The organism is Saccharospirillum alexandrii (assembly GCF_004000275.1).
Lineage (GTDB): Bacteria > Pseudomonadota > Gammaproteobacteria > Pseudomonadales > Natronospirillaceae > Saccharospirillum > Saccharospirillum alexandrii.
On record NZ_RCIP01000007.1, the window covers coordinates 1 to 57,671 of the forward strand.

52 protein-coding genes and 2 tRNA genes (1 of these 54 running past the window's edge) are annotated in these 57,671 nt (G+C 57.5%); 30 read left to right on the plus strand and 24 right to left on the minus strand.

Annotation, left to right across the window (positions count from 1 at the left end; translation table 11 throughout):
- Both EP166_RS21360 and EP166_RS20140 read left to right on the plus strand, forming a co-directional pair.
- A partial coding sequence (locus tag EP166_RS21360) for a hypothetical protein (RefSeq protein ID WP_220432661.1) occupies positions 1-260 on the plus strand: 260 nt, incomplete at its 5' end.
- Between the two features lie 84 nt (positions 261-344).
- Positions 345-1,169 carry a GNAT family N-acetyltransferase gene (locus EP166_RS20140; RefSeq protein ID WP_127560503.1) on the plus strand — a complete coding sequence of 275 codons (825 nt, stop codon included), beginning with the start codon at positions 345-347 and terminating at the stop codon, positions 1,167-1,169.
- A 7-nt stretch (positions 1,170-1,176) separates the two neighbouring features.
- On the opposite strand, the gene trmB is transcribed toward EP166_RS20140, so the two are convergent.
- The 6 genes from trmB to ftsY all read right to left on the minus strand — a co-directional run bounded on the left by trmB (position 1,177) and on the right by ftsY (position 6,229).
- Positions 1,177-1,872, minus strand: a complete 696-nt coding sequence (trmB, locus tag EP166_RS20145) for a tRNA (guanosine(46)-N7)-methyltransferase TrmB (RefSeq protein WP_127560505.1) — start codon at positions 1,870-1,872, stop codon at positions 1,177-1,179.
- 28 nt (positions 1,873-1,900) lie between these two features.
- A complete protein-coding gene (locus EP166_RS20150; protein WP_127560507.1) occupies positions 1,901-2,278 on the minus strand; it encodes a DUF423 domain-containing protein in 378 nt (125 codons plus the stop codon).
- 119 nt (positions 2,279-2,397) lie between these two features.
- Complete coding sequence (rpoH, locus tag EP166_RS20155; protein ID WP_246026362.1) at positions 2,398-3,270, minus strand: RNA polymerase sigma factor RpoH; 873 nt, start codon at positions 3,268-3,270, stop codon at positions 2,398-2,400.
- Between the two features lie 231 nt (positions 3,271-3,501).
- A complete protein-coding gene (gene ftsX, locus EP166_RS20160; protein WP_127560511.1) occupies positions 3,502-4,497 on the minus strand; it encodes a permease-like cell division protein FtsX in 996 nt (331 codons plus the stop codon).
- Positions 4,494-5,171, minus strand: a complete 678-nt coding sequence (ftsE, locus tag EP166_RS20165; RefSeq protein ID WP_127560513.1) for a cell division ATP-binding protein FtsE — start codon at positions 5,169-5,171, stop codon at positions 4,494-4,496. Before ftsE ends, ftsX begins: the two co-directional genes overlap by 4 nt.
- The gene (gene ftsY, locus EP166_RS20170; RefSeq protein ID WP_246026363.1) at positions 5,168-6,229 is read right to left on the minus strand and encodes a signal recognition particle-docking protein FtsY; all 1,062 of its coding nucleotides are present in this window, start codon (positions 6,227-6,229) and stop codon (positions 5,168-5,170) included. Before ftsY ends, ftsE begins: the two co-directional genes overlap by 4 nt.
- Before the next feature lie 473 nt (positions 6,230-6,702).
- Between ftsY and EP166_RS20175 the strand changes: the two genes are divergently transcribed.
- From EP166_RS20175 to EP166_RS20195, 5 genes are all read left to right on the plus strand, one after another.
- Positions 6,703-7,593, plus strand: a complete 891-nt coding sequence (locus EP166_RS20175; protein ID WP_127560515.1) for a hypothetical protein — start codon at positions 6,703-6,705, stop codon at positions 7,591-7,593.
- A 33-nt stretch (positions 7,594-7,626) separates the two neighbouring features.
- Positions 7,627-8,229, plus strand: a complete 603-nt coding sequence (gene rsmD, locus EP166_RS20180) for a 16S rRNA (guanine(966)-N(2))-methyltransferase RsmD (RefSeq protein ID WP_127560517.1) — start codon at positions 7,627-7,629, stop codon at positions 8,227-8,229.
- A gap of 67 nt (positions 8,230-8,296) precedes the next feature.
- Positions 8,297-9,703: a coniferyl aldehyde dehydrogenase gene (locus tag EP166_RS20185; protein ID WP_127560519.1), complete on the plus strand. Its 1,407-nt coding sequence runs from the start codon at positions 8,297-8,299 to the stop codon at positions 9,701-9,703.
- Positions 9,704-9,791: 88 nt separating this feature from the next.
- Entirely contained in the window at positions 9,792-10,280 is a 489-nt protein-coding gene (coaD, locus tag EP166_RS20190; protein WP_127560521.1) for a pantetheine-phosphate adenylyltransferase, read from the plus strand.
- A gap of 51 nt (positions 10,281-10,331) precedes the next feature.
- Entirely contained in the window at positions 10,332-10,586 is a 255-nt protein-coding gene (locus EP166_RS20195; protein WP_127560523.1) for a YfhL family 4Fe-4S dicluster ferredoxin, read from the plus strand.
- Between the two features lie 195 nt (positions 10,587-10,781).
- Here the strand turns inward: EP166_RS20195 and EP166_RS20200 are convergent, their stop codons facing one another.
- The 4 genes from EP166_RS20200 to EP166_RS20210 form a co-directional block, all read right to left on the minus strand.
- On the minus strand, positions 10,782-11,903 hold the full coding sequence (locus tag EP166_RS20200) for a succinylglutamate desuccinylase/aspartoacylase family protein (RefSeq protein ID WP_127560525.1): 1,122 nt from the start codon (positions 11,901-11,903) through the stop codon (positions 10,782-10,784).
- A gap of 119 nt (positions 11,904-12,022) precedes the next feature.
- Positions 12,023-12,574: a DUF6436 domain-containing protein gene (locus EP166_RS21830; protein WP_425470074.1), complete on the minus strand. Its 552-nt coding sequence runs from the start codon at positions 12,572-12,574 to the stop codon at positions 12,023-12,025.
- Positions 12,567-14,084, minus strand: coding sequence for a methyl-accepting chemotaxis protein (locus EP166_RS20205; RefSeq protein ID WP_164744035.1), 1,518 nt, complete (start codon positions 14,082-14,084; stop codon positions 12,567-12,569). The genes EP166_RS21830 and EP166_RS20205 overlap by 8 nt, the downstream gene beginning before the upstream one ends.
- Positions 14,085-14,284: 200 nt before the next feature.
- Complete coding sequence (locus EP166_RS20210) at positions 14,285-15,121, minus strand: MerR family transcriptional regulator (RefSeq protein ID WP_164744036.1); 837 nt, start codon at positions 15,119-15,121, stop codon at positions 14,285-14,287.
- 225 nt (positions 15,122-15,346) lie between these two features.
- Here EP166_RS20210 and EP166_RS20215 point away from each other — a divergent pair, with 225 nt between their 5' ends.
- Positions 15,347-16,402 carry a sigma-70 family RNA polymerase sigma factor gene (locus tag EP166_RS20215; RefSeq protein ID WP_127560531.1) on the plus strand — a complete coding sequence of 352 codons (1,056 nt, stop codon included), beginning with the start codon at positions 15,347-15,349 and terminating at the stop codon, positions 16,400-16,402.
- A gap of 15 nt (positions 16,403-16,417) precedes the next feature.
- On the opposite strand, the gene EP166_RS20220 is transcribed toward EP166_RS20215, so the two are convergent.
- The 7 genes from EP166_RS20220 to EP166_RS20250 form a co-directional block, all read right to left on the minus strand.
- Positions 16,418-17,941: a cryptochrome/photolyase family protein gene (locus EP166_RS20220; protein ID WP_127560533.1), complete on the minus strand. Its 1,524-nt coding sequence runs from the start codon at positions 17,939-17,941 to the stop codon at positions 16,418-16,420.
- A gap of 69 nt (positions 17,942-18,010) precedes the next feature.
- On the minus strand, positions 18,011-18,499 hold the full coding sequence (locus tag EP166_RS20225) for a GNAT family N-acetyltransferase (RefSeq protein ID WP_127560535.1): 489 nt from the start codon (positions 18,497-18,499) through the stop codon (positions 18,011-18,013).
- Positions 18,496-19,548 carry a glutathione synthase gene (gshB, locus tag EP166_RS20230; protein WP_127560537.1) on the minus strand — a complete coding sequence of 351 codons (1,053 nt, stop codon included), beginning with the start codon at positions 19,546-19,548 and terminating at the stop codon, positions 18,496-18,498. Before gshB ends, EP166_RS20225 begins: the two co-directional genes overlap by 4 nt.
- 138 nt (positions 19,549-19,686) lie before the next feature.
- Positions 19,687-20,322, minus strand: a complete 636-nt coding sequence (locus EP166_RS20235) for a CDP-alcohol phosphatidyltransferase family protein (protein ID WP_127560539.1) — start codon at positions 20,320-20,322, stop codon at positions 19,687-19,689.
- Entirely contained in the window at positions 20,315-20,953 is a 639-nt protein-coding gene (locus EP166_RS20240; protein ID WP_127560541.1) for an ATP-binding cassette domain-containing protein, read from the minus strand. The genes EP166_RS20235 and EP166_RS20240 overlap by 8 nt, the downstream gene beginning before the upstream one ends.
- Positions 20,954-20,969: 16 nt before the next feature.
- The gene (locus tag EP166_RS20245; RefSeq protein WP_127560543.1) at positions 20,970-22,724 is read right to left on the minus strand and encodes an ABC transporter permease; all 1,755 of its coding nucleotides are present in this window, start codon (positions 22,722-22,724) and stop codon (positions 20,970-20,972) included.
- A complete protein-coding gene (locus EP166_RS20250) occupies positions 22,676-23,878 on the minus strand; it encodes an ABC transporter substrate-binding protein (protein ID WP_127560545.1) in 1,203 nt (400 codons plus the stop codon). The genes EP166_RS20245 and EP166_RS20250 overlap by 49 nt, the downstream gene beginning before the upstream one ends.
- Positions 23,879-24,178: 300 nt before the next feature.
- Here EP166_RS20250 and glnE point away from each other — a divergent pair, with 300 nt between their 5' ends.
- Both glnE and EP166_RS20260 read left to right on the plus strand, forming a co-directional pair.
- Positions 24,179-27,019, plus strand: a complete 2,841-nt coding sequence (glnE, locus tag EP166_RS20255; RefSeq protein WP_164744037.1) for a bifunctional [glutamate--ammonia ligase]-adenylyl-L-tyrosine phosphorylase/[glutamate--ammonia-ligase] adenylyltransferase — start codon at positions 24,179-24,181, stop codon at positions 27,017-27,019.
- Between the two features lie 176 nt (positions 27,020-27,195).
- The gene (locus EP166_RS20260) at positions 27,196-28,194 is read left to right on the plus strand and encodes a branched-chain amino acid aminotransferase (protein WP_127560549.1); all 999 of its coding nucleotides are present in this window, start codon (positions 27,196-27,198) and stop codon (positions 28,192-28,194) included.
- Positions 28,195-28,326: 132 nt separating this feature from the next.
- Here EP166_RS20260 and EP166_RS20265 read toward each other — a convergent pair whose 3' ends face one another.
- Positions 28,327-28,638 carry a YhbY family RNA-binding protein gene (locus tag EP166_RS20265; protein WP_127560551.1) on the minus strand — a complete coding sequence of 104 codons (312 nt, stop codon included), beginning with the start codon at positions 28,636-28,638 and terminating at the stop codon, positions 28,327-28,329.
- Between the two features lie 383 nt (positions 28,639-29,021).
- Here EP166_RS20265 and ftsH point away from each other — a divergent pair, with 383 nt between their 5' ends.
- The 16 genes from ftsH to EP166_RS20340 all read left to right on the plus strand — a co-directional run bounded on the left by ftsH (position 29,022) and on the right by EP166_RS20340 (position 46,257).
- Entirely contained in the window at positions 29,022-30,944 is a 1,923-nt protein-coding gene (gene ftsH, locus EP166_RS20270; RefSeq protein WP_127560553.1) for an ATP-dependent zinc metalloprotease FtsH, read from the plus strand.
- An 81-nt stretch (positions 30,945-31,025) separates the two neighbouring features.
- Positions 31,026-31,880: a dihydropteroate synthase gene (gene folP / locus EP166_RS20275; protein ID WP_127560555.1), complete on the plus strand. Its 855-nt coding sequence runs from the start codon at positions 31,026-31,028 to the stop codon at positions 31,878-31,880.
- 61 nt (positions 31,881-31,941) lie between these two features.
- Positions 31,942-33,294: a phosphoglucosamine mutase gene (glmM, locus tag EP166_RS20280; RefSeq protein ID WP_127560557.1), complete on the plus strand. Its 1,353-nt coding sequence runs from the start codon at positions 31,942-31,944 to the stop codon at positions 33,292-33,294.
- 157 nt (positions 33,295-33,451) lie between these two features.
- Positions 33,452-34,207, plus strand: a complete 756-nt coding sequence (tpiA, locus tag EP166_RS20285) for a triose-phosphate isomerase (RefSeq protein ID WP_127560559.1) — start codon at positions 33,452-33,454, stop codon at positions 34,205-34,207.
- A gap of 3 nt (positions 34,208-34,210) precedes the next feature.
- Positions 34,211-34,552, plus strand: coding sequence for a preprotein translocase subunit SecG (secG, locus tag EP166_RS20290; protein ID WP_181952738.1), 342 nt, complete (start codon positions 34,211-34,213; stop codon positions 34,550-34,552).
- Positions 34,553-34,579: 27 nt separating this feature from the next.
- Positions 34,580-34,666, plus strand: a tRNA-Leu gene (locus tag EP166_RS20295).
- Between the two features lie 261 nt (positions 34,667-34,927).
- A tRNA-Met gene (locus EP166_RS20300) sits at positions 34,928-35,004 on the plus strand.
- Between the two features lie 416 nt (positions 35,005-35,420).
- Positions 35,421-35,882: a ribosome maturation factor RimP gene (rimP, locus tag EP166_RS20305; protein WP_127560561.1), complete on the plus strand. Its 462-nt coding sequence runs from the start codon at positions 35,421-35,423 to the stop codon at positions 35,880-35,882.
- Positions 35,883-35,939: 57 nt separating this feature from the next.
- Positions 35,940-37,439 (plus strand): transcription termination factor NusA, encoded by a 1,500-nt coding sequence (gene nusA, locus EP166_RS20310; RefSeq protein ID WP_127560563.1) that lies wholly within the window; start codon positions 35,940-35,942, stop codon positions 37,437-37,439.
- Positions 37,440-37,458: 19 nt separating this feature from the next.
- Positions 37,459-40,047: a translation initiation factor IF-2 gene (infB, locus tag EP166_RS20315; protein WP_127560565.1), complete on the plus strand. Its 2,589-nt coding sequence runs from the start codon at positions 37,459-37,461 to the stop codon at positions 40,045-40,047.
- 281 nt (positions 40,048-40,328) lie between these two features.
- Positions 40,329-40,772 carry a 30S ribosome-binding factor RbfA gene (gene rbfA, locus EP166_RS20320; RefSeq protein WP_127560567.1) on the plus strand — a complete coding sequence of 148 codons (444 nt, stop codon included), beginning with the start codon at positions 40,329-40,331 and terminating at the stop codon, positions 40,770-40,772.
- Between the two features lie 3 nt (positions 40,773-40,775).
- Positions 40,776-41,180: a hypothetical protein gene (locus EP166_RS21715; RefSeq protein WP_342775664.1), complete on the plus strand. Its 405-nt coding sequence runs from the start codon at positions 40,776-40,778 to the stop codon at positions 41,178-41,180.
- The gene (locus EP166_RS21720) at positions 41,153-41,782 is read left to right on the plus strand and encodes a tRNA pseudouridine synthase B (RefSeq protein WP_342775665.1); all 630 of its coding nucleotides are present in this window, start codon (positions 41,153-41,155) and stop codon (positions 41,780-41,782) included. The genes EP166_RS21715 and EP166_RS21720 overlap by 28 nt, the downstream gene beginning before the upstream one ends.
- A gap of 378 nt (positions 41,783-42,160) precedes the next feature.
- Positions 42,161-42,430: a 30S ribosomal protein S15 gene (rpsO, locus tag EP166_RS20330; protein ID WP_127560569.1), complete on the plus strand. Its 270-nt coding sequence runs from the start codon at positions 42,161-42,163 to the stop codon at positions 42,428-42,430.
- A gap of 324 nt (positions 42,431-42,754) precedes the next feature.
- Entirely contained in the window at positions 42,755-44,899 is a 2,145-nt protein-coding gene (pnp, locus tag EP166_RS20335; RefSeq protein WP_246026364.1) for a polyribonucleotide nucleotidyltransferase, read from the plus strand.
- A gap of 161 nt (positions 44,900-45,060) precedes the next feature.
- Entirely contained in the window at positions 45,061-46,257 is a 1,197-nt protein-coding gene (locus tag EP166_RS20340; protein ID WP_127560573.1) for an SH3 domain-containing protein, read from the plus strand.
- A 74-nt stretch (positions 46,258-46,331) separates the two neighbouring features.
- Here EP166_RS20340 and EP166_RS20345 read toward each other — a convergent pair whose 3' ends face one another.
- Positions 46,332-47,126 (minus strand): replication protein P, encoded by a 795-nt coding sequence (locus EP166_RS20345; protein WP_127560575.1) that lies wholly within the window; start codon positions 47,124-47,126, stop codon positions 46,332-46,334.
- Positions 47,023-47,811: a DnaT-like ssDNA-binding domain-containing protein gene (locus tag EP166_RS20350; RefSeq protein WP_164744038.1), complete on the minus strand. Its 789-nt coding sequence runs from the start codon at positions 47,809-47,811 to the stop codon at positions 47,023-47,025. Before EP166_RS20350 ends, EP166_RS20345 begins: the two co-directional genes overlap by 104 nt.
- Positions 47,812-48,269: 458 nt before the next feature.
- Here EP166_RS20350 and EP166_RS20355 point away from each other — a divergent pair, with 458 nt between their 5' ends.
- Both EP166_RS20355 and EP166_RS20360 read left to right on the plus strand, forming a co-directional pair.
- The gene (locus tag EP166_RS20355) at positions 48,270-49,148 is read left to right on the plus strand and encodes an ABC transporter ATP-binding protein (protein ID WP_127560579.1); all 879 of its coding nucleotides are present in this window, start codon (positions 48,270-48,272) and stop codon (positions 49,146-49,148) included.
- 17 nt (positions 49,149-49,165) lie between these two features.
- A complete protein-coding gene (locus EP166_RS20360) occupies positions 49,166-50,176 on the plus strand; it encodes an ABC transporter permease (protein ID WP_246026365.1) in 1,011 nt (336 codons plus the stop codon).
- 13 nt (positions 50,177-50,189) lie between these two features.
- Here EP166_RS20360 and EP166_RS20365 read toward each other — a convergent pair whose 3' ends face one another.
- A complete protein-coding gene (locus tag EP166_RS20365; RefSeq protein ID WP_127560581.1) occupies positions 50,190-50,378 on the minus strand; it encodes a YgaP family membrane protein in 189 nt (62 codons plus the stop codon).
- Between the two features lie 158 nt (positions 50,379-50,536).
- On the opposite strand from EP166_RS20365, the gene EP166_RS20370 reads away from it, so the two are divergent.
- Positions 50,537-51,829, plus strand: coding sequence for an MFS transporter (locus EP166_RS20370; RefSeq protein WP_127560583.1), 1,293 nt, complete (start codon positions 50,537-50,539; stop codon positions 51,827-51,829).
- A gap of 134 nt (positions 51,830-51,963) precedes the next feature.
- On the opposite strand, the gene EP166_RS20375 is transcribed toward EP166_RS20370, so the two are convergent.
- Positions 51,964-52,926: a patatin-like phospholipase family protein gene (locus EP166_RS20375; protein WP_246026366.1), complete on the minus strand. Its 963-nt coding sequence runs from the start codon at positions 52,924-52,926 to the stop codon at positions 51,964-51,966.
- 238 nt (positions 52,927-53,164) lie between these two features.
- Between EP166_RS20375 and EP166_RS20380 the strand changes: the two genes are divergently transcribed.
- Positions 53,165-54,076 (plus strand): bile acid:sodium symporter family protein, encoded by a 912-nt coding sequence (locus tag EP166_RS20380; RefSeq protein WP_246026367.1) that lies wholly within the window; start codon positions 53,165-53,167, stop codon positions 54,074-54,076.
- Here the strand turns inward: EP166_RS20380 and EP166_RS20385 are convergent.
- A complete protein-coding gene (locus tag EP166_RS20385) occupies positions 54,073-54,846 on the minus strand; it encodes a 1-acyl-sn-glycerol-3-phosphate acyltransferase (RefSeq protein WP_127560585.1) in 774 nt (257 codons plus the stop codon). The two genes, EP166_RS20380 and EP166_RS20385, sit on opposite strands and share 4 nt — an antisense overlap.
- Positions 54,847-54,979: 133 nt before the next feature.
- Positions 54,980-57,671, minus strand: the 3' portion of a protein-coding gene (locus tag EP166_RS20390; protein WP_164744039.1) for an EAL domain-containing protein. Its footprint extends 5 nt past the window's final position; 2,692 of the gene's 2,697 nt are visible here — the last part of the coding sequence; its start codon lies off the right edge, out of view; the stop codon is at positions 54,980-54,982.

Below are 57,671 nucleotides of genomic sequence, written 5' to 3' on the forward strand. Positions count from 1 at the left end.
CCGATGGTAGTGTGGGGTCTCCCCATGTGAGAGTAGGTCATCGTCAAGCTTTTAATACCAACCCCAGTATCGAAAGGTACTGGGGTTTTTTTATGGCTGTAGCTTCGGTTCGACAGACGATGACCCTGCGGGCGACTACGTCGTCACAAACGGCTGTCCTGCCGTTTTTTCAAGCGTTTAATACCAACCCCGAGCCAGAGATGGTGCGGGCGGTTCGACGCTTCGATTTTTTTATGCATGGGGAGGCCCGATCAGGGTGAGAGAGTTAGTGAGAGGGAGGCGGCGCAGCCTTTATGACTGTGGTATACAGTGCACTTAACTCACCAAAATAATCACGGTTCACTATGCGACATCCCATCAGTCTGGGCGTTCAAAGCGATTTTATTGTCTCGCATCTGGAGTCCGAATTAATTGATCATGCCGACTACGCGGTTTATCGGACGCCGGCGTCGCCGAATTTTTATTTCGGAAATTTCCTGGCGCTGAAAGTGCCGTTGTCGGAAAAATCCAGGCATGACTGGGAGCAGGCATTTGGTCATGCGTTTGACGGTGTGCCCGGTATCAGGCATCGAGCCTTTATCTGGCCTGTAGTCGAGGCGTCAGAAGAGACGGATATCCGCAGCTTTCTGGGTGCCCATTATGAGTTTACCGAGAATCATGTTTTGGCGATGCCAAGTGATGCGCTGATAGCTCCGCGTCGGCTGAATACTGAGATTCGTATAACGCCTTTTGGTGATGATGAATCCATCTGGTCACAATGGCGGGAGATTGCTGTCACCGAGCGCGAAGCTGGTCATGAGGAGGCGGATTACAGGAGATACCTGGCAGGTCGCGAAAAAACCTATCGAGACCTGGAGCGAGCAGGGTACGGAGATTTTTTTGGTGCGTTTAGCCGTGATCGTTTGCTGGGCTATGCCGGTGTGTTTGCCTTGAATGATCTGGCCCGATACCAGCAGGTTCAGGTCATCCCGGATTTTCAGAATAAAGGCATTGCCCGCACGCTGATCCATCATCTGGCGCAATGGGTGGCCACAAGGGCCAGCCGGCAAATTATCATCGCTGACGCTGACTACCATGCGAGTGCCTTGTACCAGAGCCTGGGCTTTAGGTTGTCGCAGCGCGAGGGCTGCTTGTGTCAGTGGCCCGGTTATGTCTCTCCAGGCCACTGAGCGCCGCTCAGATGGTTCTGAACTCCAGATCCCAGACACCATGACCCAGGCGAATGCCACGCCGCTCGTACTTGGTTTCGGGTCGTTGCTCGGGTCGGCCGGGTAGATAGCTGCCACTTCCCTGTGTATTTTCCCAGCCCTCGGCCGCTTCCATCACACCGAGCATGTGCTCGGCGTAGTTTTGCCAGTCGGTAGCCATGTGGAAGGTACCGCCCGGCGTCAGTTTTTTGCGCAACAAGGCGGCAAATTCCGGCTGAACGATGCGTCGCTTGTGGTGGCGTTTCTTGTGCCAGGGATCAGGGAAGAACAGTTGCACGGTGTCGAGGCTGTGATCAGCAATGCAGTGAGTCAGAAACTCGACCGCGTCTTCCTTGCACACACGTAGGTTGCTAATGCCCTCTTCCTGAACATGATGCAACAGTCGCCCGACACCGGGCGTATGTACCTCTACCCCGATAAAGTCTTTTTCCGGGGCTTGTTGAGCCATGCTCAGCAATGAGTCGCCGTTGCCGAATCCAATTTCAAAAACAACGGATGAGCGCCGACCGAATACTTTTGGCAAGTCATAGGGGCCGTGGCTGAGATCGAGCCCCAAAGTTGGCCAGCCATTTTCCAGAGCCAGTTTCTGACCTTCGGTCATGCGTCCGGTGCGCATGACAAAACTGCGAACCTTGCGTTGAATGGGGGTGAGTTCGTTGGTCATGAGGATTCCAGGTTTGTTCTCGAATGCATCAGTGGCGACGGGCCAGGTGCCAGGCCAGGGTAAACCAGCCGGTAATTAACAAAACCCCACCTATTGGTGTAATGGCTCCCAGTACAGGAACATCCAATAGAACAAGGGCGTATAAGCTACCAGAGAAAATCAGGGTACCAGCCAGTATCAGTAGCGTGGAAGTTAGTATGCCACGATGTGGGTAGCGCTGAAGATAAAGGCCTGACCAGAGCAGTGCCAGGGCATGAAACATCTGGTAGTGAACGGCGGTATCCCAGGTATCCAGTCGTTGCGGCGTGACCAGTGTTTCCAGCGCATGACTGCCAAACGCACCCAGAGCAACGCTGAGCCCGGCCAGCAAGGCCGCAATTGCGGTGAGTCGTTGACTGTGAGACATAGCGGTTGGTTCCCGGTTAGCGGACAGGTTTGAAGGTTGCCTTGCGTGGCAGCAAAGCCGGTATCAGTCAGACATAAAAAAGCCGCTTTTCAGCGGCTTTTTCAGACCAGACCTGTCGATCAGAAATCGATGGTCATGGCCTTTTTAACTTTTTTCATAGCATTCTTTTCCAACTGCCGGATACGCTCAGCGGAGACGCCATAGACATCGGCCAGTTCATGCAAGGTAGCTTTGTTATCACTCAGCCAGCGCTTTTGAATGATGTCTTTGGAGCGGTCATCCAGGTCTTCCAGAGCCGCAAATAACTGGTCATTGGCGTCCGTTTCATAGTTATCCTGCTCAACCAGGGCCGCCGGGTCGGCACCCTGAGCCTGCAGATAATGAACCGGGAACATGGCCGGGCCTTCATCGTCATCTTCATTGGGCGCATCGAAGGTGGCGTCATGGGCTGTCAGGCGACCTTCCATTTCGTAAACCGTTTTCAGGTTCACGCCCAGGTCATCGGCGATGTCCTGGGCTTCACGCTCGTTTAACCAGCCCAGACGCTTTTTGGAGCTGCGCAGGTTGAAAAACAACTTGCGTTGCGCCTTGGTGGTGGCCACTTTGACAATCCGCCAGTTGCGCAGAATGTACTCGTGAATTTCAGCTTTGATCCAGTGCACGGCAAAAGAGACCAGACGCACACCCACCTCGGGGTTGAAGCGACGCACGGCTTTCATCAGCCCGACGTTACCTTCCTGAATCAGATCGCCCTGGTTGAGCCCATAGCCTGAGTAGCTCTTGGCAATGTGAACAACAAAACGCAGGTGAGACATCACCAGGCGGCGAGCCGCATCAATGTCTTCCTGATAATACAAGCGCTCAGCCAGCTCTTTCTCTTCATCGGCCGTGAGCAGGTCAAAGGTGTTGACCGACTGTATATACGACTCGAGGCTTTGACCCGGGGCCAAAGAATCCAAAGCAAGCGCAGGAACACTGTTGTTCAGTTTCACGTTTTCTCCCTCCCCCGGACTCACCGGCATTCAAACCAGTGCACGCGGTGGAAATCAAATTAATTCACCGACTATATTAACAGAAGTCGGCTCTTGAACCCTAGTATCAGCGGTAAATGTTGTGCAAACCATCAATCAACATTAATGTTTTTGATAGCCAAATTCTATAGCCAATAGTCACCAGACACCGGTAGTGCCCTGTACCGTATACGTCGCCGGCCTTACACCGGTTCAACGGGGCTCGGCGTCCTTGAGGTGGCGCTGTAAAGCTATATGGGCACCAGCGAGGCTAACGCCGATAGAGGCCAGAATCAGAACCAGCGTATCAGTGAAGCCCAGCCAGGAGACATTGGCTTCCAGACCATAGGTGTTCAGGAAGGCGGTAAGCGGGCTGCGCAGCCACCAGGCCACGGCGGTGACCAGTATCCAGGCGGCAACACCCCCCAGCAGACCATACCAGATACCCAGATAGACGAAGGGACGACGCACAAAGGCCTCGGTAGCCCCCAGCAGTTTGATGACGCGAATTTCATCCTTGCGCGATTCTATCGCCAGCCGAATGGTGTTGCCGACGACCAGTAATACGGCGACACCCAACAGCAGGGCTAAACCGGTGACAACGCTGTAGATCAGCTCCAGAAACCGGTTCAGCCGGTCGATCCAGGCCAGATCGAGTTGCACGTCCTCAACTTCCGGCAAGCCGCGAATGATCAATTGCAGCGCTTCGAGCTGACTGCTGTTTTGCTGCGCCGGGACCACGACAATGCTGGCTGGCAATGGGTTGTCGGTGAACCCCAGTGCCTGCCGGTTGATGGACAGGGTTTCCTGAAACGACGTCCAGGCTTCGTCGGCGCTGATGTAGTAAGCGCGGGCGACTTCGGGGCGGGCGTCCAGTTCCCGGGTTAGTCGGTCTCCGTCTGAATCGGGCAGGCCCTGTTCCAGGTAGAGCGTGATCTGGCCGCCCTCCTGCCATTGCTCGGTTTGCGCCTGCAAGGAGGACAGCGCGAGGTAGAACAGGGTGGGAAGTGTCAGTGAAATGGCAATGACCAGCCAGGTCAGCGCGCTTGATACCGGACTGCGCAACAGACGCATCAGGGATTGACTGGCGCAGTCGCGGTGGTGGCGCAGCCAGGCAGAGCGGTTGCCCTGAGCGTTGTCACGCCGGCGGTTGGCCGAATTTGATACGGGTTTTTTGGTCGTAGGCCGGTTTGGCGTTCGGGTGCTCACGTGCGCCTCCCCTCAAACGGAGTGCTCATCAGCTTGCCGTCCTGAAGCGATGCAACCCGATAGTTTAGCCGTGCGATCAGCCCCAGATCGTGGCTGGCAATGAGCACCGTGGTGCCGACGCGGTTGAATTCGGAGAACAATTCCATAATGTCCCGTGATAAACCCGGGTCGAGGTTACCGGTTGGCTCGTCGGCCAGCAGTATCGCTGGTTTTTTTACAACGGCCCGGGCAATGCCAACCCGCTGTTGCTCACCGCCGGACAACTGTATAGGGCGATACTTTTCCCGCTCCAGCAACCCTACCTTGTCGAGCGCCGCACGCACTCGGCGGGTTACGTCTTTGGGATGTTCGCCGGCAATGATCAGTGGCAGGGCGACGTTGTCGTATACCGTCTGGTCCATCAGCAATTGATGGTCCTGGTGCACGATCCCCAGATTGCGCCGAAAATGCGGAATCTGGGAGCGGCGCAGCCGGTTCAGAATCTGGCCGTTAACCCGCAACTGCCCGGACGAGGCTTTTTCAATACGGGTGATCAGTTTAAGCAGGGTGCTTTTGCCAGCGCCACTGTGGCCAGTCAGAAACACCATTTCGCCTTTCTCTATGTGCAAGCTGACGCTCGACAAGGCTTCGTGCCCGCCTTCGTAGCGTTTGCTGACCTGGTCGAAGTGAATCATTCGGCGCGGGTATCCAGCAGCGCGTCGACAAAATCGCGCGCATTGAAGGGGCGCAAGTCGTCGACTTGCTCCCCGACGCCAATGAAGCGCACCGGAATGCCGAGTTTTTTCGCCAGCGCAAAAATAACGCCGCCTTTGGCGGTGCCATCCAGCTTGGTCAGGGCCAGGCCAGTCAGGTTGACGGCATCGGTGAAGCTCTGGGCCTGACTGATGGCGTTCTGACCAGTGCCGGCGTCGAGTACCAGCAAGACTTCGTGCGGGGCTGCGTCATCCAACTTTTTCATCACCCGGACGACCTTGGCCAGTTCGTTCATCAGGTTGTCTTTGTTGTGCAGTCGTCCGGCGGTGTCGGCAATAACCACATCGACACCGCGCGATTGTGCGGCCTGAACGGCATCAAAAATCACGGAGGCGCTGTCGGCCCCGGTGTGCTGGGCAATAACCGGCACCTTGTTGCGCTCACCCCATACCTGTAATTGTTCGACGGCCGCAGCCCGAAATGTGTCGCCGGCGGCGAGCAGGACGGAGTGGCCGTCGCTCTGGAACTTTTTGGTCAGTTTGCCAATGGTAGTTGTTTTGCCCACACCGTTTACGCCAACGACCAGGATCACATAGGGTTTTTGTGAGCCGTCGATGACCAGGGGCGATTCAACCGGTTGCAGTTGGTGCACCAGGGTGTCGCGCAGGGCATAGAGCAGGGCATCGCCGTCTTTGAGCTCCTTGCGGCCGACTCGTTCGGTCAATTCTTCAACGATGGCGGCTGTCGCCTCAATGCCGACGTCGGCCGTCAGTAACTGGGTTTCCAGTTCTTCGAGCAGGTCGTCATCAATGCTTTTTTTGCCCAGAAACATCGAAGCCAGGCCATCGGTAAAGGTCGAACGGGTGCGACCCAGCCCTTGTTTGATGCGGGCAAAAATGGATTCAGCCGGTGCTTCCGGCTTGGTCTGTTCGGTCTCGGGTTTCGATTTCTTTTTGCCAAAGCCCAGCATGGTAGCGTTGTAGCCTGTGTAATCGGTGAATGGGTAACTGCGGATCGATGCCGTAAAAAGAGCAACCAACTTCGGGACTGGGCCCGCTGTGTTGTCGGGCAGTTCAGAAAAACTGCGATAAAAGCCGCGCTATGCTAGCAAAATGCACCCGCCAGCCAAAGCCTTATTACGCAAGTTACAGAGTTCGGGTTCGCTTGGTGGCAATGGTCCGCAACGGCTGCCCGGGACGCCTCCGTGGGGTCGGGCGGGATGCCGCCCACTCAATCCATCCATGGCGGTCCGACGTCTCGGGCCTAGGCCGCAGCATCCCTGCTGCGGACTCCCCCACGGAGGCGCCCCAGGCAGCCATCGCTAGTCATTGCAACGAAAACTGAACTATGAAATATGAACAGTATCTTTCAGTAATGTTAATTCAGGCGCTAGAGGGAATGCGCGGGAGATATATCGGCGGCAGGGCAAGAAACGCCATGGATGGTGTAAACTGACCGTTGTCAGTACATTGATTCTCCCTATTGGATTTGCACAGGAACCCCATCCGTCTCATGTTCCATTTTAGTCGCCGCACACTCTGGCTCATCATTTTCGTGACCATTCCTCTGATCGTGGTGTTCAACCTGGTGGGCCAGGAAGAGGGTGTTGTCTCCGAGGTCGTCGAGCCCCAGGCCTGGTTTTTGGACGACCTGGCTGTGTCAACCGATGAGCGGGCTCCTGGTCGCACATTGTGGACGGTCGACCTGGACCAGGCCCGTCAGTTGCGGCTGACCATCACCCAGGATCTGATTCCGACCGAGCAACTGGACATTGCCATCGATGCGGCGGTCAGTACCTCTCGCCAGGGTGGGCAGTTTCAGGTAACGGTGGTTAACCCGCCCGATACGGACGCCCTTCAGGCCAGTGTCGATTTTCTGCAAAGCTGGTTGCCCGATGGTGACAGCCGCTCGGTGGTGCTCAGTGGTGATCTCGATGACGATCGCATGGCTGTCGCCCGGCGCCTGTTGGAGCCCCTGTTGGGCGAGGGGATGGTCAATCAGGTTGCGCCCCAGCCCTCGCTGGCACGGTTGAGGTCACCGCCCATGGGTACCAATGAACAGCTGGCGTTTTTGCTCTGGGTGGGCGTTCTACAGCAGCGGCTGAGTGGTTATGATCCTCAGGTGCGCTGGGACCATCGGGCAGAAACCAGCCAGGTGCTGATTAACCAGACGCTCAGCACGGACCTGTTCGTGCCGGTGACGGAAGAGGAGCTTGAGCCCGTCAGAGCGGCCTATACCGCCTCGGCCGAGCAACGCAGCCGCAGCGCCGAGCAGATTCATCGCTATCTGGTGACCTCCGCGGTTTACGACTTACCCGCCGATTTTCTGGTATCGCAGCAACAACGATTGTCAGCTATTACGCTGGCAGATGTGAATGCGGCCCGCGCGAACAGCCAGCCATAACCCGTCATGCCCATCATTGACTAAGAGGACACAATGCCCAAATCCGCTCGAAAAGGCCCTGGCCGGGGCGCAGGGTCGCTGCGCATTATTGGAGGTGAATACCGGGGGCGCCGGCTTGGTATTGCCAATTTGGAGGGGCTGAGGCCCACCGGCGACCGCCAGCGTGAAACCCTGTTCAACTGGTTGCAGGTTCAGACCCCGGGTGCCCGGGTGCTGGATGCCTTTGCTGGCACCGGTGCGCTGGGGCTTGAAGCGGCCTCGCGCGGGGCCTCGCATGTTTGGCTGCTGGAGAAGCAACCACAAGCCGTGGCCAGCTTGAAACAGGCCGTTTCGACGCTCGGCTGTGCTGCGACCGTGGTGCAATGCGATGCGCTGGCCTGGTTGGCCCGGGCAGAGACCGAGCCCTTTGATCTGGTCTTTCTGGATCCGCCCTTCGCGGCCGGGCTGTGGACCGATGCCCTCGCGGCGCTGATTGCACAGAAGCGCCTCGCCGAGCGTGCCCTGGTTTACCTGGAAAGCCCCCGGCAACAGACACTGGCCCTCCCGGACGGGTTGCAATTGATGAAGGAAAAGCACAGTGGCGATGTCAGCATGCGACTCTATCAATGGACCGGGACGGCAATGGACGGGAACTGACCGGTTGACATTGACCCATCTTCACTGACTGGCCTAGAGTTATTTTTTAACCTTCTCAGAGGTGCGAATGACTCCGGACATGCTTAAGGCGCGGTTTGACCGCCAACAGGCAGCCTATCGGTTGCATCCATACCCCAGCTTGGCTGAGCGGCGTTTTCGCTTGCAGAAACTGAAACAACTGATTCTGGATAACCAGACGGCACTGGCCGATGCCCTGAATCAGGATTTTGGCTGTCGGTCCAAAGGGGAAACGCTGAACGCTGAAGTACTGCCGGCCATTCTTGGCATTAACCACACGCTGCGGCATCTGAAAGGCTGGATGAAGGCACGCAAACATCTGGTGCCGCTGCTGTTTCAACCCGCCCACAGCAAGGTGTTGCCACAACCACTCGGCGTAGCCGGCATTATCGTGCCCTGGAACTACGCCCTCTATCTGGCGATAGGGCCGATGACCGCTGCGCTGGCGGCGGGCAACCATTGCATGGTGAAGGTGTCTGAATTCACGCCAGCCTTCGGCGCGTTGTTTGAGAAGCTGATCGACGAAACCTTTGATGATGGCGTGATCACGGTCGTCAATGGCGATGTTGATACCGCGCGTGCATTCTCGGCGCTGCCGTTCGATCATCTGCTGTTTACCGGCTCCACCGAGGTGGGCAAGGCCGTAATGGGGGCTGCAGCGCAGAACCTGACGCCTGTTACACTCGAACTCGGCGGGAAAAGCCCGGCCGTTATTGATACCAGTATTCCGATTGCAGAAGCGGCGGAACGGCTGGCCTTTGGCAAGTGCCTGAATGCAGGCCAGACCTGCATCGCCCCGGATTATATTCTGTGCCCGCCGGATCGTATTGACGCCTTTATCGACGCCTTCCACCAGTCGGTCAGTCGCATGTACGGCAAGGTCATCGAGAATTCGGACTATTCCTCGGTCATCAACGACCGTCAACGCCAGCGCTTGAATGACTGGTTACAACAAGCCGAAGCCGATGGTGCGCAATTGCACTGGGGCGACCAGCCCCCTGGGCTGGATGCCGGCAGCGGTAAAATGCCCCCGGTATTGCTCACCAATGTCTCATTAGACAGCGCGGTCATGCAGCAAGAATTGTTTGGCCCTATTTTGCCCATCATCCCGTGCGAAACCGACTTGGAAGCACAGCGATTCATTAACAGCCGACCCCGGCCACTGGCGCTCTACCTCTTTGGATACGACCGGAGCTGGCAGGCCAAGTTCGAACACAGCACCCACAGTGGCGCGTTGGTCATCAATGAGGCGTTATTTCACGCCACTCTGGATAACATTCCCTTTGGCGGCGTAGGGGCGAGTGGCATGGGGCACTATCACGGCAAAGCCGGGTTCGACACGTTTTCCAAATTGAAACCGGTGGTGGGCAAGCAAAAGTTGAATAGCCTTAAACTGGTGTATCCGCCCTATGATGGATGGGTGCAACGGCAGTTGAGACGATTCTTTCTCAGGTAACTGGTATGCCAAGGAACCAGGCCATTGATTTGTGCCGTCCGAGCGGCTGGGGTAACATTCGCGCGCGTTGAATAACCGGGAGCGCAACATGGTACGCACCGTAGTATACCCAGGCACCTTCGACCCCATTACCTATGGGCATATGGATCTGGTCGAACGGGGTCTGCGGCAATTCGATAAGGTTATCGTCGCCGTCGCGGCCAGCCCGAAGAAAAAGCCGCTGTTCAGCTTGGAGCAACGTGTTGCTCTGGCTCGCAAAGTCACCGAAAACATGGGCAATGTGGAAGTTGAAGGCTTTCGCAACCTGCTGGTCGATTTTGCCCATGAGAAAGGTGCGCAGACTATTTTGCGCGGGTTGCGCGTGGTCAGTGACTTCGAATATGAATTTCAGCTGGCCAACATGAATCGGGTGCTGGCACCGGATGTCGAGAGCCTGTTTCTGACGCCATCCGAGCAGTATTCCTTCATTTCGTCTACCTTTGTTCGTGAGATTGCCCTGCTGCACGGGGATGTCACCAAAATGGTGCACCCGATCGTGCAAGAAGCGCTGGCCGAGATTTATCAGCAGAACGATTGATTCTGCTTAGCTACATCATTGCCGCGAGGCAGACTGTGAGAGGATGTTGTCATGGCCCTGTACATCACCGATGAATGCATCAACTGCGATGTGTGTGAGCCGGAGTGTCCCAACGATGCGATTTCCGAAGGCGAGGAAATCTACGTAATCGACCCGCAGTTGTGCACCGAATGCGTGGGACATTACGATGAACCCCAGTGCCAGCAGGTCTGCCCGGTAGATTGCATCCCCCACGACCCGTCACACGTTGAAAGCAAAACCCAACTGCAGGACAAATACGAGCGCATCATGGCCGCTCAGGCATGATCTGAGCCCTTTGGGCTCATCAACTTCGGGTCGTCAACAGCGCCTTGAGTCCGCGACGGGTGGTCGGGCTGCTCCTGCGGGGGCGCCGTGAAAACCTCCCTGTTGGCTTAACTTCGGCATCCATGCCTCAGATACCCCCGCAGAAGCAGCCCGGCCACCCATCGCTAATCTATTGCTAAATTTGAATCCTGCGTATTAATAACTCAGCTGGGTTCCCGGCTGAATCTGCTGATCCTTACTGGCAATCATGCCAATGCTGGCTCCGGGCGAGGTCAGAAAGGTGTTGGTCTGGCTGAACAGGCGGCCACTGGCGGGCGCGGGTACCTGTACCCGTTCCGGGCGATGGCTGTCGAGCAGCACTATTTCGGCCAGAAGGTCGCCGGCGTCTACCCAGTCTCCGAGCGCCCGGTGATATACCACCAGGCCATTGGCCGGTGAGGTGATCACTTTTACCTGGTCGACATTGATGCTCAGCGTGTCGCCCTGCTGTGGCTGGGCTTTGGCGCTGCTGTTGGAAACAAACCCCTGTTGCTCAAGAAACGCCAGCAACCCTTCTGCATCTTGCCGGGCCAGGGCGTCGCTGACGTCTTTCTGGCCGCGCAGCTCCACCGTGGCGGCAAAGCAGGGTTCGGCAAAGGGTTTGCCGGTGTTTTCAGCCAGGGTGATCCAGGGTTGGGTGTGGCTGCCGTCAAAGGCGACGGTGCCCCGAACGTCTTCCTCGAGCCGGATGGCGAAGCCGAGGCAATCGGCCAGTTGTGTGCCGATAGGACGTTGATGATCGCCATAGAATACATGGGGCAGTGCGTGGTCGTCACAATGCAGATCGAGCATCAGATGGGCGTCGATTGATTGGCTCAGCAGGGCTTTGTGCAGGGCTTCGATTTCGTAGTGGGCGGGTTTTTCCTCTACCAGTTGACGCAGAGCGGCCCGCACTTGCACATCATTCCGGTCAGCTTCTGCATTCAGCAAATGTCCCACTCTGTGCGTCAGCGCTCCGGTTGACAGTGACATGCCCCGGTTGAAATTTTGCCCCGTGGTGGCGTCAAACCGGCCTGGAAATTTGCCGAACAATCGCTGGTTCATACCGACCGGGTTGGCGAAAGGCACAATCACAATGCGTTGCCGGATCTGGCCTGCCTGCTCAAGCGCGTCCAGTTTTTCCATCAAATGCTGAAGCGTCAGCAAGCCAGGCCATTCATCGGCGTGCAAACCCGCCTGAAAGTAGGCTTTGCGGGGGCCGTCGCCGTATTCATGAACGGTCAGGTGACGTTGCATGCCGGGTGCCGGTGGGGGCAGCGGCAGGTGTGTTGTTTTCATGGTTTGGTCCAACGGGTGTGTGCAGTCGGTGCGAGTTTACTGGCGCCCGCACAGCAATAACAGAGGCTTGTTGTCGAGCGGTTTGAGGGGGGACCAACCTTGGTAACCCTAGCGGAGTGCTAACTGGTACTGGCGGACCGATTTGCGCAATAGCAGCCACGGGCCAGCAGTGGAATCTGGAGGGCAGTGCCCACAGGGCGTTGCAGTACGGATTCCAGAAAGCTGGTGTTGGCTGTGCACGTGATACCACTGTTCACAGGTCCGGCGTAAACCAAAGCACCGCCGGGTCGTTGAATCAACACAAACGGTGTCGCAGGAATGAGGGATCGCATGGCCACTGGAAGATCGCTCAACCGAGTTGTGTTGAATGTGGTAGATGTACCGTACTCGGTCCGCAGTGCAGCAAGATGGTCTGCAGAATACCGATTGCACTGGCACTGAGGGTCTTTAACAATAATGACCCTGGCCCTTTGGTACTCTAGGTTTGCTGGCATCTCCTGAGACAAGGCAGTTCCATAATCCCGTAACCTGGGGAACTGTTCCAGGATGCGCTGGTCAGCATCAAAGGTTACGATCAGCTTGGCCTGAAACCACCAGAAGCCAGCGACGATGGCTACAAGCCAGCACAATGCCAGAGCGGTGAGTGCAGTCTGCTTGACGCGACTAGACATCAAATCGATTCAGTTCCAGGTGCAAGGCGCTGAAGGTAGCACTGAGGCTGCTCAGATCGGCCTTCGAGTCACCCATGGCACTGTGGACCCTGCGGGCCAGTTCAGCCAGCGTGTTGATGTCCTCTTCCAGCTGCCGCGTAGCGACGGACTGCTCATCGGTTACTTGTCGAATGCGTTCGTTCTCACTGACAACAATGCCAATTTGTTCATGCAACTGAGCGGCGCTTTGCTGCACACCCTGAGTTTGCTGAGCGTTTTCGCGAACCTGCTGAACGGCCGCGTCCATAGCCTCTACGGAGGCAGTTGAGCGCTGCGTTAACCGTTGCAGAACATCATTGATTTCAACGGTCGATGCCTGAGTTCGGGTCGCCAGTGAGCGGACCTCATCAGCAACAACCGCAAAGCCACGACCCTGCTCACCGGCACGAGCCGCCTCAATGGCGGCATTCAAGGCCAGCAAATTGGTTTGTTCTGCAATGGTGTTGATGACCGCCAGGGTCTTACCCACTTCGGCACAATCGTCAGCCAACTGGCCGATGACAGAGCGCGTGTCGTTCAATTGGTCGGTGAGCGACTGAGACGAAGATAAGGTGTCAGCGACTTGCGCCTGAACGGCGTCGTTGACCTCTTTGCTGTTTGCGGTTGACCGGGCCACGGTATCGGTGGCTTCAGCGACATCGCGGGCATTTTGGGACCATTGTTGCAATTGACTCAAGGTTCCCTGAAACCGGTGTTCCTGATCTTCCGTGTCGCCGACCAGTTGCCCGATCCGGTTTTCCATTGTGCGAGTTGCCGTTATCAGCACCTGGCTCTCACTGAGTGTTTTAGCCGTCACCGAACGCATGCTTTCCAACATGCTGTTAAAGCTCTTCAATACGGGACTGTGGGCGTCGTCAGCCCGACTTGTCAGATCAATACGCCCCGCATCTGCGGTGATCCGGTGGCTGACGGTTGCCAATTCCCGTGCAGTATCCAGCATTTGTCGAACAGGCCGGGTAAGAATGACAAGTATAAGGGTCTCAACGATGGCATAGGTGGCGTGTAACATCACGAATCCCAGCGGGTTGAAACCATTGGACTGCAGGTATGCCAAGTCATACACAAAGACCGGGCTGCCATTGTATTGCAGGTAAGCAAAACTGACGTGATGCACGGCAATGACGAACAGCGCCGCCACCAACGCCCAAATGTCAAGGAACGCAAACACGACCGCCAGCAACACGAAAAAGCCGAAGTGCATTTCAATCAGTCCATGCATTTGGTGAACGTGCAGTGCCGTCATGGCCATGAATGCGGCGCCATAAACCATGCGGACCAGCCTTGTTCCGGGACTCAGGTGGTTCAAGATCAGCGGGCCGGCTGCTATTAGGGTGCCAAGCACCAGCACCTCGAACCATGTTTGATGAACGGTCGCAAGTCCCAGTGCCAGAAGCCAAAGGGCGATCAACACGAGCGACAGCATGTTGGTTATTTTCTGCTCGAATGTAAAGATTAGGTTGTCTGACTGCATAGGTTGGTACTCACTCAGTGACTTGCGGAGTCGTTGCGCCGTGTTGCGGCCTTGTTTCCATGATCTGCCTGTTAGGGTATCGGTCAATTCAGGCTGAAACATTAGGAAATTTTAATGTGCTGACGCTGATCGTCTCGTTGGAGTTTCGGTCTTGTGTATTATCGAATCTTTGCCGTTTTACACCTTGGTTTAGGTCATGTTTATGAAGCCGTCAAAATGCGAACGTCCAGTTCTTCGGCCAGAACGACAGCATGAAGCGCTGCCAATACGGATCGCTGGGACGTTTGTATGTGATGGAAAATATCCTGATGGAGCTTAGCATCCTTGTCGTCGCTGATGCTGCATTCCAGGCTGTACTGGGCGAATTGGGTCAGTTCGTGCAGGATGCCGGCCAGGTGATTGGGGCATTCACAGTTCAGTGCGGGTTTGATGTTCTTCAGACGGGACAGTTCTTCGAGACTGAATCCGCCGGACCCCGGTGCTAACTGGCTGAGCCGGTCCAGAAACCAGCGTGTTGTCGGCGCTCCTTTGTGACATTCGTAGCCGAGTCGTTCAAGGTGAGTCAGTTGTCGGCGGTTTGCGTAGTCATAGCAGAGTATCGATTGCGCCTCCTGACTGTCAGGCAATTCATACAGCAAGTCGTCTGTTAGCGTTGGGCATTCGATCACCCAGAGGTCCGCTCCCGGAGGCCGCTTCTCCAGAGTTGCCGAGGGCACAAAATCGGCTTGTGGCACCTGAGCCGCAAAGGCGCTGTAGTGGCGGCCGTACCAGCCGATAACCAGGCGGCGCTGGTCGCGTTCGGTATGCTGGCGCAGACTGGCCATTGGCCACTCGGCCAGAGTGGCCAGACTAAAGCCTTGCTGGCGTAACCGATCGATGCGTTGGATGCGTTCAATGTCCTGATCGCTGTAGCGGCGCTGGCCACCACCGCTGTTGAAACTGGGGCCAATGCCGTAACGCCGGTGCCACTGGCGCAAGGCGTGAGCGCTCAAGCCAGTCAGTGTGGCGGCCTCTCCGATCCGTTTTCCGGTATTCATGGGGTCTCTCAGTCGCTGGTTCAGTTTAACGGCGTCGGGCGTTGTACAGGTCTTGTCTAATCTTTGCGGTCCCTGAACCCGATATCTCATCTAAAACTGATACATCCTACGAATGAATGGACGAACCGTATCTTTTCCCGCGGGTTGAATGCTGAATAAAGCGCGCCACCCTGTTGGGAGTTGATCGGTTCAGATCCAGTCGAACGAATTAGGATAGGTGCAACGATGAATGCTCACAATCCGGCCTGGTTTGCTGCGGCGGCCGACGCAGAGTACAACAGTTACGCCGAATGGAGCCGCCTGCATCCGCTGCTGACGGCGGAACAGGAGCGTGCCTGGCTGCAACAGCATCAGGATGCCTCACTGGCACTGGTCCGACTGACACAGGGCATTGGGAAAGCCTGGTGGCAGGCCCGCTACCCGGGGTTGGACTGGTCGCAACGCGACTGGATTAAGACGGTTTGGGATAAACGACCGAACCATGCCGATATGACGGCCCTGCGTGCCTGGTATCTGGATCACCATCGCGGACAGAGCATGTTGCCGCGCCTGTGGCGGCGGCTGCTACAGGCCCGTGAAATGCTGCTTGGGTCGAACATCCGCCTGGTGTTCAGCGTGGCGCATCAGCACGTCAACCAGGGGCTGGATCTAACCGACCTGGTGCAGGAGGGTCAATTGGGTTTAATGCGTGCCCTGGAAAAGTTCGACGTGCGCCAAGGCACACGGTTTTCGACCTACAGCCATTACTGGATACAGCAATTTATTCGACTTGGCCTGAAAAACCAGGCAGCGCTGATTCGCAAACCCACTAACGTGGTCGATGATGTTAAACGGTTTCAGCGGCAGCTGGTGATGGTGCAACAGTCGGCAGGCAAGCCGGTGTCGGTAGCGACCATCAGTAAAGAACTCAACATGGACGAAGCTCAGGTCAGGCATTTTCTGGAACTGGGGTTAAGCCCGCTGTCGCTGGATGCGCCTTTGTCGGATGACGGGGCCGACAGCTGGGCCAGTCATCTGGAAGCGACCGATCTGACTACCTATGAGGCAACTGAACAGAGCGAGGTGATCGACCGGATCCGGCAGTCGCTGGGCATTTTGGGCCACCGCGAGAAGGTCATCGTGGCCCTGCGTTATGGCATTCAACAAGGTCGTGAATATGGGTACCGGGAAATTGCGGATCAGCTTGGCGTCAGTCGGGAGCGAGTCCGCCAGCTGGAAAAAGAAGCGCTGACGAAACTCCGGCTGCATTGGGACAAGCCCGATTCAATGGCGGCGCAGTGAATCAGACGACCGGGTTTACAGCGAGGTAAGGCGCGCAATTAATTGCTCGCCTTGCTGCCACAACGCAGTGCGTTCTGCCTCACTTTTTTTATCCAGGTTCCGGTACATCAGGCCCATTCGACCATTGCTGCGAAAACGATCCTGATGGCGCATTAAAAAGTGCCAGTACAATCCATTGAACGGGCAAGCGCGGGTGCCCGTCGACTCTTTTACCTTGTACCAGCAAGTTTTACAGTAGTCCGATTGCCGGTTGATGTACTGGCCAGAAGCCGCGTAGGGCTTGCTGGTCATGCGGCCGCCGTCGGCATGAAGCGCCATGCCCAGAGTGTTGGGTCGTTCTACCCACTGATAGGCGTCCACATAAACGCTCAGATACCACTCGCTGACCGCCTCCGGATCCAGCTCCGCAATCAACGCGAAATTCCCGGTGACCATGAGGCGTTGGATATGGTGCGCGTAGCCATAAGCCCGGGTTTGGGTCACTGTCTGATGCACGCAGTTCATGCGGGTTTCCCCGGACCAGAAATAGGTCGGGAGGTTTTGGTGATGGTCGAGGCCGTTTTGGGGTTCGTACAGGCGCAGGTGCCAGTATAGCCCCCGCACGAACTCCCGCCAGCCAATGATTTGTCGAATAAAACCCTCGGCGGCGTTCAACGGTATCCGGTCGCGGTAATAGGCATCGGCCACCGCCTCACAGACTTCCAGTGGGCTCAACAGCCCCTGATTCAGAGCCGATGATAAGCGGCTGTGAAACAGCCAGGGCTCACCGTTGGCCATGGCATCCTGATAGTCGCCGAAACAGTCCAAATGGCTGACCGCATGGTTTAGCGAAGCTTCAGCCTGAGCGCGCGTCACCGGCCAGAGGCCCGGTTGAACGTCACCCCAGCCATCAGCGAACTGGTCGTCGATCATGGCTGCAACGCGCTGGTCGATGCTGTCTGGCTCGAACAGCAGGGGGGCTGGTGTCGGAGGGTCGCCACGCCAGGCGCGGCGGTTGTCGGCATCGAAATTCCATTGGTCGCCTTCTGGCCGGTTGTCTTCAGTCATCAGCAGACCGGTGCGCTGGCGCATCCAGCGATAGAAATACTCCATGCGCAAGGCCTTGCGACCGTCCGCCCAGGCGGCAAAATCGGTTAGGGAGATCAAAAAACGCGTATCTTCCAACACCTCGACCGGGCATCCAAAATGCGTCTCCCAGTGGGCGATGTCAGTCAGCAGCCGGTGCTCGCCGGGTTCGGTTACCACGATGCGGTCAACGGGGTTTTCGGTGACCACAGCTTCGACGGCCTCTCGCAAACTGGCGTAGACCCTAGCGCCATCCAGCGGGAGGTAACGTACACGCCAGCCAGCTGACGCCAGCGTATCGGCAAAATGCCGCATGGCACTGAAGCAGTTGAAGAGCTTTTGCCGGTGATGCGGCACATACCGGGCTTCAGCCCAGACCTCGGCCATGACGATGAAATCGCGGTCGCGGTTCAGGCGCCGAAGGGTCGGCAGCGTCCGGGAAAGCTGGTCACCAAGAATAAGACCGAGTTGCATGCGAGCCTCTGCGGGAAACGGTTAGGGTTGCAAAGGTACGGAATGAACCGGGGTCTGGATGGTTGACGATCAGAGCGTGTGTTGCCAGCGTTGCAGCCATTGCTGGCTGTCGCTGAGAAAGTCTCCGGTGTGAACGAAGCCGGTTTGGGCCAGTACCGCCTGTGAGGCCAGATTGCCGGTGGCCGTCACGGCAACAACCCGGGTTAGACCCTCGCGTTGTGCGGCCGCGCACAACCAGCGCACCAGTTCTGTGGCATAGCCCTGGCGGCGCCAGTCGGGGTGAGTGCGGTAGCCCAGCTCGACCGTTCCGTTGATGGGCGGGCCCTTGAATCCACCCGCGGCAACGGCATTGTCTTGCGGGTAAACGCAAGCCGGGCGGTACCAGTGCGCCTCAGATGGGTTGGTCTGCATCAGGTTTTGCAGTTCCAGCAGCAGTGCGGGGTGACCGAACAGGAAGCGGCACTGCTCTGGCCGGGCCTGCAGTGCCGCGATATCCGCATCGGAAAGCCAGTCGATACGCAATGGCGTACTGGAGACTGGCTGTTTTTTAGGGGTCATTCGTTGTCCAGCAGATCCCGCGAGCGCAGGTCGGACAGGCGCTTCATCAGGTGCTCCAGTTCAGCGTGCTTTTCACGCCGCTCACTGACCCGGTCTTCCAGAAAGTCGATGACCTGCTTTTGCAACTTGACCTTGCTCAGGCGGTTGATATTGGTGATGCCACCGGGGTTGCAGACGTTGACTTCGAGCAGGCGTTCGCCAATCAGGTCCAGGCCGACAAAGTCGAGGCCATCGGCGACCAGTTTGGGGCCGATTTTCCGGCAAACGCGTTTTTGTTCTTCCGTCAGTTTCCAGATATGGGCACTGCCACCAGCCTGGATGTTGGCGCGAACATCGCCGTCTGCCGGCTTGCGATGGTAAGCGCCGATGGCCTTGCCATTGAGCATGAGCACTCGCACATCACCGTGCTCCGCCCCCTCAATGTAGGCTTGCAGAATGACGTAGTTGTTGCGCTCCCGGTCGATGTAAAAGTCGAGCAGGCTCTTGATGCTCGATTGTGCCGCTTTTTCGAGCACGATGACGCCGTGGCCACCGCTGCCATCCAGAGGCTTTAGAATCCACTTGGCGCGGTCACTCTCGCGAATCACGCGCAGCAGGTAATCCTTGTTCTTGGAGACATGGGTCTCCGGCAGAAAGTGGTTTTCCGGGTCGTGAAAGGTGGTGGTGTACAGCTTGTTACTGGCTTTGCGCACGCCGTCGACGTCGTTGATGACCAGGGTCTCGTTCTTGACGGCATCAAGGAAGCTCAGAATGGTCGGGTCGATGGGCGGATCCTTACGGATCATGATGCAGTCGAAGGCATGCAACGGCAGCATTTTTTCATCGAAACGAATCTTCTTGTACAACGTGGAGACGCTTTCCGGCACCTTGTCGATCGGTTGAATCACCCGCGAAAAGCCGTTCACCACGTTGTTGCGCACGGTCAGGTTCTGCGGGTAGAGCAGCGCTACCTTGTGGCCGCGCGTCAGGCATTCCTGGATCATCACCAGGGTAGAGCTTTTGCCGGGTTCGATGTCTTCCCAGGCGTTGATCAGAAAAGCAATGTACATGGCTTACCCTTTGCGAATAGTCGAAGTTGGCGATTATTGGATGCGATGCTGCCATCAGCCTAACCCCTCGATGGCCAGGCGGCAACCGGGCCGCGGAGTTTACGGTTTAACCCCTGGGCGCTGCAAAGGCTTTATGCGTCAGCCGTCCTGGTGATCGGTTGCCGGGTCGTCTTTCAGGCTGTGGTAGCCCCCCACGACCCGGGTTGCCGTGGTGATGACGCATAGACCGAAAAATGCCCAGGCAAGCCCGGCAAAGTGCCCCGGAAACAGGCACATGGCGACCAGGAACGCGATGGTTTCGGTGCCCTCGGCCAGCCCCTCAAGGTAGTAGAAGCCTTTGCTGGGGTAGGTCATGCTGCTCAGCTTGCGCCGCTCGGCCAGAATGGCATAGGCGAGAAAACTGCTGGCGGTGCCCATGAAACCCCAGAGCAGAAACGCTGCCGCCAGCGCGTTGTCGGCCGGGTTAGCCAATGCAAAGCCGGCCACCACGGCCGCGTAGAAGATAAAATCCAGCACGATGTCGAGCAGTGCTCCGCCGTCTGTGGCGCCTTGCAACCGGGCGAGTTCACCATCGAGCCCGTCGGCCAGCCGGTTCAGCAGAACGGCGATCAGCGCCAGGCTATAAAGCTGAAACGCCAGCAGAGGCATCACCAGCATGCCCAGTGCAAAACCGGCCAGGGTGACCTGATTGGCGCGAATGCCCTGTTGGTCGCAGCCTCGGGCCAGCCGTTTAAGCGGGGGTTTGGTCAGGGTCAGGGTCCAGCGGTCAAGCATCGGAGGTCTCCAGGGTAATCAGCCGGCCCTGTACGGGCCGGTCGGCCGGGTCGTGGGTAACCATCAGCGCTGGTATGCCAAGCTCAATGATGCGGCTGAACACCCAGTCCCGGAACTGGCCGCGCAAGTGCTGATCCAGCTTGGAAAAGGGTTCGTCCAGCAAGATCAGGCGCGGTTCGGCCAGCAGGGTACGCAACAGGCTGATGCGGGCGCGTTGCCCGCCGGACAGGGTGGCGACGTCGCGCCGTTCAAAGTCAGCCAGTCCGGCACTGGCCAGAGCCGACGCAATGCGCTCGCGCTTTTGCGCTCGGTTCAGGCCACCGGGCAGCGCGAACACCAGATTCTGATAAACGTTCAGGTGCGGGAACAGCAGGTCGTCCTGAAACAGAATACCGACCTGGCGGTGTTCAATGGGCACACTGAGCAGGCTTTGGCCATTGAGCCGGATGTCGCCGCCCAGCTCAAAGACCGGTGGCAGGGTGCCGGAAATGGCGGCGAGCAGCGTTGATTTGCCGGACCCACTAGGCCCCATAACGGTCCCGATTTGTCCGGGTTCCAGATGCACCGTCAGTGGCTGGAAAAGCGGGCTGTGATTGAGCGCGAGGCTCAGCTGTTCAATGTCGAATGCCATGCGTTGTCCGTTTATGTCAGGTTTGGCTCTGCTGCAGGGCCCGGTGATGTCGGTAACGCCAGGCCGCCAGTGACAGCGCCAGTGCAAAGCCGATCAGCGGCAGCAACTGCTGCACCAGTGCATAAACCGCCATGCTGCGCCGGTTACTGCCACTGGCCAGACTGACGGCCTCGGTGGTAATGGTGGCAAAGCGTCCGCCGCCGATAAACAGTGTCGGCAGGTACTGGGCGACCGATACCGCAAAGCCGGTGGCCAGGGTATAACCCAGCGGCCGCCACAACTGCCCGAGTTTAATACGCCAGAACGTCGCCAGCCTATGGCCGCTGAGGCTCAGGCCAACCCAGGTGTAGCGCTCGTCATAGGCGCGGTAGGGGCCGCTCAGTGTCAGAAAGGTGTAGGGCAGCACGAACACGAGATGCGACCAGACCAAGACCCACCAGCGTCCACCCAGCTCCAGCCAGGCCAGACTGACCTGAAAACCGAACAGGAAGGCAATTTGCGGCACCAGCAGCGGTAAATACACCACCCAAAGCAAGCGTTGAGCCGTAAAGCCCGGTTTCAGCTGGCGCAACCGTACCTCGTTTTCCAGCGCACCAATCACCAGCACCAGTGCGATGACCGCTGCGCTCAGCCCGGTGCTGAGTGTCAGCCAGAGCGGGTCGAGCAGGCGCTCCGGAGCACTGACCCAGGTGCGGGAGCTGAAAGGATCGGGCCAGAGCCCGGGGAAGCGCCACTGACCGGCAAAGGACCAAAGGATCAGGACGAGCAGCGATCCCAGGTAAAAAAAGGTGCCGGGTATCAGTACCAGTGACGCCCAAATACGCAAACCCAGCCTCAGACGAGGGCGTTTACCATTGCTCAGCAGACGCAGACACAGCCACCGCAGGGGGCGTTCCAGATAGTACAGAATGGCCAGCGACAGAACCGTCACCAATAATAGGGTTGTGGCGGCTGCCGCCCCTGGTAAACGCAGCAGCAGGTCCGGGTCGTTGAACAGTCGGGTGGCCATTACGGCCAGGGTCGGTGGCGCGGTAGGGCCGGCAATGAGCGCAATGTCCACAACCGACAGGCTGAAAGCGACCACGGCGTAGAACGGCAGCCTCAAGCGGCCGTAAAGGACGGGCCAGATCAGCGTCAGCCAGACCTTGCCCGGGCGATAACCCAGGCTGGCACCGAGCCAGAGCGTTTTTTCCACCTTCAGAGCAGGAAGGGACGCCAGCGCCATGAACAACAGAAACGGAATTTCCTTCAGCGCCAGAACCAGCATCAGGCTAAGGCCATAGGGGTCTTTGAACGTCATCCAGTTGGGCGGGTACTCCGGCCAGCCAGTCAATACCGCAAGCCAGCGAACCAGCCAGCCGCTGGGGGCGACCAGGAAGCCGATGCCGATGGCAAAGGCGGCATGGGGAACCGACAGGATGGGCGCCAGCAGTTTCTCCAGTCGGCGAAAGCCCCGGGACGGGTAAAAGGCCATCAGAATCAGCAACGTAGCGCCCAGTGCCAGCAGGGATGAGCCAAGGCCAGTGAGCACCGACAGGCGCAGGGCCGTTCCCGTGCCCGGATAGTGCAGCAGCTCAAGCCAGGGAGCCAGCGACAACGAACGCTGTTCCAGCGCGGGGAACCAGCCAAAAGCGGGTAACCAGGTGCCCGCCAGCCCGACCAGTACCGGTGTTAGAAACGCCAGTAGCAGCAGGCGCGGGAACCAGGGGAGTAACCGGGTGATCAACGGGCGTAACGTTGTTGCCAGGCGCGTTCCAGGGCCGGAACCCAACTGGCGTCCGGTTCGCGCAGCACCGCGCCGAGCTCATCGGCCGAGAGTGTGGCCACGCCTGCCGGCAGTTGCTCGAACAGTGCCCGGTCGGATTCGGCCAGCTTGTCGAGCGCCAGCACCGTGGGGTCACCCCAAATCGAGGTATCGGCTTTGTGGGCCTGGGCTTCCGGTGACATCAGGAAGTTGGCAACCACCTGCGCCGCCGCTGTGTTGTCGCTGTTGTAGGGGATGCCGATAAAATGCGTATTGCCGATGGAGCCAGCGTCATGAACGTAGGTACGCACCGTGTCGGGCAGTTCACCGTTGGCGATGGCATTGCTGGCATCGTTCGGATTGAACGACAGCGACAAGACAATTTCACCATCGTTCAATAGCTGCGTCATTTCCGGGGCGCCACTGGTAAAGGTCTCTCCGTTGCGCCACATCAGCGGGTGCAGCAGATCCAGGTAGGCCCAGAGCGGTTCGGTGACGGTGTCGAAGTCGGCCTCATCTACCGGGCTGTACAGGGGGTCACGATCGGCGGCCAGCTCGAGCAGGGCCTGTTTGAGAAAGGTGGTGCCGTGAAACGCCGGTGGTGCCGGGTAGGTAACCCGGCCTGGATTGTCGCGGGCAAAGTCGAGCAGATCGAGCATGGAGCGAGGTGTTGCATCGACACGCGCCGTATCCGCCATAAACACCAGTTGTGCCATGCCCCAAGGGGCTTCGAGGTTGTCGACCGGAGTGGTGAAATCAAACAGGGTGGTGGGTTTGTTGTCGGTATCGACCAGGGGGTAGTTTGGCAGATCCTGGGTGAACGGGCCGAACAACAGGTCGTTCTCTTTCATCGCGGCGAAGTTTTCACCGTTGATCCAAACAAGGTCAGCAGCGCCACCGCTATCGCGACCGGCGGTTTTCTCCGACAGAATCTGGCTGATTGTTGTGCCGATTTCGGCCACTTTAACGTGTTCGAGTGTTACTTCGAACTCGTCTTCAACCCGCTCGGCAGCCCAGCGCAGGTAGTCGTTGATGACCTCACTGCCGCCCCAGGCGTGAAAATAGACCGTCTGGCCCCGGGCTTGTTCCAGCGTCCCGGTCCAGTTGGTTTCCGCCAGGGCTGTACCCGTGGCCAGTGTTGCCGTCAGGGTCGCGGCGAGCGCCCAGCGATGTCGAGTCATGCGGTATCCTTTTTAAAACTGATTGATGTAATGGGTCGTCTATGCTGTCGGTCGTAGAGGCCAGATACGTGTTGCAGCTTGTGTGTGGGTCTCCGACCGATCCCTGCCGGGATAATGGTACCTTAAATGAGAGTCGTACGACGGCTGCGTTTCTTACACTCATCGGGCGCAACCTGGACGCCCGGTTCCGTTGCTTAATCCCTTACGCAGCCAGAACGTGAATTGGATGCAGTTTCCATGTGCTCCGGGTTTTGGCAGTATCCGGTAACCCATCGCCTTCAAAAAAAAGAGAGAACCACTGTGACGCCACCTTCCACGCTAGACGCTTCCTTCCAGCAATGGCTTGAACAGGCCAAAGCGGCCGGACTTGAGGCCGATATTGCCCAGCAGCTGGCCAGGACGGCGGTGTGCAGCCCCTGGTTCGATGAGCTGCTGAGCGTCAGCGGCATGGCAGATGTTGCGCGATGGGTCACCGATCCGCAGCCACCCGGCGCTGACCTGGATGCGCTCAGCGCACACTGGCCACTGGGTGACCTGGACCTGGCCAAGGCCGACCTGCGCAATTGGCGCAACCGGCAAATGGCCCGTTTGATCGTGCAAGATGCCAATGGCCAGTCAACAGCTCGGAAAACCGCCCGGGCGGTGTCAGACCTGGCCGATATCGCCATCCGGTGTGCGGTGACCTATGCCGAGACTCACTGGACTGAACAATGGGGGGCACCGGCTCCGTCCCAGTTCGGCGAACCGCATCAAAGCCTGGTTGTGTTGGCCATGGGTAAACATGGTGCGCGGGAACTGAATTTGTCGTCGGACATTGATCTGATCTTCGCCTTTCCCAGCCAGGGAGAGGTGAGCAACGGGCGCAGCCACGAGGAATTTTTTACCCGGGTCGGGCGAACGGTTATCCAGTTGCTGGATACCCGTACCCCAGAGGGGTTTGTATTTCGGGTCGACATGAGGTTGCGACCCTGGGGTCAGAGCGGTGCTCTGGTCAGTAATTTTGCCGCCATGCACCATTACTACACCCATCAGGGCCGGGAGTGGGAGCGGTTTGCCATGGTCAAAGCGCGTCCGGTTACCGGTGCGCCGGCGGCACAGGCCGAGTTGGAGCAGGACCTGAAAGCCTTTGTCTATCGTCGCTACGTTGACTTTCACGCGCTGGGCGCACTGCGACGGCTGAAATCAATGATTCAGAAGGAGGTACGCCGACAGCAATTGGAAGACAACATCAAGCTGGGGCAGGGGGGGATCCGCGAGGTTGAATTTATCGCCCAGGCGTTTCAACTGATACGGGGCGGGCAAGACATTGCCTTGCAGGAGCGCGGTACCTGGCCAGTGTTGTCGATGCTGGCAGACGAAGGCTATTTGCCCCCCGACGTCAGCCGGGAGCTGACGGACGCTTACGGGTTTCTGCGCGATCTCGAGCACCGCATACAGGCGCTGCGCGATGAACAAACGCAGCGCCTGCCAAGGGATGATGCCGACCGGGCACGTTTGGCCTGGTCGATGGGGTTTGATTCGGTCGAGGCTCTGCTGGCGAAACTGGCGCATTATCGTGAGCGGGTGCATCACCATTTCCAGCAGGTGGTGGCTGAGGACGCCGAATCGTCCCGTGCCCTGAATCCGGACATGGTGGCCCTGTGGCGTGACGGGCAGTGCCCGTCGACGGATGGTGACAGCCGAGACACCGAGGCGGTGCTGGCCTTTCGCAATGAAGCTGCGGTGAAGCGCTTGCAAGGGCAGGCCCGCGACAACCTGGACCAAGTGATGCCCATGCTGCTGACCGAGTTGTCAGGCAATAACAGGCTGGCCAGCGGGTTCGAGGCATTGCGCCCGATTCTGGAGGCTATTCTGCGGCGATCGGTGTATTTCGTCCTGTTGGCCGAAAACCCGGACGCCCTGCGCCAGCTGTGCCGACTGGCGCCAGCGTCTCCGTGGATCGCTAACCTGTTCGCCCAGAAACCCTATTTGCTCGATGAGCTGTCCGACCCCGATAGCCTGTACCGCCTGCCGCAGCGTGGCGAACTGACCGATGACCTGCACCAGACGCTGCTGCGGGTGCCTGCGGACGATCTTGAACAGCAAATGGAAGTGCTGCGCCATTTTCGTCATGGCCGGGTATTGCGGGCGGCAGCCTGCGAAGTCGCTGCCATGCTGCCACTGATGAAAATTTCGGATTACCTGGCCTGGGTTGGCGAGGTTGTGGTTGAGCAGGCTCTGGCGCTCGCCTGGCAACAGATGGTCGACAAGCACGGGCGGCCCAGTCGCGATAATGGCGACTGGTGTGAACTCGATTTTGGCGTTGTCGCCTACGGCAAAATGGGTGGGCTGGAGCTGTCCTACGAATCGGATCTCGACCTGGTGTTTCTGCATCAGGCCTCGGCTCAGGGCGAAACCGAGGGCCCGAAGGTGATCGACAACGTGGTCTTTATGGCTCGGCTGGGGCAGCGGCTGATCCATCTGCTCAGCACCGCGACGCCGAGCGGAACCCTCTATGAAGTGGATACCCGACTGCGACCCTCTGGCAACTCCGGCCTGCTGGTGACCAGCCTGACGGCATTCGAGAAGTATCAGAACAGCAAGGCCTGGACCTGGGAGCACCAGGCACTGGTCAGGGCCCGGTTTATTGCGGGCGACCCGGAATTGCAAACGGCGTTTAACGCCGTCCGTCAGGATATTCTGCAACGACCCCGAGACCGCGAGACACTGCGCGAAGACGTGATTCAAATGCGCCGGAAAATGGTGGGGCACCTGTCCAGCCAGGCGCAGAAGGGCAAGGCGGATGAGGTGTTTCACATCAAGCAGGACCCGGGTGGCATTGTTGATCTGGAGTTTCTGGTGCAGTACCTGGTGCTGGCCTACGCCGACGACCACCCCGAAGTCGCCCGCTGGTCCGACAATGTGCGCTGCATCAAAGCCCTGCGCGAGGCGGGCGTACTGACCGGTGAACAGGCCGACCAGTGGCTCGATGCCTATCTGACGCTGCGCGAGCACACCCATCATGCGGTGTTGTCAGGAACCTCCACCACGGTACCGGTGGCGCAGATGACCCCCGAGCTGGCGCGGGTGCGCGAGCTGATTCGGGCACAGTGGCAGCACTGGCTTGGCGCCGAGTCGCCAGCCGAGCAGCCACCGCAGTGACCGGGTGTTGGCCGGGGTGTCAGGTGAGGAATACAGTGTTGATATCAATGCATGGTGTTCCGGGCCTTTGGCGCTAGAGTCCGGCTCTTAACTTGGCATACAATGAGGCATCGTCGCCCAAGGGCCGACGCCTCGACCACGGGCTTGAATCTGGCCCACAGCATTGGGAATTTGTAATGGCCGCATTTGGTACCGTATTCATGCCGCAAATGGCATTGGCTCAGTATGACAATGGCGCTTGGAGCCAGACCGAGATCGTTTCCTCCAATTCACTGACGCTGCATCCGGGCGCGCACGTACTGCACTATTCCAGTACCTGTTTCGAGGGCCTCAAGGCGTTCCGTCATGCCGACGGTTCGGTCAATATCTTCAGAATGGATGCCAACATTGAGCGCATGGCGCAAAGCAGCCAGTTGCTGAACTTGCCAGCCATCGACAAAGCTCAGTTGAAACAGATGATCATCGATATCGTCGCACGCTTCAAAGACGATGTGCCCGAAACGCCGGGGTCCATGTACATTCGGCCAACGCATATAGGCACCGAAGCGGCGATAGGCAAGGCCGCAGCTCCTACTGAGAGTTCACTGCTGTATGTGTTGCTATCGCCAGTCGGTGATTATTTTGCCGGCGGTGGCAAGGCACTGTCGCTCTTGCTGGAGGAAGACGGCATGCGCTGTGCGCCGCACATGGGCATGGTAAAAAGCGGCGGCAACTACGCCAGTGCGCTGGGCCCTATCCTGGCGGCCAAATCCCGTCACGATGCGGATCAGGTATTGTTTTGCCCGAACGGCGATGTTCAGGAAACCGGTGCGGCCAACTTCATTTTGATCGATGGCAACGAAATCATCACCAAGAGCCTCGACCGTTCCTTCCTGCACGGCATTACCCGCGATTCGATCCTGACTCTGGCTCGGGACCGGGGCATGACCGTCAGTGAACGCAGCCTGAGTGTGGACGAGCTGTTAGAACGCGCAGCCAAGCCAGGCACTGAGGCAGCGTTGTCGGGAACCGCCGCGGTATTGACGCCCGTGGGCACCCTGATTCGCGGTGAGCAGCGTTTTTCCGTCGGCTCGGGTGAGGCCGGTGAAACAACCCTTGCCCTGCGTAAAGCACTGAATCAGGTTCAATGGGGCGAGTCCGACGATCCGCACGGCTGGTTAACGCCGGTCAAATGACGGAATCTGTTCCGGGGGGTGAATGACCTCCCTGGTTGAGCGGAGCACTTACCAAAGTTTTACAACAGAACCGTTCAGGGTGATACAACAGGGCAGGGCCTGGAAGCCACGCCCCGGCGATGCTGACCGGAGTCAGTTGCCGAGTCGGGTCAGGTTGGACAGTTTGGGGTTGGGTTTTTTTGCCTTGCGCAGTAGCAGTGCGACCCGGCCGATGGACTGGATCAGGGTGGCGCCGGTTTGCTCGCAGGCAGATTGGATCAGGGCGTTTTTCTGATCGCGATCGGCGACATTGACTTTAATCTTGATCAGTTCGTGGTCGTTCAATGCGCGGTCGATCTCGGCCAGAACGGTTTCTGCCAGGCCTTTTTCGGCGATGGTTACCAGCGGGTTCAGATCGTGACCTATGGTACGGTAGCGTTTTCGTTGTTCCTGACTCAAACTCATGGGTGTCTCTCAGACTCTGTTGCTTGCAAAAAACAGCATTGTACTTTAGAACACCCTGCCAAACACAGCCCAACCGGGCAGTCAGCCGGGTAAGGCTGCAGATCAATCGGGATGATAGCCCGGTTGTTCTTGCATTTTAGTGACCGCACCCCATTATTTTGGTGTGTGAAAAGTCTGTGCCAGTTGGCATCAAAGGCTTGAGGGCAGGTCTTCTTCCGAACAGCCGGATAAGTCTGCTGATCGAATTTACGCGTAAATACCGGGCTGATATCACACCATCACGCCGGTGTTGCGCACCCGCCTCTGGCCACCCGAGGGTAGGCCGGGACGGAGACAAACGACCTATGCAGCCTGGCTGCCAACGAGGGTAAAAGTTGAACGATATGGCTAAAAATCTGGTTCTATGGCTGATTATCGCGGCGGTTCTGCTGGCCGTTTTTAACAATTTCGATACCACGGCCACCTCTGAAGAAATGAGCTACTCCCGCTTTGTACAGCAGGTAGAACAGGATCAGGTGCGGTCTGTGGTCTATCAGGGGCTGACCATTAACGGTGTTCGTCGTGACGGTTCAACCTTTGAGACCGTACGGCCGCCTTATGTCGACGATTCCGAACTGATCGACAACATGATCGAGCACAACGTCGAGGTGGAATCCAAGCAGCCGGAGCAGCAAAGCATCTGGTCCCAGTTGCTGGTGGCTGCCTTCCCGATTCTGATCATTCTTGCGGTGTTCATGTTCTTCATGCGCCAAATGCAGGGCGGAGCCGGTGGCGGCAAGGGCCCGATGAGTTTTGGCAAGAGCAAGGCCAAGATGCTGAGCGAAGATCAGATCAAGACCACCTTCGCCGACGTAGCGGGTGTTGAAGAGGCCAAGGAGGACGTCCAGGAACTGGTCGAATTCTTGCGCGACCCGGGCAAGTATCAGCGTCTGGGTGGCCGAATCCCTCGCGGTGTGCTGATGGTCGGTTCGCCCGGTACCGGTAAGACTCTGCTGGCTAAAGCCATTGCCGGTGAAGCCAAGGTGCCGTTCTTCTCGATTTCCGGCTCCGACTTTGTCGAAATGTTTGTTGGTGTGGGTGCATCGCGCGTACGTGACATGTTCGATCAGGCCAAGAAGCAAGCGCCCTGTATCATCTTTATCGACGAGATCGACGCCGTAGGTCGTTCACGTGGCGTTGGCATCGGTGGTGGGAACGATGAGCGCGAACAAACGCTGAACCAGTTACTGGTTGAGATGGACGGCTTTGAAGTGAACGATGGCATCATCGTCATCGCGGCCACCAACCGCCCCGATGTGCTTGACCCGGCGCTGCTGCGTCCCGGTCGGTTCGACCGCCAGGTCGTTGTGGCGTTGCCCGACGTACGTGGCCGCGAACAGATTCTTAAAGTCCACATGCGCAAGATTCCGGTCGGCGACGACGTCGATGCGTCGGTGATTGCTCGCGGTACACCCGGTTTCTCGGGTGCCGATCTGGCCAACCTGGCCAACGAAGCGGCGCTCTTTGCGGCCCGACTCAGCAAGCGCACCGTGTCGATGGAAGAATTCGACCGGGCGAAAGACAAGATCATGATGGGTGCCGAGCGCAAATCCATGGTCATGTCCGAGAAAGAAAAGATTAACACCGCCTATCACGAGTCTGGCCACGCCATTATTGGCCGGCTGGTCCCCGAGCACGACCCGGTCTATAAGGTCAGTATTATTCCGCGTGGCCGTGCCCTGGGTGTGACCATGTACCTGCCCGAGGAAGACCGGTACTCAATCAGCAAGCGTCAGCTGGAAAGCCAGATCTGCTCGCTGTATGGCGGCCGTATTGCCGAAGAAATGACCAACGGCAAGGAAGGGGTGACCACTGGTGCCTCCAATGACATTGAGCGGGCAACGCAACTGGCTCGCAACATGGTGACCAAATGGGGCCTTAGTGAGCTTGGCGCCCAGCAGTTTGAAGAAGAGCAGCAGGGGTATCTGGGCAGCCAGTCTTCCATGGCTCAGCTGTCTTCTGAGACTGCGCGCGCGGTTGATGCCGAGATCAAAAAGATTCTCGACCGGTGTTACAAAACCGCCAGCGAATTGCTTGAAGCCAATCGCGACAAGCTGGAAATGATGAAAGACGCGCTGATGCATTACGAGACCATCGATGCCGAGCAGATCAATGACATCATGAACGGCAACAAGCCAAGAGCGCCCAAAGGCTGGGACGATCGGGATTCAGGCGGTGGCAAGGCGGATTCAGGCGAGCCTGCTGATGCCGCAGCTGAAACCGCTCAGGACCAGGCGGATCTGGACCGGGACGGCCAGACCGAATAAGCCTCTGGCTCGGCAAAAATTTTGAAACGGCGCTCCGGCGCCGTTTTTTTATGTAAGCAATTGTTTAAAGGAGTCGCCGTCATGACAGGTACTCACGCCAGCGGGTCTGGTTGGTTATTTGGTGATCGCTCGCTGGATCTCAGCGTTACCCGGGTAATGGGCGTGGTGAACGTGACTCCCGACAGTTTTTCAGACGGTGGCCGGTTCATTAAAGCCGATGCGGCCCTGGCCCAGGCTCGGCGCCTGGTGTCGGCCGGTGCCAGTATTCTGGACGTGGGCGGCGAGAGCACTCGCCCGGGTGCCACTCCGGTCAGCGTACAGCAGGAGCTGGACCGGGTTGTGCCCGTGGTTGAGGCGTTGGCGCGAGACACCGAGGTGATCTTATCGGTCGATACCAGCACCCCGGAGGTCATGCGGGAGGCGGCGCGTGTCGGGGCGCACCTGATCAATGATGTCCGTGCCCTGTCTCGCGAAGGTGCCTTGCAGGCTGCGGTGGAGACTGGGCTATCGGTCTGTCTGATGCACATGCAGGGTCAGCCCGGCACGATGCAGATGAGCCCGGAATACGATGACGTGGTTGCTGAAGTTGAGCGTTACCTCGGTGAGCGTATTGGCGCTTGTGAGGCTGCAGGGCTGCAACGTCAGCAACTTTTGGTTGACCCGGGGTTTGGTTTTGGCAAGACACTGGGCCACAATCTCAGTTTACTGAAACATTTGCAGCGCTTTACCCGCTGGGGTTGCCCGGTGCTGGTAGGGTTGTCGCGCAAATCGATGATTGGCGATGTGCTGGGCAAGCCGGTCGATCAGCGCCTCTATGGCAGCCTCGCGGCTGCCGTCGCTGCGGCGATGAACGGCGCGTCCATCGTACGAGTGCATGATGTGGCGGAAACCGCAGATGCCATTGCCGTGATTAACGCTTTGCATCAGTCGGTGTAAAGCGGCGTCGCATTTTTAGGGGTAGCTATGGCAAAAGCGCCTTAACCAAGGAGATGAGTGAGTGAGTCAGGAAAAACAGTATTTTGGCACGGATGGCATACGGGGCCGGGTTGGAAGCGGCGCCATTACTCCTGAATTTCTATTGAAGCTGGGCTGGGCTGCTGGTCGGGTGTTCGCCAGCGAAGGGCACAGCAAGATACTGATCGGCAAAGACACCCGAATATCGGGTTATATGTTCGAGGCGGTTCTGGAAGCCGGCTTGTCGGCTGCCGGGTGCGATATCCTGCTGGTTGGGCCAATGCCAACGCCAGCCGTAGCCTATTTGACTCGCGCGTTTCATGCAGACGCGGGTATTGTCATTTCAGCCTCGCACAACCCCTATTACGACAATGGCATCAAGTTCTTCTCCGCAGACGGCACCAAGCTGCCCGATGACGTTGAGCTGGCCATCGAAGCCGAACTTGAAAAGGTGATGACCACGGCTGAGAGTCACTTGCTGGGTAAGGCCGTGCGCATCAACGATGCCGGTGGCCGCTATGTGGAGTTTTGTAAAAGTACCTCAGGCTACCTCAACCTGGATGGCCTGCATATCGTGCTCGATTGTGCCCACGGCGCTACCTACGATGTGGCCCCCAAAGTGTTTCGGGAGTTGGGCGCCAGGGTCAGCCTGGTTGGCGCCACGCCGGACGGCTTGAACATCAACAAGGGCGTAGGTTCAACCCACCCAGCCAGTCTGCAGCGAGCTGTGCTCGAGCAGGAGGCTGACCTGGGTATTGCCTTTGATGGCGATGGCGACCGGGTGTTGATGGTCGACAATGAAGGTGAGCTGGTCGATGGTGACGAGTTGCTGTATCTGCTTGCCATTCATCTTCACCGCCAGAATCGTCTGCAGGGGGGGGTAGTCGGTACGCTGATGACCAATCTGGGTCTTGAGGTGGCGCTCAGGAAAGAGGGCATCGAGCTGGTTCGGGCACAGGTGGGTGATCGCTATGTAATGGAGCAGCTGCACCAGCGCGATTGGGTGTTGGGGGGCGAAAATTCCGGACACCTGGTGTGCAAGCATGTTACTACCACGGGGGATGGCATTGTCGCCGCTTTGCAGGTGCTGTGCGCCTTGCAGGCCGCCGACCAGACGCTGTCGCAGGCCAAATCCGGCATGCGCAAATACCCTCAGGTCATGATCAATGTGCAAATGCCGAACAAGATGGATGTTCAGGCGTTGCCTGAAGTACAGGCCGAGCTGGATGTGCAGGCCGGGGTGTTGGGCGATGCCGGTCGCATACTGCTGCGTCCATCCGGTACTGAACCGCTGGTACGGGTCATGGTTGAAGGGGAAGACATTGGCCAGGTAAAACGCAGTTGTGAGCGGTTGGCCGGTGTTGTCAAGGCGGCGGTCGAGGCTGCAACGGTATAATTTGCCGGAAAAAGTAACCCCAATTCCACAGAATGTCGCGCTCAGCCACTGGGGTTTATGGGGTAAGCTGTTGTTTTAACCCCGTTTTTCCCAAACAGCCTGTTGCTCGGCTGGTGGAAAGGCAGTACACTCTGCGCCCGATTTAAGGAGGTCAGGCATGCGACGCAAACTGGTAGCCGCAAACTGGAAGATGAATGGCGACAAGGCTGCTAACAGCGCTTTGTTGACGGCATTTGTACAGGGAATCGATACCGCAGCGGTCGATGCTGTTGTGTTTCCTCCTGCTGTTTACCTGGATCAGGTAGCGTCGGCCGTCGCCGGCAGTGGCATTCGATATGGTATTCAGAATGTCCATGCTGCTGAGAAAGGGGCCTATACCGGTGAGATTTCACTGGGAATGGTGAAGGATTTTGGGGCCGACTACGTTTTGGTGGGCCACTCCGAGCGCCGTGAGCTCTTCGCTGAGAGCGACAGCGTTGTCGCCGGGAAGGTCCAGGCAGCTCTGGCTGCTGGTGTAGTGCCGATGCTTTGCGTCGGCGAGACGCTCGCCGAGCGCGAAGCTGATCAGACGGAAGCCGTCGTCGGTCGCCAGTTGCAGGCGGTATTGGATGTCGTTGGCATCGAAGCGTTTGCGACGATCGTTGTTGCTTATGAGCCCGTTTGGGCAATAGGCACCGGTAAGACCGCTTCGCCCGAACAGGCTCAGGCGGTACATGCGTTTATTCGAGGTTTATTGGCGCAGGCGTCCGAGTCTGTTGCCGGGAAGTGCCGGGTGCTCTATGGCGGCAGTGTTAAGGCGTCCAGTGCACAGGAATTGTTTCAGCAACCCGACATTGATGGCGGGCTGGTAGGGGGAGCATCACTGCTCGCCGACGAGTTTGTTGCGATCTGTCAGGCTGCGAAAGGGGTTTAACGAATGGCTATCGAAAATTTGGTGTTGGTGGTTCATGTTCTGCTGGGTCTGGGTGTTGTCGGTTTCGTACTGATCCAGCGTGGCAAGGGCGCCGATGCAGGGGCCTCCTTTGGTGGCGGTGCCTCGCAAACCGTGTTCGGCAGTGGTGGCAGTGCCAACTTCCTGACCCGTACCACCGCCATATTGGCGACCGGTTTCTTTTTGACCAGTTTTGGTTTGGCGTACATTGCCAAGCAAAAAGCCGAAGGTCTTGATGATCTGGGATTGGATATTCCTGCGGTTGAGCAAACCGAGGAAGCGCCAGTCGCACCCGAACAGAATACTTTGGATATACCGGCCGAGTAAGGAATAGCCCGGCCGGGGAGCGCTTTTGCCGACGTGGTGGAATTGGTAGACACGCCATCTTGAGGGGGTGGTGGGCTTATGCCCGTGCTAGTTCGAGTCTAGTCGTCGGCACCACTTAAAAGGCCTGTGCGAGCAGGCCTTTTTCTTTTTGGGGGACTTTCCGGGCTTTGCCTTGAAAGTCGGGCGGGGCATCCCTATAATGCCGCCGCCTGAGGAGTGTGAATTCCTCGAGGTTCTATGAAGGTTTATTGCGGGGTGGAGCAGTCTGGTAGCTCGTCGGGCTCCCTATCCTGCAAAAGCTGAAGGGAGTCACCGACCTTCGGTTTATGAGTCCGACCCGGTTGGTCTCAGAATAGTAAGGTGACACAGGTTTATTGCGGGGTGGAGCAGTCTGGTAGCTCGTCGGGCTCATAACCCGAAGGTCGTAGGTTCAAATCCTGCCCCCGCTACCATATTCAGGTGAAGCAGCCGTATATCATTGGCGCTCACCGAACAACATACAAGGATAGGTATGTTGTAGGGTCTGCAGACCCTCGGAAGCCAGAGGGCCTTCCGACTCATAGACTGGTCTGCGAGACCACGACTTGAAGCCCCTCCTAGCAGGGGCTTTTTGTTAGCAGGCCGGTCGGTTTTCCGTAGAGCTTTGTGTTTTGAGGCTCACCTGCGTGAACCGCACGAGTGCGGAACCGTTGGGATCTCAGTGTTATCGATCTGGGCCTGCGGAGCCAACGGAAGGCGTTGGTTCCAAAGTTGCCCTTTTTTTGGCTCTGAAAAAGTCAGTTAAGGGCACGACAACATCGAATAGACGTCAGTGGCTGCGCCACTGGCAACAGTCAGGCCCGGCAGCCGGGCTCACAGAGGGGTTTGAATGGCAAAGGTCGACGAACTGAATGCAATGCTGGAACCGGTAATTACTGGTCTGGGGTTTGTATTCTGGGGTCTGGAGTTCTCAGCACAGGGCAAACACAGCACCCTGCGCGTGTACATTGACCACGAAGAGGGGATCAATGTGGATCAGTGCGCGGAAGTGAGCCGCCAGATCAGCGCGGTGATGGATGTTGAAGACCCGATCAGTCAGAACTACACCCTGGAGGTTTCCTCCCCGGGTATGGATCGTCCTTTGTTCAGTCTGGAGCAGTTTTCAGCGTATCTGGGTGAGTGGGTTCAGGTGCGTTTGCGTGCGCCGTTTGAAGGGCGTCGTAAATTCAAAGGTGTGCTGTCCGCAATAGAGGATCAGGACATCTGCGTGACCGTTGATGGTATGGACTATTTGTTGCCGATCGAAAGCATCGACAAAGCCAACCTGATACCGAACTTTGACAAGCAATAAACCGATTAACCGAAAGGAAAGCCCGGTCAACCGCCCGGCAAACAAGAGGCTGAGACGATGAGTAAAGAAATTCTCCTGGTCGTGGACGCAGTAGCGAATGAGAAAGGTGTGTCCCGAGAGGTCATCTTTGATGCCATGGAGCTGGCCCTGGCAGCCGCTGCCAAGAAGCGCTTCGACGAAGATGAAGAAGGCGAGATCGACATTCACGTTGTGATCGACCGCAAGACCGGTGAGTACCAGACCTTTCGTCGCTGGACTGTGATGGGCAATGATGGCGTTCCAACCCTGGGTTGTGAATGGACCACTCAGGAAGCCCATGAAGTCGACAAGACATTGCAAGAGGGTGACACCTACGAAGAGGTGATCGAGAACGCTGAATTTGGCCGCATCAGCGCTCAGGCAGCGAAGCAGATCATCGTACAGAAAGTGCGTGAAGCCGAGCGGGCAAAAATTGTTGAGCAATACCGTGAGCGTGTTGGTGAAATGGTGCTGGGCACGGTCAAGAAAGTGACTCGTGACAACATTATTGTCGACCTGGGCAACAACGCTGAAGCTGTCATGCCGCGTGAATCTGTGATCGGGCGTGAAACCTTCCGCATCGGTGACCGGGTGCGCGCTGTGCTGCAGGACATTCGTGCTGAAGGCCGTGGCCCGCAGCTTGAACTGAGCCGCGCCAGCAACGACATGCTGATCGAACTGTTCCGCATTGAAGTGCCGGAAATTCAGGAAGAAGTGATCGAAATTCGCGGATGTGCCCGTGACCCTGGCTCTCGCGCGAAGATCGCGGTGAAAACCAATGACGGTCGTATCGACCCGGTGGGTGCCTGTGTCGGTATGCGTGGTTCGCGTGTACAAGCGGTATCGAACGAACTGAACAATGAGCGTGTCGACATCATTTTGTGGGACGACAATCCGGCCCAACTGGTGATTAACGCCATGGCACCGGCTGAAGTTGCCTCCATCGTGATGGATGAAGATACCAACACCATGGATGTCGCGGTTGCGGCCGACAACCTGGCCATTGCGATTGGCCGCAGTGGACAGAACGTAAGGCTTGCCAGTGAACTGACTGGCTGGGTGATCAACGTGATGACCGAGGAAGAAGCCGACGAGAAACAGGAAGAGGAAGCCGGTCGCCTGGTTACCTATTTTGAAGAGAAGCTGGATGTCGATGAAGACATTGCTGCCATTCTGGCAGAAGAAGGCTTCACCACACTGGAAGAGGTCGCTTACGTACCTCTAGAGGAAATGCTTGGCATTGAAGGGTTCGACGAAAACATCGTGACCGAACTGCGTCAGCGTGCAAAAGACATGTTACTGACGCTGGAACTGGCGAGTGAAGAGCAACTGGATTCCGCAACACCCAGTGACGACTTGCTGAGCCTGGACGGCATGGATGAGCATCTGGCCCGCCTGTTGGCGAGCAAAGGCATCGCCACGATGGAAGATCTAGCGGAACAGAGTATTGATGACCTGATGGACATCGATGATATGGACGAGGAACGGGCTGGCCGATTGATTATGGCAGCACGGGCACCTTGGTTTGAGAATGAGTAATCACGGGTAGGAGGAATCCATGGCAGAAGTCACCGTTAAACAACTGGCGGAAAGCGTTGGTACACCCGTTGATCGTTTATTGAAACAAATGAGCGATGCTGGTCTGCCGCAAAAGTCTGAGGGCGAAGCGGTTAATGATGACCAGAAGCAGACACTGTTGACGTATTTGAAAACAAGTCACGGTGAAGACAGCGGAGCCCCCAAGAAGATCACGTTGAAGCGCAAGGTCACCACTACATTGAAGACCAGTGGTGGTGGTCGTGGCAAGACGGTCAATATCGAAGTGCGCAAGAAGCGTACTTACATGAAGCGCGATGCCGTTGAAGGCAGCGGCGATGCAGCACCGACTGAAGCGGCGGCCCCAGTGACGACTGCCGATACGTCGGCCAGTCGTCGTGCCGAAGAAGACGCGAAGCTTGAAGCAGCACGGGCACGTGCTGCCGAAGAGAAGGCGCGCGAGGAAGCGGCGAAACGCGAAGCTGAAAAGGCACGCACTTCAAAAGTACAGCCGAAGAAAGTTGAGGAAGAGGTTGATCCGCAACTGGCGGTGGCGGACGCCGAGGCCAAAATGGCCAAGGAAGACCGCACCACCGACAAGAAAAAGCACAAGACGGCTGAACGCCCGATGCGGGTGGACGATGGCCCGGCAGCAGACAGCCGCAAGGCCGGTCACAAAAAGGGCGGCAAGAAAGCGGAAGTGGCGCAGCGCGTTAACACCGGTCGTGGCGGCAACAAGCATCAGCAAATGCTGTCGGCCCTGGACGATGGAGATGGCATGGGTCGTCGCCGTCGCGCCAAGCGTGGTGGTAACAAGAAGCGCGATCACCAGTTTGAGCGTCCGACCGCACCCGTAGTGCGCGAAGTGCAACTGGGTGAAGCCATTACCGTGGCTGAGCTGGCCAGTCAGATGTCGGTTAAGGCCGCTGAAGTGGTTAAGATCCTGTTCAAGATGGGCGTCATGGTGACGGTTAACCAGGCCATCGATCAGGACACCGCGATTCTGGTGATCGAGGAAATGGGGCACAAGTATACCGTGGTGAATGAAAACGCCATGGAAGACGATGTGATGGAGGTCAGCTACAGCGGTGAAGAGTCACCTCGCGCACCTGTTGTAACCGTCATGGGTCACGTTGACCACGGTAAGACAAGCTTACTCGACCATATTCGTCGTACTCGTGTTGCATCCGGTGAGTCTGGTGGTATTACCCAGCATATTGGGGCATACCATGTTGAAACTGACAAAGGCATGATTACTTTCCTGGACACTCCTGGTCACGCGGCCTTTACCGCTATGCGTGCCCGCGGCGCCAAGGCAACGGACGTGGTGATTTTGGTTGTCGCCGCAGACGACGGTGTGATGCCGCAGACCGAAGAGGCGGTTCAACACGCCCGCGCTGCCGGTGTTCCTCTGATCGTGGCCATCAACAAGATGGACAAGGAAGCGGCTGACCCGGACCGGGTGATCAACGAGCTGTCACAGCGCGATGTGATCCCTGAGTCCTGGGGTGGTGACACCCAGTTCGTTCAGGTGTCGGCGCATACCGGTCAGGGCATCGACGAGCTGCTCGACGCGGTTCTGTTGCAGGCCGAAGTGCTTGAGCTGAAAGCACACCACGAAGGCCCGGGTAAGGGTACTGTCGTGGAATCGAGCCTCGACAAGGGCCGTGGCGCTGTTGCCACCGTTCTGGTTCAGTCTGGTCGTCTGAAGAAAGGCGATGTGGTTCTGGCCGGTACTTTCTACGGTAAAGTGCGTGCTTTGTTGGATGAAACCGGCAAACAGATCGAGGAAGCTGGTCCGTCTATTCCGGTCGAGATTCTCGGCTTGAATGGTACGCCGGATGCCGGTGACGAGTTTGTGGTCTCTGAAAGCGAACGTTCGGCACGTGAAGTTGCTGAGATGCGCTCCATGCGCACCAAGGAATCGGCACATGCCCAGCAGCAGGCGGCGAAACTCGACGCTCTGTTCCAGGGTATGGGTTCTGAAGACAAGAAAGTGCTGAACGTGGTACTGAAGACCGACGTTCGCGGCTCACTCGAAGCCCTGACTGCTTCATTGCAGAAACTGGGCAACGAAGAAGTGAAGGTGAACGTGATTGCCAGCGGTGTGGGCGCGATTTCTGAGTCCGATGCCAACCTGGCGATTACCTCGCAGGCGGTTGTCTTCGGTTTCAACGTGCGCGCCACTGGTAAAGCCCGGACAGTGATCGAGCAGGCAGGTCTGGATCTGCGTTACTACAACGTGATCTATAACCTGATCGACGATGTCAAAGCCGCACTGAACGGTCTGTTGTCGCCGGATCTGCGTGAAGAGATTGTCGGCCTGGCTGAAGTACGTGATGTCTTCAACTCGCCCAAGTTCGGGCAAGTGGCCGGCTGTATGGTCATCGAAGGCACCATGCACCGCAGCAAGCGCATTCGTGTATTGCGTGACGAAGTGGTCATCTATGAAGGCGAGCTGGAATCCCTGCGTCGCTTCAAAGACGATGTCCAGGAAGTTCGTCAGGGCATGGAATGCGGTATTGGCGTCAAGAACTACAATGACGTTAAAGCCGGTGACAAGATCGAAGTCTTTGATGTTAAGGAATTTGCGCGCACCATCGATGATTAATGCGTCTTGAGTTCCTGACAACCCCGGCTTGTCCGGGGTTGTTTGCTTTATAGAGTCAAGTTTCGGCGCTCGGTTTTGGTTTGGTGCCAAAGGCTCGTGCCAGCCACCGGGTGTACCGATCCGGGGTCGGCGTTAACCCATCCATGGGGCCTAGGCCGCAACATCCATGTTGCGGACTACCCCGGATAGGTACACCCGACAGCTGGCACTTGGTTTGGTGCGAGCGCCGAAACTTGAGTTATAAACCGAGTTATTTCCCCTATTTGCAAGAGGGCCAAATCATGGCCAAAGAAAACAGTCGTATCCGGCGTATTGCCGACCAGATGCAGCGTGACCTGTCGGTGATTATCCAGCAGGAAGTGAAGGACCCGCGCCTCGGCATGGTGACCCTGAACGACGTTAAGGTCAGCAAGGATTTGTCCTACGCCGACATCTATTTTACCTGCATGGTATTCGGCGAAAGTGCCGAAGCCGATATCGAACGCAGTGAGCAGGAAGCCGTGCTGAACAAGGCCTCAGGCTTTTTACGCACGATACTGGCACGCGAACTCAAACTGCGGGTTATGCCGCTGCTGCGCTTTCACTACGACCCAACACTGGAGTCGGGTGCGCGCCTGTCCGGCCTGATCAACGAAGCCGTGCGTCAGGATAAAGCCAGAAACATCGACGACGGTGCTGATGATGACTCTTCAGACGAGCCGTCTTCAGATAAAGACCCGTCCTGATTCATGGCACGTCGCAGAAAAGGACGCGCCATCGACGGCGTCATCTTGCTGGACAAGCCATCGGACTGGTCTTCAAACGGTGTGCTGCAAAAGGTGCGTTGGTTGTTCCAGGCGCAAAAAGCCGGTCACACCGGTGCGCTGGACCCGTTGGCAACGGGTCTGTTGCCCCTCTGCCTGGGTGAAGCGACAAAATTTACCCGTTTTTTACTGGAAGCCGATAAGGCCTATCGAGCGGTTGCCAAACTGGGCGAACGCACCGATACCCTTGATGCCGAAGGCGAAATCACCGAAACCCGCCCGGTGCCCGAACTCGATGTTGCTGAGGTAGAGGCGCTGCTGGCAGAGCGCTTTACCGGCGATATCGAACAGNAACCCGCCCGGTGCCCGAACTCGATGTTGCTGAGGTAGAGGCGCTGCTGGCAGAGCGCTTTACCGGCGATATCGAACAGATTCCCCCCATGTATTCTGCGCTCAAGCGGGATGGCAAAAAGCTCTATGAGCTGGCCCGTGAAGGCAAGCACATAGAGCTGGAGCCCCGGCCAGTGACCATTTTCAGTCTGACGCTGGTCAGCCTGACGAATGATGAGCTGGTACTGGACGTGCACTGCTCCAAAGGTACCTACATTCGCACCCTGGTCGATGATATTGGCCAGGCTCTGGGCTGCGGCGCACACATCACGGCGCTACGACGCACCAAGCACGGCCAGTTCTCACTGGACAACGCCGTGCCGCTGGATGCGCTGATCAGCGAACAGGAAGCAAAGGGCCCCGAAGCCCTCGACCGGCACCTCTTCAGCCTCGACGACCTGCTTGTCGACCTGCCTGTCACCACCCTTACCGAAGGCCAGACACGGCGCTTCAGCCACGGCAACCCGGTCAGCGATGGCCTGGACCTTAAGCCAGGGCAATATCGCGTCAAAGACGACGACAGTGGTCGTTTTCTTGGTGTGGGAGAGGTGGTGGCTGATAGTCTTCTACAACCATTACGGTTGGTCGCCAGCGGATCATAGAGCAGGTGAGTAAAGCCACCAAAGACGAGCGGAGGGTGTCGGTTATGCCTCTGTGGGGGAGTCCACAACATGGACTAAAACGCCAGGAGCGTTTTAGCATGAGCGCAGCGAGCCCGAAGGGTGAATCCCATGGATGGGATTCATATCTTGTGGTCTAGGCCCCATGGACGGGTCCACGCCGACCCCACAGAGGCATAACCGGCAGCCTCCGCGGACCACAGCTACAGAACTGTCCCAGCCACGGCACCGCTTTGTTCCTGGTGAAGTGTCATGTATAATCCCGCCCGGTTTCGGCCTTTGCGGCCGGGGCTGGAATGTCACTGTTAATATGCACGGTGGCCATTTCACATTGACGCATATTCGTGGAGAGTTTGTACCATGGCATTGACTGTCGAGCAAAAAGCAGAATTGGTAAAAGAATTTGGTGGCAGCGAGAGCGACACCGGTTCACCCGAAGTCCAGGTTGCCCTGCTGACCAAGAACATTGAAGGTCTGCAGAGCCACTTTAAAGAGCACGGTAAAGATCACCACTCGCGTCGTGGTCTGATTCGTATGGTCAACCAGCGTCGTAAGCTGCTGGATTACCTGAAGCGCAAAGACGTTTCCCGTTACGCCAGCCTGATCAAGCGTCTCGGTCTGCGTCGCTAAGCGTAAGCTTCGTGTTTCAAGGGCTCCTGTCAGGGGCCCTTGTCATTTCTGCACTGTGCTCCCTGTTTGCCTCGCAGGTTGCTAGACTCCCCCTTGCTGTTGACTGGTCTGCTGGTGCCTGGCACCTGTCGCATGGCCAAATGGCAGTGAAACATCAGGACAACCGTGAACAACGATATCTTCCCAGTGCCGGGTACACCCCGCCTGAGGAGCTTCTATCACTGGGCTTTGCCGCGCTGTTGAAGCGCCACCGTAAAGCCCAGTGATAGAAGCATCGTTGGGATCGGCGTCCATTTGACAATGATCGATCATAAGGAGACTCCATTGAGTCATTTAACACCCAAATCACACAGCTTCGAGTTTGGTGGCAAAACCGTCACCCTGGAAACCAACCGCGTCGCCCGTCAGGCTACCGGTGCCGTTCTGTGTACCATCGATGAGACCGTTGTTCTGGCTACCGTGGTTGCCGTTAAAGAAGCCCGTCCTGACCAGCCGTTTTTCCCGCTGTCAGTGCATTATCAGGAAAAATACTACGCTGCCGGTAAAATTCCCGGCGGTTACCTGAAGCGTGAAGGCCGCCCGTCAGAGAAAGAGACGCTGACCTCGCGTCTGATCGACCGTCCGATTCGTCCGCTGTTCCCCAAAGGCTTTATGAACGAAGTTCAGGTTGTGCTGAACGTCGTCTCTGCCAACAAGGAAGATGATCCGGATATCTGTGCCATGTTGGCCACCTCTGCGGCCCTGGCCATCTCCGGAGTGCCTTTTGCCGGTCCGATCGGCGCGGCACGCGTCGGTTATACCGATGACGACGGGTATCTGCTGAACCCGACTTACACCCAGCTGAAAACCTCACGCCTGAACATGGTCGTAGCCGGTACCAAAGATGCCGTACTGATGGTTGAATCCGAAGCCGATGAGCTGACTGAAGACCAGATGCTGGGCGCGGTGCTGTTCGCCCATGAAGAATACCAGAAGGCCGTTTCCGCCATTGAAGCCTTCGCGGCTGAAAACGGCAAGCCTAAGTGGGAGTTCACCCCTGCGGCCGAAAAGACTGATCTGATCGAGCAGATCAGCAGCCAGTATGGTACCCGCATTGCCGATGCCTACCAGGTGTCTGACAAGATGGAACGTTATGGCGTGCTGTCGGCATTGAAAGCCGAGGTCGTTGAAGCACTGGCCGGTGACGAAGAAGGTCAGCCTTCCGCCGATGATGTCAAAGGTGTGTTCGCCAAGATCGAGAAGCAACTGGTTCGCGCCCGCATCGTTAAGGGTGAGCCGCGTATCGATGGCCGCGACAACAAAACCGTACGTCCGATCGAAGTCGAAGTCGGCGTTCTGCCAAGTGCTCACGGTTCGGCGCTGTTTACGCGTGGTGAAACCCAGGCACTGGTCGCCGTTACACTCGGCACCCTGCGTGACGGCAAGATGGAAGACATGCTGCACGGCACCATGACCGACAACTTCATGTTCCACTACAACTTCCCTCCGTTCAGCGTAGGTGAAGCAGGTCGCATGGGCGGCGTAGGCCGTCGTGAGATTGGTCACGGTCGTCTGGCCAAGCGCGGCATTTTGTCGCTGGTGCCGAACGAAGAGACGTTCCCCTACGCCATGCGTGTCGTGTCTGAGATCACTGAATCGAACGGTTCATCGTCAATGGCCTCTGTGTGTGGTGCCTCTCTGGCGATGATGGACGCTGGTGTACCCATCAAGCGTCCGGTGGCCGGTATTGCCATGGGCCTGGTCAAGGAAGGTGATGACTTTGCCGTCCTGACCGACATTTTGGGCGATGAAGACCACCTCGGTGACATGGACTTTAAAGTCGCGGGTACCGATGTTGGTGTGACTGCCTTGCAAATGGACATCAAGATTCAGGGCATTACCGAGCAGATCATGGAGATCGCTCTGGAGCAGGCACATGCAGCCCGCACCCACATTCTGGGTGAAATGGCGCATGTGATCTCCAGCTCGCGTACTGAGCTGTCTGACAACGCCCCGACTATGGATACGATGAAAGTCGATACCGACAAGATCCGTGACGTGATCGGCAAGGGTGGCGCAACCATTCGCGCCATCGTTGAAGAAACCGGTGCCCAGGTCGACATTCAGGACGACGGCACCGTGCGTCTGTATGCCCCGACCAAAGAGTCTGCCCTGGCGGCACGCAACAAGATCCTGTCGATTGTGACCGAGCCAGAGCCCGGTTCTGTCTACCAGGGCAAGGTCGTGCGGATCGCTGATTTCGGCGCATTCGTGCAGTTCCTGCCGGGTAAGGATGGTTTGGTGCACATCTCCCAGATCGCCGATCGCCGCATTGCCAAGGTGACTGACGAGATCAACGAAGGCGATACCGTCATCGTCAAGATTCTCGATGTCGACAACCGTGGCCGGGTCAAGCTGTCCATGCGTGAAGTGACTGCCGAAGAGAAGGCGGGCTTCGAAGACGCTGACGCGGTCATTGTTGAAGAATAACCACCGGCTTAATTAAGCCCAATGCAAAAGCCCCGACTGGTTCGGGGCTTTTTTATGGGTGAATGCGCCTGGCAAGCGCCGCCCTGACGAAGCGACGGCCCGGTGTAAAGCCGTTTAAGGCGGTTGCGCACCGGCTCATCCAGTGGTTGAATGTCGGAACTATGACATCAGCAACGAGCCCCGACATGGACACGCCCCGGTTCTGGGTGCACCACCCTGACTCAACCCAGGCTGCAGTGCATCTTGCGCTGCAATGGCTTGCGTTCGTCTACCCCACCAGTGAAATGCACCTGGAAGCCACCCTGCGAGAAGCTCTACCCTATACCGACGACGAATTAAATCAGCGCTGGCGCATCTTCCTCGAAGAAAAGGACATCGACGATCATGTGCAGGCCCTGCAATGGCTGTCGTCTACGCTGTCGAAAGAACAACTGCCTTTTCTGATCGAAAGTTGCTGGCGACTGTTGCTGGTCAATCATGACCTGCCCAGTCATGTACCCCTGGCACTGCGGTTGCTTGGCCGGGTTCTGAAAGTGCCTGAATTTCATATCCTCGATATTGGCAAAAAAGTTCAAAAAGAACTTGAACAGCAGCCTGCCGAAGGGACACTCGCCCCACTGCTTCCTGAAGATCCGCGTTATCTTGATCGAATCGAATGGCGCTTGTACGGCATGAGCGACCCAATTCGGCGGACCAGTAATGTTGACGATGGCAGACGCGGCGGCGGTTTCCGGCTAGCCAGCGCCTTTGTCGCCGGTTTGTTGGTGGGTGCGGGCAGCCTGGCGTTTCTGGTCTGGGGGCCGCCGCAGCTGGGGCGTGAGCCGGTCCCGAGAATGTCGCATCAGGGTGCGCCATTACCCGCGACTAGCCCGGCCGCCTCTGCGGAAGAGCCCGAAGGAAGCCTGGCGTCCGAATCGGTGCTGGGTGCCAGCACGCTGGATCAGTCAACCTTGCCGGAGGCAAGCTCTGATCAGGCGACTTCGCTAACGCCACCAGAGGATGAACCTGTCGGGGAGGAAGACGTTGCCGTTGTCAGCGCCCCTGAGGAAACCGTCTTGGCACCCGATGGTGACGCGTCGCCGCAGAGTCTGGCGTCACAATCGGAACCGGAAACCGTGCCAAGTACGGACTCAGCCACTGAACCGGTCATTGATGAGCCTGACGTTCTGATGCAAGTAACCGCGTCGATTTTGAACGTGCGTGAGGCACCCTCCACTGAGTCTGATGTCATCATCAAGCTGGGAGAGGGTGCACGGGTTTGGATGGAGCCTGAAGGCTCCCAGGGGACCTGGAACCGGATTCGGGTCGAGGGCCGCGTGGGTTATGCCAGCAGCCGATTCATGGAACCCGTAAACTGAGCTCGAGTACGGCTTGAAGCCCAGTGAAAGAACGAACACCGATCGGTTAGGCGGTCGCGGCGCCAGTTAAGACACTATGCCGGCAACGTGACCGTCACGCCAAGCTCGTCCAGCCGCTGGCGGCTGTGTTCCCGGTACCGTTCCCTCACCTCTGAACCCGGTGGTTTCTCAAGATAGTAGGCCAGCTTGTAGGCGACCGGCGCCTCAACACCGGCCTGTTCGAGTGTGTTGACCAGGCTCAGTTCCGCACTGGTGTCCGGGTCGGGCAGGGCGATGGCCGGTTCGCTGACCTCCAGCTCGTCGCCGCGCGCCACCTGATTTACCCTTTCCTGATACGCCTTTTCAAACGGTGGCCAGCTGTGACGCTCGGCTTCTGTGCGCATTCTGAAAAAACCGACATCCCGCGCCGCCAGGTGCACGGCCGCATGCGACCAGCGCCGGTTGGCCGGTGAGTGACTGTTTTGGCAAGCCTCCAGGTAGGCATCGCGAATGCCTGGCAACCCCAGGGCTTCAGGCTGAGGTTGCAGAAGCTGAACAAAGTCAGCAATGGTCGGAGGCCAGGCAAATTCGAGTTTGCAGCGTTCCAGAGCGTACTCCACCAGATGCGCTGGTGTTCCGGCCAGGCTGTAGGCCCATTCCCGTTTGGCCAGTGCCAGGGTCGATTCATCGCCGTAGGCGCTCTCGAACTTGTGGGTATAGATATGGTGGAAGCGGGCGAAAATCATGTTGACCAGCAGTTTGGTTTCGTGGTCGAGCGCGCCGCCGCTACCAGTCGGTGTCCCGGATGTTGCGGAGAGCTTCCCGGACTTTAGCCCGTTTTTCGCGAGCAGGGTTTGCAGGCTCTTGGGTGTGTTGTTGGGTTCGCTCATGTCGGCCCTTGTTGTTCAGTTGATCGTGCCAGGAACGCTGGACCCAGTTCAGGAAACGGACATCCCAGCTGAATTCGGCTCTGTCTTTGTCCTGATAATACTGTCTGAATTTTGGCAGTTCCGCCAATGCATAGGTCAGTGGAATATCGTGAAACGAGAGCAACCCGGGAAATTCGGGGCCGGGCTCCCAGTCTGCATGCATGCGGGTGCGTTCGGCGCGCACGGAGTTCATGTCGGGTTTTTCGGGCTTCAGATAGGCCAGATCATCCTGCATCTGATTGCGGCGCCGGGCATCGTTCATGCCTGGCTGCGGCGCGCTGCCCGTGTCTGGCGCAGGAGCCGTCCGGTTCATGCTTCTAACCGGAACCCGTTCGACCGGTATGGCCTCTGCCGGATTGGCGTCCGTTCCCGCATCAGGCCAGGGTTCGGGTGGCACCAGGCTGTCGTCGAGGTCTTCCAGGTGCACATGCCAGGGGTCTTCGTTATGCACAGTCAGCAGCCCCTGTGCCTGAACCCGGCGCAATACGGCACTGAGCTGGGCGCTGCTCCAGAAGGGTAGCAGCTGCTGTCGATGGTGTTCGGTCAGGGTGACCCGTGACCCGAGCAGCAGGGCCATTTCCGTCAGGAGTTGGTACAATAGCGCCTCTTCCAATCCCAGGGTTTCCGCCAGGGCGGGAGAGACCACTAATACTTTCTCAGGGATCACACAGAGTCCTCAATGGTTAAAGCCGTCACCGGGATTAGTGCGCCGCGGTCAGTTGGGCGGTCCCGATGTCGGTTAAATGCAGACTGGCCAGTCTAGCACTGGCACCCCCCGGGCGGGAATGACTTATCGGCTATAGCGGACGAATCCATTGCAGGATAACCTGCGGCAGCTATTGGCAGGTGGCATTGGGTCGCGCCGGCCACCGGGGTTGCCCCAGTGGGGTCGGGCGGGATGCCGCCCACTCAATCCATCCGTGGAGCCTAGGCCGCAGGATATGAATCCCTTCTATGGGATTCACCCTTTGGGCTCGCTTCGCTCATGCTAAAACGCTCCTGGCGTTTTAGTCCATGCTGCGGACTCCCCCACTGAGGCAACCCCGGTAGCCGTCGCTTGCTGCTGGGGTAAACTCTGCATCAGTTCATAAACAAGGCGTTGCAATGACCGATCTTCTCAGTATTCACAATCTGGTGAAACGCTACAAACAGCTTACGGCCGTTGATGGCATCAGTTTTTCAGTGGCCAAGGGTCAATGCTTCGGGCTTCTGGGGCCGAACGGTGCGGGTAAGACCACCACCATTGAAATGATGGAAGGCATCAGCAAACCCACGTCGGGCGAAGTGAGGCTCTTTGGCGAACCGGCATCACGCAAGGCGTTCGAGCGGGTGGGTATTCAGTTTCAGAATACGGCCCTGCAGGACTATCTGACAGTAGCCGAGACCTTGAAGCTGTTTGCTGCTTTCTATACGAAAACCATTGATCGGGATGAGCTGGTCGAGCTGTGTTCACTTGGTGAGTTTCTCAACCGGGATGCGCGCAAATTGTCGGGTGGCCAGCGTCAGCGCTTGTTGCTGGCGTTGGCGCTGATTAACGATCCGGATCTGGTGTTTCTGGATGAGCCGACGACCGGGCTGGATCCGCAGTCGCGCCGGAATTTTTGGGAGCTGGTGCAAGCCATTAAGCGCCGTGGCAAGACCATTGTGCTGACCACGCATTATATGGACGAGGCGGAAACCCTCTGCGATGACATTGCCATTATGGATCAGGGGCGCATTGTCGAGCGCGGGTCTCCGGCGCAGTTGCTGGATCGCCATTTTGAGGGCGTTATGGTGCACTTGCCCGCCTCGGCGGTCGACGGGAAGACATTGCCCTTTGACATGCTGATAAACCGGGAGCGGGTCGAGATTCAGACAACCGCGGTGGACGCCACGGTACGCCAGCTTGCCGACGCTCAGGTTTCGCTGACAGGGTTGCAGGTTAAAAGCCCCAATCTGGACGATCTTTTTCTTAAACTCACCGGCCATGCCCTACGCGCCTGATCATAAGGAGACTCGCAATGATGAGCCGTCTGCTGGCCGTCTTTAATGCTCGCAACAAGGAGTTCTGGCGTGACCGCAGTTCCCTCGCGTGGAACTTTGCCTTTCCGTTTCTGCTGGTGTTTGGTTTTTATTTTATTTTTGGCCAGGGCATGCCGATGTTCAAGGTTGGGGTCATCAGTGAGCATGATGCCTACATCTCCCGCCCGGCTTTCATGCAGCTCAGCCACATTCAGTTTGTGCCCTACGAGGAGCTGGACCAGGCGCTGAATCGGGCCCGGCGGCACCAGATCGACCTGGTTCTGGATCTTGACCGTCAGCTCTACTGGGTCAATGAAGAGAGCCGTAATGGCTATGTGGCCGAACGGTTGCTCGTAAACGCTGACCCGGAATTCAACCGGCGTGTGGTGCAGGGCGAGCCGATTCGTTACGTAGACTGGGTACTGCCCGGCATCATCGGCATGAACATCATGTTCAGTTCGCTGTTCGGGGTTGGCTATGCGATTGTCCGCTACCGCAAGAATGGCGTTTTGAAGCGGCTTAAAGCTACGCCGCTGTCGGCGTTCGAGTTTGTGTCGGCGCAAATTTTGTCGCGTCTTCTGACCGTCATGCTGGTGGCGTCGATCATCTACTTCGGCAGTCACTGGGCCCTGTCGACGCTGATGCTGGGCAGCGCCTTCAGTTTGTTGGTGACGCTATTCATAGGCGCCCTGGCACTGATTTCACTCGGGTTGGCGGTGGCCAGTCGGTCGCGCAGCGAGGAGCTGACGGGCGGGCTGATGAACATGGCCACCTGGCCGATGATGGGCTTGTCGCAAGTCTGGTTCTCGCTGGAAGGAGCACCGCCCATGGTGCAATCCCTCGCCAATGCTTTGCCGCTGACCCATCTGGTGAGCGCCGCCCGGGAGATAACGACAGAAGGCGCCAGCCTGATGCAGGTGAGCGATCACTTATTGATCCTGGTCGGGATGACAGCCTTGTTTCTGGGCGTCGCCGCCCTGTTGTTTAACTGGGACAGCGATCACCGCTGACCTGTGTCGGCCGTTATTTTTTGCGCAAGGTCGACAGCCCAAACGGCAGGTAGGCTGGGCAAACCCGCACAACGGCGGTGGCCACCAAGACGACGCCGATGATGCCCCACCAGCCGATGACGCCAGTGAGCCCCAGCGCGATGAGAATGATGCCAGCGATCAGACGAAGCGTGCGGTCGGTCGTGCCCATATTGATCTTCATAGCGGTGACTCCTTTTGATTAGTTTAATCTAATATATAGGTGATTTAAGACGTTGTCACCTGCCTTCAATCTTGTCGTCTTTTAGCGTGCTTGATTCGCCCCGGTTTAGTCTATACTGCCGGGTTTCAATCCCTGTTCCAAAGCCGTACGGAAGTGGTATGCGTTCAATTCTGGTCTCAATCATGGCCCTGTTTCTGGGCATCTGTTTGTTATTGCTGGGCAACAGCCTGCTGAGTACTCTGCTTGTTTTGCGCGGCGTCGCTGAAGGCTTCTCCGGACAGTATCTGGGTATTCTAACGTCGGTCTACTTTCTTGGGGCGCTGGTGGCCACGTTACTGGCCTCGACCTTAATTAAGCGGATGGGGCACATCCGCTGCTTCACCTTTTGCACGGCCTTACTGGGCTGCAGCATTCTGGCCTATGTGCTGATTATTTCGCCGCTGGCCTGGCTGGTGATCCGGTTCTTTACCGGGTTCGGTGTGTTCGTGATGTATACGGTGATCGAGAGCTGGCTGAACGGCCAGACTCAGGATGCCTACCGCAGCCGGGTGTTTTCGATCTATACCCTGGTGAATCTGGTGGCGATTGCGGCCTCCCAGCAGTTGCTACGCATCGACAGCGCCACCAGCTACACCCTGTTCGTGCTGGCCAGTTTTCTGGTAACCGCGGCCATCATGCCGGTCTCCTGGACGCGTCTGCAGCAGCCTCATGTGCCTGTGGATATGCCGTCGATGAGTATTTTGAAGTTGTTTGATGCCGCGCCCGTTGCGGTGACGGGCGTGGTGGTATCTGGCCTGATCATGGGGCCTTTTTGGGGGCTAACACCGTTGTTCGTGGCCGGCCTTGACTATACCGAAAATCAGCTGGCGGCCTTTATTTCCCTGTCGATTCTCGGCGGTGCGCTGATTCAATACCCGGTTGGGCGCTGGTCGGACCGGATGGATCGGCGCCGTGTCATTCTGGTGACCTTCGTGCTCGGTACTCTGCTGGCACTGGCGATGGCGCTGAGCGCCTGGTATTTACCGGTTGAACGCACTCTGATGACGGCGCTATCGGTCCTGTTCTGTGGGCTGGTGTTGGCGGTTTACCCGATATCAGTCGCCCACCTGGTCGACCGGATTCACAAGGACCATCTGGTTGCCGGCTCCAGTGGCTTGCTGATGCTCTATGGCCTCGGGTCATTCATCGGGCCTGCGGCAGCGGGGCTGGCGCTTGAGTATCTGGGCGCTGGTGGCTTGCCGGCCTATTACCTGATTACCCTGGCGCTGTTCAGTCTGATACTGAGCATACAGCTGATTCGCTCACGCATCATCGAACGTCCGGAAGACCACGAAAGCCAGTATGTGGCCATGGTGCGTACCTCGCCCAACGTACTGCCACTGCACCCCGAGTCTGAAGAGGATGTAGGCGCACCCGAAGAGCGCCGCAACGAGGACCGGGAGTCGGCCTAGGCGCTATAGCTCTGGGATCAGCTGTAGAGTTAAGCAGTGGCTGCCTGGACTACCCACAGGGGTATCCCAGGTGGCCGCTGCTGGCCAGTGCTACCTAGCCAGCCATAACGGAGAGTCTGACTTGGAGAACCTCCCTACAGTTCGTCGGTGCCGACTTCAATCTCTTCGTCAGTCAGGTCGGCAAAGCCTTGCTTGGCCTCGTAGCGGTCCAGTGCGGCGGCGCACAGCTGGTAGCCATCCTCGATCATCTCGCTCGCCAGGTGATAGTCGAACAGACCCCCGACACCCCGTGGAATTTCAATCAGAACATCGGGCTGGTGTGCAGCCAGCTTCATGTGGGCAATGGTGTTCTGCATGGTGTCGATGGAGCGGTTCATCAGTTCCAGCATGCTCCATTGATTCTGGGGTTCCGTGGTGTCGGCTTTTTCGGACCACCAGCGGTCAATAAAGCGGTTGATGGCGCGGTGTACCGTATTCTGCGCCTCTTCGGAGAGTCTGACCGGTTTCTTGTGTTTCGCCTTTTCCATTCTGCCCAGCATGTCAGCGCGGCCGTTTAGGTTGACTGCTATGGTCAGGTCGGTCTGGGTGCGCAGGGTGGGGGCGATCGGCACCGGGTTCAGTACGCCGCCGTCGACCAGCATCATGCCCCGGTAGGGGTGCGGCTTGAAGACAGAGGGGATGGCGATGGAACCTCTGATGGCTTCAAACAGTGAGCCGTCGTTGAGCCAGATCTCCCGCTGGCGTTCGATATCGACCGCAACGGCGGTAAATTCGATGGGCAGGTTCTCGATTTGCGCATCGCCGACCTGGCGCTTTAGAACCTCCATGATCTTATAGCCCTTGAACAGGCCACCGCCGTTGAAGGAGAGGTCGAGCAGGCGCAGCACGTCGGTACGTTCCAGAGCGCAGACCCAGCGTTCGTACTGGTCCAGTTTGCCGGCCGCGTAAAATCCGCCGACCAGGGCGCCGATACTGGCGCCCGCGATGTTGGTTATCTTGTAATTGCGGTCTTCGAGGCAGCGGATAATGCCAATATGAGCCATACCTCGGGCGCCGCCACTTCCAAGTACCAGCGATACGGTTTTTTCTGACTTCACGAGAGTGCTCCTTTGGTTCCCATATTCTGAATAAGGCGGGAAGCCTGTTCGAGGTAAAGTATGAAGCCAAATTGTTGAATTGCTACCCTCCGAGGCCTCTAGAGATAGTCGTTATCCCAGACCAACGCTACACTGTTAGGCTACGCTGAATGAGCTGCCGGCACTGAGGCTGAAGCGTTGAAGAATAAAGGTCAGTTCATTGTTGTTTGCCCTGAAACACCCCGTTTAGGAGTCCTGAGTGTTAGATTCAGTCCAGATTGAGTTCGATCCTTCCAGTCTCGATATGTTGAACTTCATGCTGGCCATCATGATGTTTGGCGCGGCCTTGTCGGTCAAAATGAGCGATTTCCGTTATGTGCTGAAGTCGCCCAAAGCCCCGGTGATTGGCCTGGTCTGTCAGTTTGTCCTGTTGCCGGCCGCTACTTACGCTTTTACCCGTGCATTGTCTCTGGATCCCTCACTGGCACTGGGCATGATTCTGGTCGCAGCCTGTCCGGGCGGCAGTTTCTCGAACATCATCACCTTTCTCAGCCGTGGCCATGTGGCCACCTCGGTGAGCATGACCGGCATTTCGTCGCTCGCAGCAATCGTCATGACCCCATTGAACTTCACTTTTTACGCTTCCCTGGCACCGGAAACCCGGGCCATTGTCCAGGCCATCAACGTCGAGCCGCTGGCCATGGTGCAGTTGATTGGCTGGGTTTTGGGGGTGCCACTGGCACTGGGCATGCTGGTGGGTCACAAGTTCCCGGGTTTTGCGGCGCGCGCTGACAAGCCGGCGCGCTGGGTCTCGCTGCTGATTTTTCTGGTGTTCGTCGGTATTGCCTTTTCACGCAATGGCGGGCTTTTTGTCGAACACGCCACGGCCTTTGCCGGCCTGGTCATATTGCACAACGCTCTGGCTCTCAGCCTTGGCTGGGCGGCAGCCACCTGGGCCCGGCTGCCTGAAGACCAGCGGCGTGCGGTCATTCTCGAAGTCGGCATTCAGAATTCGGGTCTCGGGCTCATTATCCTGTTTTCGTTCTATCCGAATCTCGGTGGCATGATGCTGATTACCGCGTTCTGGGGTGTCTGGCATCTGGTCAGCGGGTTGTTGTTGTCGGCCTTCTGGTCACGACGCCCCCCACAACTCGGTATCGGGTTGGTTTAACCGGTCTGTTGGGCCAGCTGCAACCGGTTTTGCAACCAGACTGCCTGGTCTGCCAGGCTGCACTCTGACGGCAGGTCTTCGACCGCTATCACCTCGACGACCCGCATGTGGATGCGCTGGTGCCTGCCCAGCCGGTACGCCCATACCTGTACAACCGCGCGCAACACCGGGTGAATGCGATGCAGGAGTTGGCGCACGGGCGCGCGTGGCATTTGCACATCGACCAGTACAATGGGGCGGTTGGTCTCGCGGGCCAGCCGAATGATGCCGGTGCGCCAGGCCGGGTCTGTTGCGTTCCGCCAGAAAGGCCGTGCCTGGCTTAGTCCGCCGGCCGGGGTAATGACCAGTCGTCCCTCTTCCTGCAACCATTGGCTGGCGGCTGCCAGTGTTTTGCTGCCACCCAGAGAGCGACGTTCGCTGTCCAGGTTGACCGACAGAAACACTTTGCGCAGCGGGCCAAACACATTCAGAAAATTACGCGCCATGATGCGCGTCGGCACCCGGGTTCGACTGGCCAGCCAGGCCAGACCCAGCCCGTCAAAAAGACCATGCGGATGATTGCCGGCAACAATGCAACTGCCCAGGTCATCGAGCAGGTCGGTGTTCTCCGCAGTCAGCGAAAATTGGTTGCGGCGCAACAGGGTGTCGAGCATGCCGTGCAGGTCGCCATTGCCAGTTTGCCAGGCATCGTTCAGTAATTGCTCGGCCCAGTTAACACCGACCAGTTTAAACAGGGTGCGGCGCACGGGGGCGGGCCAGTGATCAAGCATTGTTGTGTATCCAGCTGGATCATCCCTGACGTGACTAATAACGGGTCGGTCTAACGCCAACCTGAGTAAAACCAGAGAATAAGTCGGTTACCGCCGTGTTACAAGCGCGTCCCTCGCCTCCGGGAACGTTGCACTAACCTGGCTGGTACGCGGCTTTTACACTGCGTTCAAACTTTACCAGCGGCACTGGGTGGCCAAAGTAGTAGCCCTGATAGGCCTGACAGCCAAACTGTTTCAGTAACCGCGCTTGCTCGGCGGTCTCGACACCCTCGGCAATGGCGTTGATCGACAGACTTGAGGCCAGCGAAATAATCGTTCTGGCGATGTCGGAGTCGTCCGGATTGGTGGTCAGGTCGTTGACGAAGGTGCGGTCGATTTTTAATTGATCCAGAGGCAATTGTTTCAGGTAAGACAGCGACGAATAGCCGGTGCCAAAATCATCGAGAGAAAACCCGATGCCCTGCAAGCGCAACCGGTGCATCTTGGCTATGGTGTCCTGCACATCTTCCAGCAACATGCTTTCCGTCAGCTCGAGTTTCAGCCGCGCTGCGGGTGCGCGCGTGTGTTGAACAATGCGTACTACCTCTGCCACGAAATCGGGTTGATGCAACTGCCGTGCACTGATATTGACCGACAGGGTCAGCTGCGACAGGACCGGATCTTTTGCCCAGCCGGCCAGTATTTCGCAGGAACGTTCGAGCACCCAGTTTCCCAGAGGATTAATCAGACCGGTTTCTTCTGCCACCTGTATCACTTCGGTCGGCGGCAACAGACCGCGGCTTGGGTGATGCCACCGCAACAAGCTTTCGGCACCAACAATGGTGTGGTCAACATCGACCTGGGGCTGCAAAAAAACCTCGAATTGCTGCTCCTTAATGGCCGTGCGAATTTCGTTGGCCATTGCCAGGTGCTCCAGCACCCGGGCCTGCATGTCGGGGGTGAAAAACCGGGCGGTGTTCTTGCCCGCGTCTTTTGCCTGATACATGGCCAAGTCAGCTTGTTTGAGCAATTCATCAACACTGTGCGAGTGGTTACTGAACAGGGTAATCCCGATGCTCAGGGTGCTGAAGTGCTCCAGATTGGGCATAAAAAAAGGTTGCCGGAAGGCTTCCAGCACAGTGGTGGCCAATGTTCCGGCAAAATCGGTGGCCTTGCTGACATTCGCCGAGAGACTTTCCAGTAAAATGATGAACTCGTCACCACCAATTCGTGCCACCGTATCGGTATGGCGAATGCAGCCGACAAGTCGTTCGGCAACCTGTTGCAGAAACAGATCGCCGGTATCGTGTCCCCGGGTATCGTTAAGGGTTTTGAAATCATCCAGGTCGATGTAGAGCAATGCGCCATATTGTTCGCTGCTGGTCGCGGCTGCCAGTGCCCTGGTGAGGCGGTCCATCAACATGCGTCGGTTGGGCAGGTCGGTGAGCTGGTCGTAAAAGGCGAGTTGCTCAATGCGTTGTTCGGCTGCTTTGCGTTCCGTGGTGTCGATGATGGTCACAACAAAGTTCTGCACGGTGTCGCCGTCATCCGACAATACGGCGGTAATGTGCATCCATTGCAGGTAATACTCCCCATTCTTGCGTTGCCCCCAGGCTTCACCCTGCCAACTGCCGGTGCTGTCCAGGCTTTGTTCTATGATTTGGTTGATGTCTTCGTCATGCCGGTCAGTTTCGATCAGACTCATGAGTGAGCCGGCGATGTCTTCCTGGCGGTAACCGGTCATTCGGGTGAAGGCTTCGTTGACCTTTAAAACACGGGTCGCCCCATCGGTGACCAGCATGCCCTGTGCCGATTCAAACACGTTGGCGGCAATATTGAGTTCGTACACCATGCGCTGCATGGCAAGCCCGACCTGATTGTGCTCGTAAATACCGCCGGTTTTAAAGGGTGCCGCCCGGGTACCTTGCCGGGTGTTTGCAATGTACTGCAACAGGTTGCTGATGCTGCGATTGTGGTTCAGGTGGACCAGCCAGGTGGCGAACGCAAAGAGCAGAATGAACCCGGCCGACAGGGCAAAGAAAGTTCTCTGATAGGTTTTGGCCACCGGCGGAAACTGGTCGGCCGACAGGCCGAGCTCGATCCAGACATCATCACGGTTGCTGGCAATGTCCAATGGCCGTGTTTTCAGATAGACGTTGTCTTTTTGCTCCACGACACCGAACGGCTGCGCATAGGAGGCGGCGCCGCTATAGTCCAGTTCGGTTTGGCGAATCAGCTCCTGGTTCCCCAGCCCGATTTTGATGACATCCGCATCCGCCAGTTTGGCAATATCATTCAACAGCGTGCGATTCTGGCCAATGGCCAGGCCAATATAAAGGTAGCCGCGAAGTCTGAGCGAAGCAGGGTCAAAAAGTGGTGCTGCTTTTAGAATCACCGTCAGCGGTTCGGTATGCTCGATCAGCCAGCGATGGGTATAGTGCACCGGCGAACGCAATTGCCCCAGCATTGGGTTGATGTCGTACAGGGGCAGGCTGGCATCGAACAGCAACTGGCCGGAGGCGTCGGTGATGAACAGGACGTCAATGTTGTTGCCCAGCGCAGAATCCTGAAACATATAGGCGATATCGTCGTTTGCAGAGTCGAGACTGGTTGTGCCACTGGCGATTGAGGTGAAAACCCGGTTAGCTGCCGCGCTTTGCAAATAAGCATCCAGCAGGTCGAGCCGGTTGATATAGAGGTTGGCGGCCGTTCGGTGGTGTTGGCGCAAGGCGTTCTGAATTTCACTGTCGAGGCTGTCTTGTGCGGTTTTGACAGCGTACAGCATGGAAAAAAAGAGCGTTATTAGCCCCAGTGCGCCAAAGACAAGGGCGATACGGGTAATGAAT

Excerpts from the sequence above, each read along its gene's own strand:
- EP166_RS20140 (WP_127560503.1), top strand. The coding sequence starts at position 345 with ATGCGACATCCCATCAGTCTGGGCGTTCAAAGCGATTTTATTGTCTCG.
- trmB (WP_127560505.1), bottom strand. The coding sequence starts at position 1,872 with ATGACCAACGAACTCACCCCCATTCAACGCAAGGTTCGCAGTTTTGTC.
- EP166_RS20150 (WP_127560507.1), bottom strand. The coding sequence starts at position 2,278 with ATGTCTCACAGTCAACGACTCACCGCAATTGCGGCCTTGCTGGCCGGG.
- ftsE (WP_127560513.1), bottom strand. The coding sequence starts at position 5,171 with ATGATTCACTTCGACCAGGTCAGCAAACGCTACGAAGGCGGGCACGAA.
- EP166_RS20175 (WP_127560515.1), top strand. The coding sequence starts at position 6,703 with ATGTTCCATTTTAGTCGCCGCACACTCTGGCTCATCATTTTCGTGACC.
- rsmD (WP_127560517.1), top strand. The coding sequence starts at position 7,627 with ATGCCCAAATCCGCTCGAAAAGGCCCTGGCCGGGGCGCAGGGTCGCTG.
- EP166_RS20185 (WP_127560519.1), top strand. The coding sequence starts at position 8,297 with ATGACTCCGGACATGCTTAAGGCGCGGTTTGACCGCCAACAGGCAGCC.
- coaD (WP_127560521.1), top strand. The coding sequence starts at position 9,792 with ATGGTACGCACCGTAGTATACCCAGGCACCTTCGACCCCATTACCTAT.
- EP166_RS20195 (WP_127560523.1), top strand. The coding sequence starts at position 10,332 with ATGGCCCTGTACATCACCGATGAATGCATCAACTGCGATGTGTGTGAG.
- EP166_RS20200 (WP_127560525.1), bottom strand. The coding sequence starts at position 11,903 with ATGAAAACAACACACCTGCCGCTGCCCCCACCGGCACCCGGCATGCAA.
- EP166_RS21830 (WP_425470074.1), bottom strand. The coding sequence starts at position 12,574 with ATGTCTAGTCGCGTCAAGCAGACTGCACTCACCGCTCTGGCATTGTGC.
- EP166_RS20205 (WP_164744035.1), bottom strand. The coding sequence starts at position 14,084 with ATGCAGTCAGACAACCTAATCTTTACATTCGAGCAGAAAATAACCAAC.
- EP166_RS20210 (WP_164744036.1), bottom strand. The coding sequence starts at position 15,121 with ATGAATACCGGAAAACGGATCGGAGAGGCCGCCACACTGACTGGCTTG.
- EP166_RS20215 (WP_127560531.1), top strand. The coding sequence starts at position 15,347 with ATGAATGCTCACAATCCGGCCTGGTTTGCTGCGGCGGCCGACGCAGAG.
- EP166_RS20220 (WP_127560533.1), bottom strand. The coding sequence starts at position 17,941 with ATGCAACTCGGTCTTATTCTTGGTGACCAGCTTTCCCGGACGCTGCCG.
- EP166_RS20225 (WP_127560535.1), bottom strand. The coding sequence starts at position 18,499 with ATGACCCCTAAAAAACAGCCAGTCTCCAGTACGCCATTGCGTATCGAC.
- gshB (WP_127560537.1), bottom strand. The coding sequence starts at position 19,548 with ATGTACATTGCTTTTCTGATCAACGCCTGGGAAGACATCGAACCCGGC.
- EP166_RS20235 (WP_127560539.1), bottom strand. The coding sequence starts at position 20,322 with ATGCTTGACCGCTGGACCCTGACCCTGACCAAACCCCCGCTTAAACGG.
- EP166_RS20240 (WP_127560541.1), bottom strand. The coding sequence starts at position 20,953 with ATGGCATTCGACATTGAACAGCTGAGCCTCGCGCTCAATCACAGCCCG.
- EP166_RS20250 (WP_127560545.1), bottom strand. The coding sequence starts at position 23,878 with ATGACTCGACATCGCTGGGCGCTCGCCGCGACCCTGACGGCAACACTG.
- EP166_RS20260 (WP_127560549.1), top strand. The coding sequence starts at position 27,196 with ATGGCCGCATTTGGTACCGTATTCATGCCGCAAATGGCATTGGCTCAG.
- EP166_RS20265 (WP_127560551.1), bottom strand. The coding sequence starts at position 28,638 with ATGAGTTTGAGTCAGGAACAACGAAAACGCTACCGTACCATAGGTCAC.
- ftsH (WP_127560553.1), top strand. The coding sequence starts at position 29,022 with ATGGCTAAAAATCTGGTTCTATGGCTGATTATCGCGGCGGTTCTGCTG.
- folP (WP_127560555.1), top strand. The coding sequence starts at position 31,026 with ATGACAGGTACTCACGCCAGCGGGTCTGGTTGGTTATTTGGTGATCGC.
- tpiA (WP_127560559.1), top strand. The coding sequence starts at position 33,452 with ATGCGACGCAAACTGGTAGCCGCAAACTGGAAGATGAATGGCGACAAG.
- secG (WP_181952738.1), top strand. The coding sequence starts at position 34,211 with ATGGCTATCGAAAATTTGGTGTTGGTGGTTCATGTTCTGCTGGGTCTG.
- rimP (WP_127560561.1), top strand. The coding sequence starts at position 35,421 with ATGGCAAAGGTCGACGAACTGAATGCAATGCTGGAACCGGTAATTACT.
- nusA (WP_127560563.1), top strand. The coding sequence starts at position 35,940 with ATGAGTAAAGAAATTCTCCTGGTCGTGGACGCAGTAGCGAATGAGAAA.
- infB (WP_127560565.1), top strand. The coding sequence starts at position 37,459 with ATGGCAGAAGTCACCGTTAAACAACTGGCGGAAAGCGTTGGTACACCC.
- rbfA (WP_127560567.1), top strand. The coding sequence starts at position 40,329 with ATGGCCAAAGAAAACAGTCGTATCCGGCGTATTGCCGACCAGATGCAG.
- rpsO (WP_127560569.1), top strand. The coding sequence starts at position 42,161 with ATGGCATTGACTGTCGAGCAAAAAGCAGAATTGGTAAAAGAATTTGGT.
- EP166_RS20340 (WP_127560573.1), top strand. The coding sequence starts at position 45,061 with ATGACATCAGCAACGAGCCCCGACATGGACACGCCCCGGTTCTGGGTG.
- EP166_RS20345 (WP_127560575.1), bottom strand. The coding sequence starts at position 47,126 with ATGAGCGAACCCAACAACACACCCAAGAGCCTGCAAACCCTGCTCGCG.
- EP166_RS20355 (WP_127560579.1), top strand. The coding sequence starts at position 48,270 with ATGACCGATCTTCTCAGTATTCACAATCTGGTGAAACGCTACAAACAG.
- EP166_RS20360 (WP_246026365.1), top strand. The coding sequence starts at position 49,166 with ATGATGAGCCGTCTGCTGGCCGTCTTTAATGCTCGCAACAAGGAGTTC.
- EP166_RS20365 (WP_127560581.1), bottom strand. The coding sequence starts at position 50,378 with ATGAAGATCAATATGGGCACGACCGACCGCACGCTTCGTCTGATCGCT.
- EP166_RS20370 (WP_127560583.1), top strand. The coding sequence starts at position 50,537 with ATGCGTTCAATTCTGGTCTCAATCATGGCCCTGTTTCTGGGCATCTGT.
- EP166_RS20385 (WP_127560585.1), bottom strand. The coding sequence starts at position 54,846 with ATGCTTGATCACTGGCCCGCCCCCGTGCGCCGCACCCTGTTTAAACTG.